38 protein-coding genes, 1 other RNA gene and 2 pseudogenes are annotated in these 44204 nt (G+C 62.4%); 15 read left to right on the forward strand and 26 right to left on the reverse strand.

All coding sequences use genetic code 11. The annotated features are described in order from the left end of the window. Positions 1-49: 49 nt before the first annotated feature. The 3 genes from ACE3QM_RS18175 to ACE3QM_RS18185 all read right to left on the reverse strand — a co-directional run bounded on the left by ACE3QM_RS18175 (position 50) and on the right by ACE3QM_RS18185 (position 2560). A complete protein-coding gene (locus ACE3QM_RS18175) occupies positions 50-1144 on the reverse strand; it encodes an SGNH/GDSL hydrolase family protein (RefSeq protein ID WP_374423845.1) in 1095 nt (364 codons plus the stop codon). Between the two features lie 116 nt (positions 1145-1260). Next, entirely contained in the window at positions 1261-1752 is a 492-nt protein-coding gene (locus ACE3QM_RS18180; protein WP_156183880.1) for a surface-adhesin E family protein, read from the reverse strand. Positions 1753-2053: 301 nt separating this feature from the next. Beyond that, positions 2054-2560, reverse strand: a complete 507-nt coding sequence (locus ACE3QM_RS18185) for a hypothetical protein (protein WP_374423847.1) — start codon at positions 2558-2560, stop codon at positions 2054-2056. A 223-nt stretch (positions 2561-2783) separates the two neighbouring features. Here ACE3QM_RS18185 and ACE3QM_RS18190 point away from each other — a divergent pair, with 223 nt between their 5' ends. Beyond that, a complete protein-coding gene (locus ACE3QM_RS18190; RefSeq protein ID WP_374423849.1) occupies positions 2784-3869 on the forward strand; it encodes a chitosanase in 1086 nt (361 codons plus the stop codon). Positions 3870-3878: 9 nt separating this feature from the next. Here ACE3QM_RS18190 and ACE3QM_RS18195 read toward each other — a convergent pair whose 3' ends face one another. Then, the gene (locus ACE3QM_RS18195; protein WP_374423851.1) at positions 3879-4517 is read right to left on the reverse strand and encodes a CHAP domain-containing protein; all 639 of its coding nucleotides are present in this window, start codon (positions 4515-4517) and stop codon (positions 3879-3881) included. Continuing rightward, the gene (locus ACE3QM_RS18200) at positions 4514-4885 is read right to left on the reverse strand and encodes a hypothetical protein (protein ID WP_374423853.1); all 372 of its coding nucleotides are present in this window, start codon (positions 4883-4885) and stop codon (positions 4514-4516) included. Before ACE3QM_RS18200 ends, ACE3QM_RS18195 begins: the two co-directional genes overlap by 4 nt. Positions 4886-5047: 162 nt before the next feature. Between ACE3QM_RS18200 and ACE3QM_RS18205 the strand changes: the two genes are divergently transcribed. The 3 genes from ACE3QM_RS18205 to ACE3QM_RS18215 all read left to right on the forward strand — a co-directional run bounded on the left by ACE3QM_RS18205 (position 5048) and on the right by ACE3QM_RS18215 (position 6328). Further along, the gene (locus tag ACE3QM_RS18205) at positions 5048-5365 is read left to right on the forward strand and encodes a hypothetical protein (RefSeq protein ID WP_374423855.1); all 318 of its coding nucleotides are present in this window, start codon (positions 5048-5050) and stop codon (positions 5363-5365) included. A gap of 167 nt (positions 5366-5532) precedes the next feature. Further along, on the forward strand, positions 5533-5901 hold the full coding sequence (locus tag ACE3QM_RS18210; RefSeq protein ID WP_048410303.1) for a LecA/PA-IL family lectin: 369 nt from the start codon (positions 5533-5535) through the stop codon (positions 5899-5901). A 178-nt stretch (positions 5902-6079) separates the two neighbouring features. After that, positions 6080-6328, forward strand: coding sequence for a hypothetical protein (locus tag ACE3QM_RS18215; RefSeq protein WP_374423857.1), 249 nt, complete (start codon positions 6080-6082; stop codon positions 6326-6328). 31 nt (positions 6329-6359) lie between these two features. Here ACE3QM_RS18215 and ACE3QM_RS18220 read toward each other — a convergent pair whose 3' ends face one another. Then, the gene (locus ACE3QM_RS18220; RefSeq protein WP_053074420.1) at positions 6360-6740 is read right to left on the reverse strand and encodes a DUF4180 domain-containing protein; all 381 of its coding nucleotides are present in this window, start codon (positions 6738-6740) and stop codon (positions 6360-6362) included. A 164-nt stretch (positions 6741-6904) separates the two neighbouring features. On the opposite strand from ACE3QM_RS18220, the gene ACE3QM_RS18225 reads away from it, so the two are divergent. Together ACE3QM_RS18225 and ACE3QM_RS18230 are read left to right on the forward strand one after the other, a co-directional pair. Next, positions 6905-7129 (forward strand): hypothetical protein, encoded by a 225-nt coding sequence (locus tag ACE3QM_RS18225; protein ID WP_374423859.1) that lies wholly within the window; start codon positions 6905-6907, stop codon positions 7127-7129. Continuing rightward, positions 7107-7430 (forward strand): low molecular weight protein tyrosine phosphatase family protein, encoded by a 324-nt coding sequence (locus ACE3QM_RS18230; RefSeq protein ID WP_048410300.1) that lies wholly within the window; start codon positions 7107-7109, stop codon positions 7428-7430. The genes ACE3QM_RS18225 and ACE3QM_RS18230 overlap by 23 nt, the downstream gene beginning before the upstream one ends. A 61-nt stretch (positions 7431-7491) precedes the next feature. Here the strand turns inward: ACE3QM_RS18230 and ACE3QM_RS18235 are convergent, their stop codons facing one another. After that, positions 7492-8193 (reverse strand): hypothetical protein, encoded by a 702-nt coding sequence (locus ACE3QM_RS18235; RefSeq protein WP_231461394.1) that lies wholly within the window; start codon positions 8191-8193, stop codon positions 7492-7494. A 336-nt stretch (positions 8194-8529) separates the two neighbouring features. Between ACE3QM_RS18235 and ampH the strand changes: the two genes are divergently transcribed. After that, entirely contained in the window at positions 8530-9642 is a 1113-nt protein-coding gene (gene ampH / locus ACE3QM_RS18240) for a D-alanyl-D-alanine-carboxypeptidase/endopeptidase AmpH (RefSeq protein WP_374423863.1), read from the forward strand. A 25-nt stretch (positions 9643-9667) separates the two neighbouring features. On the opposite strand, the gene ACE3QM_RS18245 is transcribed toward ampH, so the two are convergent. Continuing rightward, the gene (locus ACE3QM_RS18245) at positions 9668-11230 is read right to left on the reverse strand and encodes an alkaline phosphatase (protein ID WP_374423865.1); all 1563 of its coding nucleotides are present in this window, start codon (positions 11228-11230) and stop codon (positions 9668-9670) included. A gap of 156 nt (positions 11231-11386) precedes the next feature. Between ACE3QM_RS18245 and ACE3QM_RS18250 the strand changes: the two genes are divergently transcribed. The 4 genes from ACE3QM_RS18250 (at position 11387) to ACE3QM_RS18265 (ending at position 17805) form a co-directional block, all read left to right on the forward strand. After that, a complete protein-coding gene (locus tag ACE3QM_RS18250) occupies positions 11387-12175 on the forward strand; it encodes a uracil-DNA glycosylase family protein (RefSeq protein ID WP_053074419.1) in 789 nt (262 codons plus the stop codon). 17 nt (positions 12176-12192) lie between these two features. Further along, positions 12193-13515: an amidohydrolase family protein gene (locus ACE3QM_RS18255; protein WP_374423867.1), complete on the forward strand. Its 1323-nt coding sequence runs from the start codon at positions 12193-12195 to the stop codon at positions 13513-13515. A 103-nt stretch (positions 13516-13618) separates the two neighbouring features. Next, a complete protein-coding gene (locus tag ACE3QM_RS18260) occupies positions 13619-16711 on the forward strand; it encodes a response regulator (RefSeq protein WP_374423869.1) in 3093 nt (1030 codons plus the stop codon). Beyond that, entirely contained in the window at positions 16708-17805 is a 1098-nt protein-coding gene (locus ACE3QM_RS18265; RefSeq protein ID WP_374423871.1) for an HD-GYP domain-containing protein, read from the forward strand. Before ACE3QM_RS18260 ends, ACE3QM_RS18265 begins: the two co-directional genes overlap by 4 nt. Before the next feature lie 128 nt (positions 17806-17933). On the opposite strand, the gene ACE3QM_RS18270 is transcribed toward ACE3QM_RS18265, so the two are convergent. Beyond that, a complete protein-coding gene (locus ACE3QM_RS18270) occupies positions 17934-18377 on the reverse strand; it encodes a hypothetical protein (RefSeq protein ID WP_156183878.1) in 444 nt (147 codons plus the stop codon). Between the two features lie 358 nt (positions 18378-18735). Between ACE3QM_RS18270 and ssrA the strand changes: the two genes are divergently transcribed. Further along, positions 18736-19100: a transfer-messenger RNA gene (ssrA, locus tag ACE3QM_RS18275) on the forward strand. A gap of 118 nt (positions 19101-19218) precedes the next feature. Here the strand turns inward: ssrA and ACE3QM_RS18280 are convergent. The 3 genes and pseudogenes from ACE3QM_RS18280 to ACE3QM_RS18290 all read right to left on the reverse strand — a co-directional run. After that, entirely contained in the window at positions 19219-19575 is a 357-nt protein-coding gene (locus ACE3QM_RS18280; RefSeq protein ID WP_374423873.1) for a hypothetical protein, read from the reverse strand. A 266-nt stretch (positions 19576-19841) separates the two neighbouring features. Continuing rightward, positions 19842-20003 (reverse strand): annotated as a pseudogene (locus ACE3QM_RS18285) (methyl-accepting chemotaxis protein); the annotation flags it as partial. Between the two features lie 429 nt (positions 20004-20432). Then, positions 20433-21551: pseudogene (locus ACE3QM_RS18290) on the reverse strand (PAS domain S-box protein); the annotation flags it as partial. A gap of 773 nt (positions 21552-22324) precedes the next feature. Here ACE3QM_RS18290 and ACE3QM_RS18295 point away from each other — a divergent pair. Next, entirely contained in the window at positions 22325-23554 is a 1230-nt protein-coding gene (locus ACE3QM_RS18295) for a hypothetical protein (RefSeq protein ID WP_374423875.1), read from the forward strand. A 214-nt stretch (positions 23555-23768) separates the two neighbouring features. Here the strand turns inward: ACE3QM_RS18295 and argS are convergent, their stop codons facing one another. The 13 genes from argS to ACE3QM_RS18360 form a co-directional block, all read right to left on the reverse strand. Then, positions 23769-25487 (reverse strand): arginine--tRNA ligase, encoded by a 1719-nt coding sequence (argS, locus tag ACE3QM_RS18300; RefSeq protein ID WP_374423877.1) that lies wholly within the window; start codon positions 25485-25487, stop codon positions 23769-23771. A gap of 167 nt (positions 25488-25654) precedes the next feature. Then, positions 25655-26689, reverse strand: coding sequence for an MBL fold metallo-hydrolase (locus tag ACE3QM_RS18305; protein ID WP_374423879.1), 1035 nt, complete (start codon positions 26687-26689; stop codon positions 25655-25657). Positions 26690-26784: 95 nt separating this feature from the next. Beyond that, positions 26785-28281, reverse strand: coding sequence for a DUF3138 family protein (locus ACE3QM_RS18310; RefSeq protein WP_374423881.1), 1497 nt, complete (start codon positions 28279-28281; stop codon positions 26785-26787). Between the two features lie 123 nt (positions 28282-28404). After that, positions 28405-29244 (reverse strand): ABC transporter permease subunit, encoded by an 840-nt coding sequence (locus ACE3QM_RS18315; protein ID WP_374423883.1) that lies wholly within the window; start codon positions 29242-29244, stop codon positions 28405-28407. After that, entirely contained in the window at positions 29241-30149 is a 909-nt protein-coding gene (locus ACE3QM_RS18320) for an ABC transporter permease subunit (protein ID WP_048410287.1), read from the reverse strand. Before ACE3QM_RS18320 ends, ACE3QM_RS18315 begins: the two co-directional genes overlap by 4 nt. A 291-nt stretch (positions 30150-30440) precedes the next feature. Continuing rightward, entirely contained in the window at positions 30441-31541 is a 1101-nt protein-coding gene (locus tag ACE3QM_RS18325) for a polyamine ABC transporter substrate-binding protein (RefSeq protein ID WP_048410286.1), read from the reverse strand. A gap of 740 nt (positions 31542-32281) precedes the next feature. Beyond that, a complete protein-coding gene (gene yegQ / locus ACE3QM_RS18330; RefSeq protein WP_048410285.1) occupies positions 32282-33625 on the reverse strand; it encodes a tRNA 5-hydroxyuridine modification protein YegQ in 1344 nt (447 codons plus the stop codon). A gap of 32 nt (positions 33626-33657) precedes the next feature. After that, complete coding sequence (locus ACE3QM_RS18335; protein ID WP_048410284.1) at positions 33658-34077, reverse strand: hypothetical protein; 420 nt, start codon at positions 34075-34077, stop codon at positions 33658-33660. A gap of 164 nt (positions 34078-34241) precedes the next feature. After that, positions 34242-34433 carry a hypothetical protein gene (locus ACE3QM_RS18340; RefSeq protein WP_374423888.1) on the reverse strand — a complete coding sequence of 64 codons (192 nt, stop codon included), beginning with the start codon at positions 34431-34433 and terminating at the stop codon, positions 34242-34244. A 56-nt stretch (positions 34434-34489) separates the two neighbouring features. Continuing rightward, positions 34490-35308, reverse strand: coding sequence for a ferritin-like domain-containing protein (locus ACE3QM_RS18345; protein ID WP_374423890.1), 819 nt, complete (start codon positions 35306-35308; stop codon positions 34490-34492). 243 nt (positions 35309-35551) lie between these two features. Beyond that, positions 35552-39403, reverse strand: a complete 3852-nt coding sequence (locus tag ACE3QM_RS18350) for an ATP-binding protein (RefSeq protein ID WP_374423892.1) — start codon at positions 39401-39403, stop codon at positions 35552-35554. A gap of 11 nt (positions 39404-39414) precedes the next feature. Continuing rightward, entirely contained in the window at positions 39415-40116 is a 702-nt protein-coding gene (locus ACE3QM_RS18355) for a response regulator (RefSeq protein ID WP_231581025.1), read from the reverse strand. 23 nt (positions 40117-40139) lie between these two features. Further along, complete coding sequence (locus ACE3QM_RS18360) at positions 40140-41327, reverse strand: EAL domain-containing protein (RefSeq protein ID WP_374423894.1); 1188 nt, start codon at positions 41325-41327, stop codon at positions 40140-40142. 376 nt (positions 41328-41703) lie between these two features. On the opposite strand from ACE3QM_RS18360, the gene fliW reads away from it, so the two are divergent. Further along, positions 41704-42138, forward strand: coding sequence for a flagellar assembly protein FliW (gene fliW, locus ACE3QM_RS18365; RefSeq protein ID WP_048410279.1), 435 nt, complete (start codon positions 41704-41706; stop codon positions 42136-42138). Continuing rightward, positions 42138-42704 (forward strand): DNA-3-methyladenine glycosylase I, encoded by a 567-nt coding sequence (locus ACE3QM_RS18370; protein WP_374423896.1) that lies wholly within the window; start codon positions 42138-42140, stop codon positions 42702-42704. Before fliW ends, ACE3QM_RS18370 begins: the two co-directional genes overlap by 1 nt. A gap of 58 nt (positions 42705-42762) precedes the next feature. On the opposite strand, the gene ACE3QM_RS18375 is transcribed toward ACE3QM_RS18370, so the two are convergent. Continuing rightward, positions 42763-44204 (reverse strand): AAA family ATPase (locus ACE3QM_RS18375; RefSeq protein WP_374423898.1); only part of this gene is annotated, 1442 nt, incomplete at its 5' end.

Raw genomic sequence — 44204 nt, forward strand, 5'->3', positions numbered from 1 at the left:
ATCCACTTGGCTTTCCTGGCTCTATTGCTCCGGAGATCGTAAACAGGTTCTAAGACGCGTCGGCCGCCCGCCCGTACTGCTCGCGGATGAAGTCCGTCATGTGCGCGGCCAGGATCTGGTGCACCTCCTGGCTGGGGTGCACCTCGTCGTGGAACAGGTGACGGTGCGAGCTGTCCAGCGGCCGCGCGTCGCCGGCGAAGCCGAGCACGCGCGGCAGGTCGATATAGCCCTCATGCTTATTGTGCAGGGTGTCGTACTCCACCTGCTCCGCCAGCTCCATCAGATAATCCAGCTTGGCGCCGATATCGAAGAAGCGGATGGTCACCCCGGCATCCTGGTAACGGGCTTGCAAGCTTCCCACCATCTGGCTCAGTTGCTGGTTATGCCGCTGCGACAAGTCGTGCAGCTTCTCGGCTTCCGCCTGCGGCTGTTTACGCGCATTCACGGTTTTGGACAGATCCGGCGCGCCGGCCACCAGGATATCCTTCACTCCCTTGGCCACCAGCTTGTCCACTTGCTGCTCATATGTCCGGACCACCTTGTCCACATCGGTCTTGCCGAAGGTCATATAGTCGTTGGAACCCAGCGCCAACACCGCCATATCGCCAGGCTTGAAGTCATGCTTGTTGATCTGGCGCTCCATATGGGAAATGAACAGGAAGGTGGGATTCCACTTGGAGTACTTGCCGGCCACCGCGCCACCCTCGGCGTAATTCACCAGCGGTTTGCCCAGGTAGGCCTTGGAGGCCAGGAAATCCGGCCAGGCGAAGCCATTGGTGAAGCGTCCTTCATAATACTGGCCTGAAGACGGCATCACCCCCAGGCTCTTGCTGAGCATGCGGCCCTCGGAATCCGACAGGCTGTCGCCTATCACCACCAGCCGCTGGATATGATCCAGGCGCTTGCCTTCTCCGGCGGCGTCCACCGGCGCCTTGCCCTGCACCAGCTGATTCTTCAACGCCAGCGCGAACAAGGCCTTCTTGTCGAAACCTTCCGAGTCCACCGAGTCCACTCGCGACAAGGTGGCGGCATCATGCCGCCATTGCCGCAGTTGCTTGATCAAGTTGGAAGCCTCGGCAAGCCTAAGCGCTTCGCGCTGGGCGCAGTTTCTCGGCACCAGCAATTTACCGGGAGCGATTCTCATGGCGTGTGATTTCCTGTACGTGATTCAGTGACGCACAGAGTGCCAAACATCAATGGCATGGTCTTGCGCAAAACGATCATGCCAATGACGTGATTGCCTGCCGTGAAAAACGCCGCTCAATGGCCCTTGCCATGCTGAAACGCCAGCTGCTCGCGGACATAACGCCGCTGCTCCAACAGAAATCCCTGTATCCCCTGGCGCATCGCCACCGCCATCTCCGGACGCTGCCGCGGCTTGCAGATATAGGTCCACAGGAAATCCTCCTGCGTATCCGGCTGGATGTCCTCCATCTGAGCCTGTTCGAACGCCTGCTCGCTCGAAGAGCCGTCCACGTCGAAGCGCACCGTCAGCGGCATCGCCAGCAGGCGCTGCTTGCAATGCACCTCGTACAGCGACTGCCGATAAGCGTAAGCCTCCGCCGGCTTGCCACGCTCGAAGCGAGGCGCGCACAAGGCCCAGAACTTGACCGTGCCGTCAGGAGTTTCGGCGATGCTGTCGCTGTCGATGAACAAAGCGCCCTGATCGGGATTGAAATAAGTGAAATCCCAGCTCGAGGCATGGGCAGCGGAAACGAACAAGGCCAAAACCAAGGCAATAACTCTCAACATTATGATTCCCAATATCTTTCCAGCCGCTGCGGCTAAAGTCGCAGCGGTCTGGCATCATACCAGTTCCGGTTTTTTCTTGGGAAATGCCGGCCGCGGCAGCCGCAAACTCGAGCCTGCCGCTGGCGGCTTGCGGAGAAGTGTCTTAGAACCTGTTCAAAGTCTCGCGAGCAAGAGCGAGACAAGGCGAAAACGAGCGAAAAAGCGGAATGTACAGGTGGTACATGAGCATTTTGAGCTCGGTTTCAACGCCGTATCGCTGAAGCGCAGCAGACTTTGAACAGGTTCTTAGAACCTGTTTCCATCACCGCCAATACACCCGCTTGGGCTTCTCCCAGGCGCTCTTGGTCCACACCTTGACGCCGAAGCGGCGGGCCAGCTCCAGCGCATGCTGCTTGTCCTCCTTCCTCAGACGGTGGTAGCGCACCGGGATATCCTTGGAGCCGCAACGCAAAAGCGTCACCCACTGCACTTTCCACAAATGCCGCACCACCACCGCGCTGGGCGCTTGCCGGGTCACGACCCACTCGTCGCCCAGCAGCATCACCCCGTCCACCTGCTCCACCGGCATCGAATGCCAAGCCTCGGCCACCACCCGCCAGCCCACCAGCAGCAAGATGCCGGCGGCCATCATATAGCCGGGCATCTCCCTGCCGTCGCTTTCGCCATTGGCGATGAACAACAGAAAAAAACCCATCAATAGCAAGGGGCTATTCTTCAGCAACAGCCCCGGCAGCAAGGTGCTCACCTCCACCGCCGGCCGCACCGGCAGGCGCGCGCCGACAGCGCCGCGCTTATCATCCTCTTGCAAACCACCCTCCCTCTTCCAAAGCTCGCCGCTGGCCGAGGCCCGACGCGGAAAGCCCGCATTCTGCGATCAAGCCGTGCCCGGCATCAAGTTCGACGCGACCACCTCACACCGCGCAGCCCATTCCATTTGCCAGTGCCGCCCTCTTTCGCCACAAAAAATCATATGGCATTTTCTGCGTTTCAGCGGCGCGGCCCTTCGCCCGCGCGCTCACCTGGAGCATCCCTTGAAATCTCTAGCCATGATATTGAGCCTGGCCGGCTGCGCCTGGCTGACGCTGGCCAGCCACGCGCTGGCGCAAGGCGCGCCCGCCGGCAGCACGCAAAGACAGGCCGCGCGGCTGACGGTCTGCGCCACGCCGTGGAACGCCGCCATCCCCTATCCGGCCGGCAGCGTGACCAGCCATCACGGCGTCAACTTCACCGCCGCTTACTGGACCCAGGGCAACCCGCCGTTCGCCGGCAGCGGCACGGCGGAAATCGGCCAGCCATGGATAGCGGCGGCGCGCTGCGCGCCATCGGCCAAGGCCAAGCCGGCCAGGCCTGACGACAACTTCTCCCCCGCCACGCTGAAATTCCTGCAAGCCAATACCGGCCTGGACGGCGAGCAATGGCACAACATCATGCAACTGGTGAACAAACCGGAACAGGACTCGCTGGACTGGCCCAAGTTCTACGGTTACTGCGAAGACATCGACGATGAGCGCGGCTTCACCATCGGCATCTTCGGCGCCACCACCGGCGGCCCCCGCGATCAGGGGCCGGACGGCCCGGCGCTGTTCAAAGCCTTTGACGCCGCCAGCGGCGCCGGCAACCCTTCCGTCGCCGGCGGCCTGGCGCGCGCCGGCGTGCGCGGCGCCATGCAAGGGCCGGTGCTCAAGATCAGCGACAGTGAAAAAGTGTTCTGCGGCAAGATAGGCGCGCTGCAAAACAACGCCGCCTGGCGCGAGGCGATGTGGCAGACCTTTTACCAGGTCTATATCCGCTACAGCGTGCAACAGGCGCGCCAGCGCGGCTTCAGCAGCGCGCTGACCATAGGCTCCTTCGTCGACACCGCGCTGAACCAGGGCGCCAGCGGCGGCGCGGACAGCTTGCAGGGGCTGCTGTCCCGTTGCGGCGGCGGCGACGAAAAAACCTTTCTAAGCCGTTTCCACGCCGAGCGCAGCAAGGTGGTGGACAGCAATGAATACAATAAGCCGCCCAATGGCAAAAACCGCGTCAAGCAATGGAACACCTTGCTGAACATGGGCGAGACCGATCTGAAAAACGCCGACGCCGCGGTGCAGAAAGTCACCAACTGGAAGCTGAAATAAGCTCGCCGCTCAACCCTGGTCCGCCGGCGGGATGGCTTCGGCCGGCGCCGAGGCCTCCGGCGCGCGGCGCAGCCAGCCCAATACCCGCTGATGCCCCACGCGCGGCACGCCTTGCTCCATGAGCAAGGGCAGCCGCTCGCGGGCATCACCGAACGGGCCGGGGTTCTGCTGAATGATCTCGATGAAATCCGGCCCGATCCGGCTGACGATGGCGACATGGCCATAGCGGTTGAAAACCCAGGGCGCAAACACGATCAGGTCCTCTTCCCGCGGCGCGTCGCCGTCGCCATTGCGGTATTGCAGCAGGCCGCGCTCGGGATTGAGCGCGCCATTGTCCAGCCGGGGCAGGAAGAAGTCCCGGGCATGGCCCTTGTCCTGCGGCATTTTGTGGCCGAAGCGCTGATGGTAATAGCGTTTGACGAACTCCACGCACTGATAGCGCAAGCCCAGGTTGTAGCCATCCGGCGCCAGATTGCGCCCTTCCACATTCTGCACCCCGCCGTTGTAATACACGGCGACGCCGTTGAAGGCGTCCACCGGCTCGCCAACCGCGCGCGCCCAGTTGCTGTTCAGATGGGTGGCCGCCCAGTAAGCAGCGCTCAGCAGCGCCAGCAGCGCCAGCGCCGCCTTGCCCTTGCCCAGCTTCATCGCGGTTCGGCCTCGGCTTTGACTTGCCCGTCCAGCCAATCATCCAGATGGCAGGATTCGCCGGAGCGGATCGCGTCCATCCCTTGCACCAGCAAGGCCGGCTTGCCATTCCGCTCCGCGAATTCGCCCAAGACCCGGGCCGAGGTGAGCGCCTTGCCCTCCAGCGCCGCCGGCGACACGCCGGGCCACGCCGTCAATGGCTGGCCCTCCGGGCTCAGCAATTGATAGACAGGCTTGCCCATGCTGCAGCGGGTCAGACGCAAGCCCCCTTCATGCACGCTCAACATGCCGATATAGAGATCCGCCGCCAGCGCGGCAAACGGCATCAGCGCGCCAAGCACCGCCAGCATAGACTTTCGCGGAAACATGCTTTTCTCCTTGCGGCCGCCATCGGGATCGGCGGCCAAAAAATCGATCGGCATGTTAACAGTTGCCACCGTTATCGGCCAGCCGCAAGCGGAGGGCGGCTAGCCGCCGCCGGCCGCTCTTGCTATATTGGCGGCCTTCCCATAGCCACACCCGCGCCGCCCATGTCCATCCGCGTCCCACTCCTACTCGCCAGCCTGGCGCTGGCCGGCTGCAAGCCGCAGGCGATGCAGGCCAGCTATCACTGCGCCGACAACAGCCGCTTCCACTTCAGCCGCCAAAGCCAGACCGTTGAATTGATCCGCGGCGAACAGCGTTTCCAGGGCTATATGGACGAACGCGGCCTGCTGACCTGGCCGCGCGACGCAGCCGGTAAGGCGCTGCCGGACAGCTTTTTCATCATCCGCAAACAGCCGGACGAGATGAAGCTCTACGGCGGCTTTGCCGGCACCGGCCTCGCCTGCAAGCTCGACAAGCGCTGATCCCCGGCGGCAATCGCGGTTGCCCTATCCCAATGGCCAGCAGAAAAAGCCGTCCCAGCCAACTTTAATGAAATAAGCATATAAAGTGACAGCGGGCGAATGCCGGCGGTCACGCGGACACCCTGCGCCGATATGCGTTCTCTCAAACGATTATCAGGAGATTCATCATGGCTTGGACCGGCACTGTCGCAGCGAACAACCCGAACGGGGAACCCACCAGCATCACCTACAACCCGGGCGATTTGATCACCATCGTGGCTTCCGGCTGGGCCGGCTATGGCCCGCAACCCAACTGGGGCCCGCAGGGCGACAAGAACCAACCCAACCAAGGCCTGGTCTGCGGTGATGCCTACTGCGGCGCGCTGGTGATGAAGATCGGCAATAGCGGCTTCATCCCGGTCAATACCGGCCTGTTCCGCTGGAAAGCGCCGGCCAATGCCCAGGGCCAGATCACCTTGTATTACAACGATGTGCCCACTACCTACGGCAATAACTCCGGCTCCTTCCAGGTGAGCATAGGCAAAGACGCGGTCTGATCGCCCTCCGCCAGCCGACAGCCCCGCGATGGAGCTGTCGGCATTTCCTCCGATTGACGCTCCCGCCCACCACTGCTACCTTGCCCTTGGTGCTGAACACACCGACACACACTAGCGGCGACCCACGCCCGACAGACGTGGAATCTTGATCCATAGGCTTTGTATAGGAGCGATCTCCATGGATACCCGTCCCGCTTGCTCTCCCCATCTTTCCAAACTCGAAACCACCGACGCGCTGGCCAACGGCCTGGACGCGCTCAATCTGCTGCGCCCGCTGCTGTTGAGCATGCGGCAACAGCTGGCCAATCCTCAGCCCAATCTGGGTCAGCTTGATGGCTTGTGCCAAGCGGCCAGCTGGATAGCCGACGAATACCACAACTATCTGGAAGCGCTGCGGCAAGACGAAGCCCGCCGCACCAACAACTAAACCCACGGCCAAGTGGCCGGCGGCTCGGCGTTCAATGCTGCGCCGCCAGCCACGTCAACGCCGCCTCCCGCTCGTCAAAGGCGCGGAACTGGCGCCCGTGGCGCGCTTCGCGCAGATATTCGCCAAAGCGCTCGCCATGCGCGTTGCCGTCGGCGAACACCCCGGCCACCGCGATGCGGTAATTGACCAGCTTCTGGATGAATTCGCCGGCAAAACGGCTGCTCAGCTCGAAAAAATCCGCTGGCAGCGCGTCTTCCAGCAGCAGCAAACGCGGCGCGTCGTGCTCGCCGCACAGCGCCACCAACTCCAGCGCCTGCTCCAGGCGCTGCACGCCGGCGCGGCATTCGATCAAGCCGGTCTGTTGGATCGTGAGCAATTCGGCCTGCAAGGGCCGAGGCGCGGGCTTGGACATGGCATGCTTTCATTTGGTGATGAAAATACGCCAAATTATGCCACCGACATTGCAGGAGAAACAAGCGTGTCCGCTTGCATCCTTACGGCATTTATTGAATAATTTCGCCCTATTCCCGACGTGTTATCGCGGCTGCTGAACCCGATCAATACGCTGGAACCATCATGAGCCATCCCGACACTCGCGCGCTGCGCCGTCATCTGAACTTCTTCAAGCAAGCCGGCAAGCGCACTCCCTCCGACTGGCCGCTGGAAAAGAACTGGAAGCATTTATATACCCGCCAGGTCAAACTGAACCGAGCGCGCCAACTGCGCATCGACTACCCCACGCGCAGCATGCGCCAACGCATCAACGAGGATTACGGCGATGAATTGGCTGTTTATCTGTAGCCGCAATCAATGGCGCAGCCCCACCGCGGAGGCGCTGTTCCGCCGTCATCCGCACATCCAGGCGCGCTCCGCCGGCACCAGCCCCAATGCGCGCAAGACCGTCTCCGCCGCTGACTTGCGCTGGGCGGACGCGGTGTTCGTGATGGAGGGCAAGCATCGCCAGCGGCTGCTGGCGCAGTTTGGCCGCTTGTTGGAGCACAAGCCGCTGCATGTGCTGGAGATCCCGGACGACTATCCCTATATGGACCCGGAGCTGATGGAGCTGCTGGAGCAATCGCTGGCGCCCCATCTGCCCGGCTGACACGCGCCAAGAACAAGGGCGGGCCTCCTTCCGGAGCCCGCCCTGTCTCATTGCCGCGCGGTCACAGGGTCTGGAAGTAGAAGCGGTAATCCCCCTGGCCAAACAGCATCGCCATGCTGGTCAGATTGCTATTCGCCGGCGTGCCCACCAGGGTCAGCACCGGAATTGAATCGTGACCGTATTGATAGGCCTGGGTCTGCGGGTTGTAGCCGAACTGATAGAAGGTATCCACGCTGCCCACCTTGAAGGCGTACAAACGATAGGTGCTGCCGTCGAACAACATGGACCAGCGGTGGAAGTCCGTGTCCGGCGGCGCGCCGGTGACATTCAGCGTGGGGATGGAGTTATAGCCGTACTCGTAGTGGTTGGTGGCGCGATTGAAGCCGAACTGGTACAGCACCGTGGGTGCGCCCAGCCGCCGCAAATACAGCCGGTAGGTGCGGGTGCTGCTGTCGTAGAGCATGGCCAGGCTGCTGGCGTCCGCGTCCGGCGGCGCGCCGGTGATCTTCAGCTCCGGAATGGAGTGATAGCCGTACTCGTACTTGGACGTGGCCGGATTGAACGCGGCCTGGTACAAGGTGTCCGCGCTGCTGCCCTTGAAGCAGTACAGCCGGTAATACTCGCCGTCGTTGAGCATGGCCCAGCGCGCCCAATTGGTATCGTTGGGCATGTTGACGACCGCCATATTGGGTATGGAGCCGCCATAGGCGAATTTATACGTGCTGGTATTGGGCACATAGGCAAACTGATTGACTGATGACATGACGCTTTCCTCCGGTTGGGGCATTCCCTTGCGCACGGGCGCAACTTGCCCGGCATGGGCAAATCGTTCGAACGGATGGAGAACCACTAGGTCGTCGATCAGGGGCGGGCACCTTGGCAGGCGAGGCGGGGCCGATAATGGCGGCGATAGGGACTTCATCGACTAGCCAGTAATAGCATCTCGAAACCCGGGCACGCCTGTACTTTTGGCCTGGGTCGGCCGCCATGGTTACAGTTGTTACATATTGCGCGCTATGCCCCCCTCAGCGCCGCCCATAGAATACACGCCGTCGATAGCGCCGCCGGCGCGCCGCCTCACCCAAGGGAAACACAATAAATGAGAACAAAAGGATTCATCGGCCTAGCCCTGACCGCCCTGCCGGCGCTGAGCCAGGCCGCCATGCCCGTCGCCCAACTGAATCAGCACGCCGAGCGGATATTCAAGGACAGCCAGGCGGTGGGCATGGTGATGGTGGTGGTGGACAAGCAAGGCGCCCAACAGCGCTTCTACGGCGAAACCCGGCCCGGCAGCCGCCGCGCGCCGGACGCCGACTCGCTATTGCGCATCGCCAGCCTCAGCAAGCTGATGACCAGCGAGGTGCTGGCCTCGCTGGCCTTGCAAAACCGCTTGAAACTGGATGACCCCTTGCTGAAGTACGCGCCGGCGGGCGCCAGGCTGCCCAAATCCCTGAACGGCCAGCCCATCACCCTGCTGCACCTTGCCACGCATACCAGCGGTTTCCCGCGCGAGCTGCCCGGCGTCAAGCCGCGTGACACGCCGGTATTCGTCTGGCCGGACCAGCAGCAGCGCTGGCGCTGGCTGGCCAAGACCAAGGCCGGCTTCGCGCCGGGGCAGAACGCGCAATACTCCAATCTGGCTTACGACTACCTGGCCGACGCGCTGGCCAGCGCCGGCGGCAAACCCTATCCGGTCCTGTTGCGGGAAACCGTGACCGCGCCGCTGGCGATGAAGGACACCACCTTCAGCCCCAGCGCCTCCCAGTGTGCGCGCCTGCTGCGCGGCGTGGAAACCAGCCCCTGCGTCAACACCAGCGCGGCCATAGGCAGCGGCGGCGTCTACTCCACCGCCGCCGACATGCAGCGCTGGCTGCAAGACCTGGTGCGGCCGCAGAACGAGCAGCGCAAGCGCCTGTACCAGCAAACCTTCCAGATGCGCTATCAGCGCAATGAGCTGCGCAGCGTCGCCGGCATGGACGTGCCCGGCAAGGCCGACGCGCTGGGTCTGGGCTGGGTGGCGATGCGCGAACAGCCGGACCCGCGGCCCTTCCTGCAAAAAACCGCCGGCGGCGGTGGTTTCTTCAGCTATGTCGCCATCGATCCCGAACGCCAGACCGCGGTATGGGTGGCGCTGACCCGTGGCAAGCAGACGCGTTACCAGGCCATGAGCGACGGCGTCAATCAGCTGCTGCTGGCGCTGAACCGGCCGTAACAAGCTGTTCAAAGCCTGCCGTGCTTCAGGCCGGCGCCAGTTCCTGGGTGAACAGCGTCTGCCCGGCCACGTCCTTCAGCCGCACCGTCATCGCGCGGCTGTGGGCGTCGATGTCCACCTGGCCGAAGAATTGCAGGCCGGCCAGCGGCGACAGGTTCTGCGCTTCCGGCGCTTTCTGGTACACCACCTTGGGGCCGAACGTCATGTCCAGCGCATTGGGGCCGAAGGTGCCGGCGTTGAGCGGGCCGGAGACGAATTCCCAGAACGGGTTGAAGTCGGCGAAGGCGGCGCGCTCCGGGTGGTAATGGTGGGCGGCGGTGTAATGCACGTCGGCGGTGAACCAGACCACGTTGCGGATATCGCGGCGCTTGATCTCGCGCAGCAGCCAGGCCAGCTCCAGTTCGCGCCCCAGCGGCCGGCCGTGGTCGCCGTTGGCCATCGCTTCCCAGCGCGGGCTGCCGTCCGCGTTGTTGCCATCGCCCACTTGCAGGCCCAAGGGCATGTCCGCCATCACCGCCTTCCACTGCGCCGTTGACGCTTGCAAACCCTCCAGCAGCCATTGCAGCTGCGCCCGGCCCATGAAGTCCGCGCCCGACTCGCCTTCGCGCTGCAGATTGGCGCCGTTGGCGCCGCGATAGCTGCGCATGTCCAGCACGTACACGTCCAGCAATGGACCCTGCGGCAGATGGCGGTAGACCCGTTCGTCCTCGCGATTGCCATGGAGCCGCAGCGGCGCGTAGTCGAGAAAGGCGCGCGTGGCGCGCGCCTGCAGCACGCCGATGTTTTTTTCGCGGTAACGCGGATCGGCGGACAGGTCTTTGCCGTCCGACCAGTTGTTGACCACTTCGTGATCGTCCCATTGCCAGATCTGCGGCACTTCGGCGGCGAAACGCCGCACATTGGCGTCCATCAGATTGTAGCGATAGCGGCCGCGGTATTCGTCCAGCGTCTCCGCCACCTTGCTCACTTCCGGCGTCAGCAGATTGCGCCAGATCTTGCCGCCCTCCACCGCCACCTCGGCCGCCATCGGGCCGTCGGCATAAATGGTGTCGCCGCAGTGAACGAAGAAATCCGGCCGTTGCCGGCGCATGGTTTCATAAATGCGCATGCCGCCCCAGTCCGGATTGATGCCATAGCCCTGGCCGGCGGTGTCGCCGGACCAGACGAAGCGCAGATCGCGCGCCGCCAGCGGCGCGGTGCGGAAGCGGCCGAGCACCGGCTCGGACAGCGCGCGCGGCTGGGCGGCGTCCTCGTAGCGCACCCGCAGGAATAATTGTTCGCCGGCCGGCAGGCCGCGCAAATCCACGCGCGCGGTGAAGTCGCTGGCCTCGGTGGCCCACGGCCCGCGCAGCAGTTGGGGCGCGGCGAAGCGTTCGCTGCGGTCCCATTCCACCAGCAGCCGCGCGGTGCGGTCCGCGCGCGCCCAGACGATGGCGCGGTCCGCGCCCACATCGCCGATCTGGATGCCGGAGCCGATGACAGGCCGCTGCTTGTCCGAGACGATGACGGCCGGCGCGGCCAGGACCGGCGCGGCCAGCAGCAGCCCCCCGCTGGCGAGCGAAGTTTTCAGAAAGCGGCGGCGGTCCATGGCGTTCTCCTTGTCGGCTGGCACACAAAATGCCCAGCATGCCGTTCCAAGATGACGCGGCGATGTAGCGCTAGCGGATTTCACGTATTTCCTTCACGCGCTTGCTCGCATATACCTCAAACCAAGCCGCGCCACGCGGTTTTCGAGGAGACGCACATGCGCTGGGACCCCGGACCGCCGCCCTCTTTCGCCACGCTGTTCGAGCAAGCGCCGCTGGCCAGCTACCAGGCGCTACCGGCCAAGTTCCGCCTGGAATGGGGGCCTATCTATTACCGCGGCCGCCTGGACGGCAGCGCCAGGCTGCTCATCGTCGGGCAAGACCCATCCGCCGACGAAAACCTGGTGCGCCGGGCCATGGTGGGCACCGCCGGCCAGCGGGTGCAGGGTTTGCTGCGCAAGCTGGGCCTGGACCACGGCTACGTGATCGTCAACGCCAGCTTGTATAGCATCTATGGTCAGTTCGACGCCGAGATGGCGGGCTTCATGGATCAGGCCGCGGTGCGCGCCTGGCGCAACCGCTTGCTGGATCAACTGGCGCAGCCCGGCCTGCAGGCCGTGGTCGGCTTTGGCAAGGCGGCGGCTAAGGTGCTCGACGACTGGCCGGGCGCGGCCGCGTTCAAGGCCGCGCAGCGGCTGTTTCAGGCGCAGCACCCCACCGCGCGCGCGCCGGCCGCCCTGCTCAAGTCCTGGAACCAGACGCTGGCCGCCTTGGCGCCGCTGCTGACGCCGGACCCAGGCGTCACGCCGGATCCGTCGCCCTATCCGCTGAGCGGATTCCGCGAGCAGGACCTGGCGCGGATTCCGGCGGCGGACCTGCCGTTCGGCATGCCGGCCTGGCTGGGACAGGGCGATATGGCCACGCGGCTGATCAAGGGCCAGGCCAAGCTGAAAACCCCTGCCGCCAACGCCGCCATTCTGTGGACGGCGCAGGCGGATCAGGGTTGAACACGGGAGCGATCAAGATGAACCCCATGCCCTGGCTGCTGAGCGCCGCGCTGCTGTCCCACCCCGCCGCCGCTGAACTGTCCGTCACCCCGGGAACCGGCGGACAACTGGTGATTCGCGGCCGACTGGCCTTGCCGGAACAAGAGCTGGACGGCCGCCTGGTGCTGGCGGGCGACCGCATCGTCTGCGCCGGCGCGGACTGCGCGGAACCGGCCGACGCCACCGTGCTGCAAGTGAACGACGGCCTCATCCTCCCCGGCTTCATCGACGCCCACAACCACGTGGCCTACAACGCGCTACCCAAGTGGGCGCCGCCCAAGCGCTACCAGAACCGCGCTCAATGGCAGCGCGCCGCCGCCTACAAGGCGTTCAAGCGCCCCTACGACCAACTGAAGCGCAGCGGCCTGAGCTGCGAGATGGTGAAATACGGCGAGGCCAAGGCCTTGCTCAGCGGCATCACCACCATTCAAGGCTCGCCCGCCGGCCGCTGTCTGCAAGGCTTGGTCCGCAATGCGGAAAACCCGCAGTCCGGCCTGCCGGTGTCCTCCGCCCATGTGCGCACCTTCATTCTGGATGTCGGCGGCGCGCCCAAGATAGACTGGAACGCCACCGACGCCTTCCTGATCCACGTGGCCGAAGGCGTGGACGCCGCCGCGCTGGCCGAGTTCGCCACGCTCAAGTCCAAGGGCTTGCTCACCGCCGGCACCGCGATCATCCACGGCACGGCTTTTGGCGACGAGGAGTTCCGCCAGATGGGCGCGGTGGGCAGCAAACTGATCTGGTCGCCGCAAAGCAATCTGGCGCTATACGGCCAGACCACCCGTGTCGACCTGGCCCTGCGCCACGGCGTGCCGGTGTCGCTGGGCGTGGATTGGAATCCCACCGGCAGCGACAATCTGTTCGATGAATTACGGGTGGCGGATCGCGTCAACCGCGAGCAGTTCGCCGGCGCGATTGCCGAACAGGACTGGCTGACCATGATCACCCGCCATCCCTCTCAGGCACTGGCGCTGGATTCATACATAGGCGCGCTGCGCGCCGGCCTGAAGGCCGATATCGTCATTCTGTCCGGCGCCCGGGCCAGCGTCGGTCAGACGCTGCTGAACGCCAGGCTGCGCGACGTAGCTGCGGTACTGGTGGATGGCCGCCTGCTCTACGGCGACCGCGACGCGATGACGGCCGCCGGCCGCGCCGACTGCGACGCGCTGACGGTGGACGGCGCGCCCAAGCTGCTGTGCATGCGAACACCGGGGGTGCCCAAAGGCGGCCAGCGGCTGGACGAAGTCCGCGCCGCGCTGCTCAAGGTCTACCCCGGCGTCGCGCCGCTGGCCGCGCCTTGAACGTGTTCCGCCGCGCCGCCAAACCGATCCCCATATGCTATAAAACACAGGAATATGATTTGATCATAAAAGTCGATCTCATTGACTGATGGGGCACAGGCGCATGCGGCAAGATATCGCTCCCGGCACAGACGCGTTCCAATTCCTATCCACGCTGCCGCCCAGCGCCGCGCAGCGGCGATTGGCGCTGAGCGCCATCGCGGTATCCATGCTGGTGTTCGCCTGCGTGCTGCCTTTCGCCAAGCTGCCACTGCTGAAAATCCCGTCCTTCATTCCCGCCTACCAGGCGGCGCTGGCGGTGTGCGATCTGGTGACCGCCGCGCTGCTGTTCGGCCAGTACGCGATTTTGCGCGCGCGCGCCTTGCTGGCGCTGGCCGTCGGCTATCTATTCACCGCGCTGATGGCGATGACGCACGCGCTGACCTTCCCCGGCGTGTTCTCGCCCACCGGCCTGCTGGGCGCCGGCCCGCAAACCACGGCCTGGATGTATATGTTCTGGCACGGCGGCTTTCCGCTGATGGTGCTGTGCTACGCGGCGCTGTCCAGCCGCGGCGACCATAGGCGCGGCATCGGTCCGCTGCCGGCCATCCTGCTCTGCGTGGGCGCCACCGTGCTGCTGGCCGCGGCGCTGACCGCGCTGGCCACGCTGGGCCACCCGCTGTTCCCGCCCATCATGCAAGGCAGTCGCTACACCCCGGTCATGTTCGGCGTGGTGGCCACGGTGTGGGGGCTGAGCGCGCTGGCGCTGACGGTGCTGGCCTTGCGCTGGAAGCGCACCTTGCTGGATATCTGGCTGGCGGTGGTGATGACGGCCTGGCTCTGTGATATCGCGCTGTCGGCAATGCTCAACGCCAGCCGCTACGATCTGGGTTTTTACGCCGGCCGCGGCTATGGCCTGCTGTCCGCCAGCTTCGTGCTGATCATCCTGTTGCTGGAAAACGGCATGCTGTACGCGCGGCTGGCCGATACCGCCGGACAATTGCGCATCGCCAAGCGGCAGGCGGAAGACGCCACCCAGGCCAAATCGATGTTCCTGGCCAATATGAGCCATGAAATCCGCACGCCGATGAACGCCATCATCGGCATGTCCTATCTGGCGCTGAAAACCAAGCTGTCGCAGCAGCAGCGTGACTATGTCGGCAAGATCCACAATGCCGGCACCTCGCTGCTGGGCATCATCAACGACATCCTGGACTTCTCCAAGGTGGAGGCCGGCAAGCTGGAACTGGAGCGGCAACCGTTCTGGCTGGACGATGTGCTGGAGGCGGTGTCCTCACTGGTGGCGCAAAAGGCCACCGAGAAATCGCTGGAGCTGCTGTTCGAAGTCAGCCGCGACGTGCCGCGCGGCCTGGTCGGCGATTCGCTGCGCCTAAGCCAGATTCTGATCAATCTGAGCAATAACGCGATCAAGTTCACCGAAAAAGGCCAGGTGGCCATCATCATCAATGCACTGGAACTGGTGGGCGACAAGGTGCAGCTGCGTTTTTGCGTGCACGACACCGGCATCGGCATGAGCGATGAGCAGGCGCTGCGGCTGTTCCAGCCCTTCAGCCAGGCGGACGGTTCGACCACGCGCCGCTTCGGCGGCACCGGCCTGGGCCTGACCATCGCCAAGCGGCTGGTGGAGCTGATGGGCGGCACCATCAGGGTGGAATCCGCTCCAGATTGGGGCAGCCTGTTCATGTTCAGCGCCTGGCTCGGCATATCTTCCGCCACCGACCCGCGCCGCCAGGGCTTGCCCGGCGAAATCTCCAGCCTGCGCGTGCTGGTGGTGGACGACAATGCCTCGGCGCGGGACATCCTGTCCGACCAGCTGCGCTCGCTGGGTTTTTCCGCCCATGCCTGCGCATCGGGTCCGGAAGCGGTGGCGGCGATTGCCCAAGCCAATCTGGAGCAGCCCTTCGACGCAGTGTTCGTGGACTGGATGATGCCGGGCATGAACGGCGTGGAAACCATCGCCCAGATCCGCACCCTCAGCCGCAATGTCAAGGTGGTGCTGGCCACCGCCTTTGGCCGCGACGATGTGCGCGCCCAGGGCGAGAGCAGCGGCTGCGACGCGGTCTTGGTCAAGCCGGTCAGCCTGTCCTCGCTCTATGACGTGGTGCTGGGCCTGTTCGGCCCGCAGCGCGATCCGGGCATGACGGCGGCGCTGGCCGACGAGCTGCCGCGCCTGGACGGCGTGCGCCTGCTGGTGGTGGAAGACAATCTGGTCAACCAGCAAATCGCGATGGAACTGCTCAGCGATGCCGGCGCGCTGGTGACGCTGGCCAATCACGGTGGCGAGGCGCTGGCTCGGCTGGAAGCCATGGGCGCCACCGGTTTCGACGCGGTATTGATGGACGTGCAGATGCCGGTGATGGACGGGCTCACCGCCAGCCGGCGCATCAAGGCCGACCCCCGAATCTCGTCCTTGCCGGTGCTGGCGATGACCGCCGACGCGCTGACCGAGGAGCGCGAAGAGTGCATGCGCGCCGGCATGGACGACTACATCGCCAAGCCGATAGACCCGCACGCGATGTTCCAGACCCTGTTGCGCTGGGTAAAACCCTCGCGGCCGGGCGCGGACATCCGCCGCGCGACTTCCGCGGCGCTGGTGCTGCCGGACATCCCGGGCCTGGACCAGCAGGCGGGCCTGAAGCGCGTGGCCGGCAAGCGCGAGCTTTACTTGCACCTGCTGCGCCAATTCATCGCCGAAGAGGCCGATGCCGCCGCCAGGCTGTCCGCGGCGCTGGAAATCGGCGATTACACTCAAGCCGAACGCACCATCCACACCTTGAAGGGCGTCAGCGGCAGCGTGGGCTGCGTGCGCCTGCAAGAGGCGTCCACCGAACTGGAACGCGCGCTGCGCGCGCGCGACGGCATCCCGCAAGCGCTGGCGCCGCTGGCGGCGGAGCTGGAGCGGGTGATGACGGCGCTGCGCGCCGCGCTGGAGGCGGAGGACCGCTTCGCAGCCATCGCCGCGCCGGCCGCGCAGCCGGAGCTGCTGCGGCGATTGGCGGCGCTGCTGGCCGCCAGCGATGGCGACGCGCTGGGGCTGTTCCTGCAACACGCGCCGGCGCTGCGCGCGCTGTTTTCCGCCGAGGAATTCGCCGCCTTTGAGAAAGCGCTGACCCAGTTCGATTTCGTCCTGGCGCTGGCGCTATTGCGCGTCACCGCCGCCGCCCAGCATATTGCCCTACCGGAAAACATAAAATGATGGAGTCCGCGCCCCCCCGCCGCCAGACCGTGCTGATCGTGGACGACACGCCGGAAAGCCTCACCCTGCTCTACAGCCTGCTGAAAGACCAGTACCGCACCCAGATCGCCAACAGCGGAGAGCGCGCGCTGGAACTGCTGGCCGACGGCGAACTGCCGGACCTGCTGCTGCTGGACGTGATGATGCCGGGCATGGGCGGCTTCGAAACCTGCCGCCGGGTCAAGGCGGACCCGCGCACCGCGCGGATTCCGGTGATCTTTCTGACCGCGATGGGCGAGAACGAGAATGAGCAGGCCGGCTTCGACGCCGGCGCGGTGGACTACATCATCAAGCCGATCTCGCCGCCCATCGTGCTGGCCCGGGTCAAGACCCATCTCAAGCTCAAGGCCGCCACCGACCTGCTGGAAGACAAGGCCTCGCTGCTGCAAGGCGAGGTGGAAAGCCGCATCCGCGAGGTGCAGAAGGTGCAGGACATCACCATCCTGGCGCTGGCCTCGCTGGCGGAAGTCCGGGACCAGGAAACCGGCAACCACCTGCGCCGGACACAGAGCTATGTGCGCGCGCTGTGCCAGCAACTGCGCGACCACCCGCGCTTTCAAGCGGCGCTGGACGACGAAACCATCAATGACTTGTTCAAATCCGCGCCCTTGCACGACATCGGCAAGGTCGGCATTCCGGATCAGATCCTGCTCAAGCCGGGCAAGCTGACGCCGGAAGAATTCGAGATCGTCAAAACCCACACCACCCTGGGCCGCGACACCATCGCCGCGGCGGAGCTGCTGCTGGACGCGCCCAGCAGCTTTCTGCGCCACGCCAGGGAAATCGCTTACAGCCACCAGGAAAAATGGGACGGCAGCGGCTACCCGCAAGGCCTGGCCGGCAGCGACATCCCGGTTTCGGCCCGGCTGATGGCGGTGGCCGACGTCTACGACGCGCTGATCTCGCGCCGGCCCTACAAGGCCGCGCTATCGCACGAACAGGCCGTGGCCATCATCCAAGAAGGCAGCGGCAGCCATTTCGACCCTGATGTGGTATCCGCCTTCCTCGCCATATCCGACACCTTCCGCGCCATAGCCGAACGCTACGCGGACTGATGTTCCGCGCCCGGCTGTAACCACCCGATAAAACGACAGCCCCGCCATCGTTAAATGGCAGGGCTGATTCTCATCCCGGGACAAAACACCGTGGCCGCCGGCGTGTCCTGTCCCAGGCCTCTGGGCGTTCAGGACAACAGCGACTTCACCGTGCTGCTGGTCTTGTGCTCAACCAGCAAGGGCTCCATGCTGTCGCGCTTGGTGATGTCCAGATCGTGCTTGGAAATGATTTCCTTCAACTGACAAGCCAGTTCCGACATGCTGTAGGTACCGGCCTCGATATCGATCAGCAAGCCGTCAACGCGGCTGCGGCTGAGCCGATTGCTCTTCCACTTGCGTTCAAAACCGCCTGCGGCGGCCAGGCTGGACAGCGCCGCGGCCACCGAGGTCAACACCGTGGAGTAGCCCTTCAGGTCGTGTCCCTGCACCTGCAGCAGCCCGCCCACCACCACGCTGCACAAAATCGACCCAAAAATGGCCGTATGATGGGCGAAGCTCCAAAGCCGTTGACCTTTGCCAAACCAGTTTCGCCACTTCAGGGCTTCCTGCCTGAGCGCTTCTTTATCCATCATATTTCCTCCTCGCTGAGAAGTAAGCACATGCGGCCAGTCATGAAGTCAACATAGTCAATCCAACTGAAGTTGCAAATATTGACTCGCAAAATCATGCTGGATTTGAAACCGCCCTGGCCTAATTCCAAGAGCAATGGAGAAATACCCACCGCTAAAAAGCCCGGCCCTCGTCTCCCGAAACCCTTTGGCACCATGGTTTAAATAATCTATCAATCTAGACCACGGTTTTACGGCCAGGCAAGCCGACATTAGCGCCCTCCACGCCGGCCGCTGGCGCGGCAAGATCGGAATGCGTACAAAAGCCGCCATGGAACTAGCTTTGGCCGCGCAATGTCTATATAATGCTACATTCTTATCTGGGGGCGACCTGGTTTCGACGGGGGTTGCGAAGCAGATGGGGGCATACCGGGATTTCAGTCACCCCGTAAAACACTGAGTTTATTTAGTCGCAAACGACGAAACTTACGCTCTGGCAGCCTAAGGGCTAGCTAGACACTACAACGGTTCGCAGATGGGCCGGGGGCGTCAAAACCCTGTAGTGTCACTTTACATCTGCTAGTGCTATGTCGGGTTACTTGGCATGGTGCGAAACAATAGGTAACTCGCCAAAGTCCAGCCTGTCCGTCGGCGTGGCAGCGGTTAAATCCAAATGACACGACTAAGTATGTAGAACTCACTGTAGAGGACTTTCGGACGCGGGTTCGATTCCCGCCGCCTCCACCACAAATTCTAGCAAAATCAATTGCTTACAAAAAAGCCCCGCTAAAACGGGGCTTTTTTTGGGTTGTTTTGGGTGGCTTGGTCAGCATTTTGGTCAACTTTTACCCCCAAAGCCAACCATTCACTGCCCTTTGTTCCGTTCCAACAGGTCCTGGTAGCGTTCCAGACTCTGGTCCACCCTGTCGATGGCGAACCTGGCCGACTCGCCGGCAAGCGGACCGGCGGCCTCCGCCACCTTGGCCGTGCTGCTCAACAGCAAGTCCGTCATCATCACGCCAAGCGCGTCCTCAGGCACGCTCCCAAGCTCGCCAAACGCATGCATCTGCTTCAGCAGGCGGGCTTGCTCTTCCGAACTGGCCCGGTTGATCTGCTCAAGAAAGGCAGCGTCGCGGCGCAGCGCGTCGCTTCCCTCTTCTCCTGCGCCGATCACTGGCGCTGCATCATTGGTTTGATGGTTATTGGCGGCTTCGTCCGACATGGGTTGTCCTTTGTTCGCATGGTTTGGAAATGGATCGGCTATCGCAAGCATAGCCACGACAATGCCCAAATGTCATTAGCCGAGCGTAATCCAAGCCAGAAGCAGGCTTTACCGTGCCGCCGAGAAACAAGTCCGCGGCAACCCGGATAGGCCTCCAAGCCCAGCGGAGCTCACATCGCCTATGCCCGAAGCCCTTATTCGTTGCCGCCGTCTTTCAGATTCTTCAAGGAGGCCTCCAGCGTCATGATGCGCGTGACCGATTCATCGACAAGCTGAGCAATCTCCTTGGCCGAGGAAGTGGATTCAATGGAGAGCTTTCTAACCTCATCCGCCACCACGGCGAAGCCTCTGCCGGTCTCGCCCGCCCTCGCCGCCTCGATGGCTGCGTTCAATGCCAGCAAATTGGTCTGGCTGGCGATGTCATTGATCGTGCCGATAATGGCGGAGATCTTTTGGCTGGACGCGATGACTTGCCGCATTTCCTCGTCCGTCACCCGTTCCGCCTCCATCTTGGCGGTCACATCAACCCCATACGTGACAATATTGCTGACCGCGCCCAGATGATCGCTGATCGGACACACCGTCATATTCATCAATACCAGATCGCCGCTCTTCTTCCGCAGCTTGAATTCCTGAACCACCAGTTCGCCCTGCAAAACGCGCTTGAAATTATCACTGCCAATGATCTCCGGCAGCACCCTGGCATGGCTGACCAATTCATCCACCGACTTGAGATCAAGATGCGACAACATATACGCGTTCGCATCGTACACCTTGCCGTCAAGATTCCATTCGCTGATCACATTCGACATGCCGATGGCTTCGAATCTTTTTTCATACTCAAGCTCTTTCACCTTTGTCTCGGTGATATCGGCCTGCACCGAGACAAAGTTCACCAGGGAACCCTGTTCGTTGAATATCGGATTGATCGCCAAGGACACCCAATAAGGATGCCCGCTCTTGGTGTAATTAAGAATTTCTCCGGCAAACGCTTTTCTGCCGCGCAGTGCAGCGCCGATCGCCTGCACGGTTTGAGCATCGGTGCCCGCGCCTTGCAATAGCGATCCCGGTTTATGCCCGATGATCTCATCGTGCGTATAGCCGCTCATCTTGCTGAAGCCATTATTAGCAAACACCACCAAGCCCTCGCTATCGGCCACCAGCGCGGAATTGTCGGTATTGTCGACGATCAGGGACATCAGCCTCAAATCTTCACGCGCCTTGACCATGGCGGTGATGTCTGTCGCATACTTGACGATTTTCAACACCTCGCCACTAGGATCGACGATAGGGTTGTAGGTGGCTTGAATCCAGACTTGCTGGCCGTCTTTTCTGACACGGCAATACTCCGCGGTCTGAAATACGCCGTCTCTCAGCTTGTCCCAAAATTTCTTATACTCTGGGCTGAGCCGCTCTTCGGCACGGACAAAGATCTGATGATGCTTGCCTCTGATCTCCGCAGGCGCATACCCCATCAAATGACAGAAATTGTCGTTCGCCACCAAGATCGCCCCATCCACATCAAATTCAATTACGGCTTGCGAGCGATTGATGGCCGCAATTTGCGAACTGAAATCAACATTCTTCCTGACGCTCTCGGTTACATCGCTGGCGAATTTTATGATGCGGCACACCCTGCCTCCCGACTTGATCGGGACATAGGAAGCCTGAATCCATAATGCCGCGCCATTTTTGTCCATCCGTTTGAAACAGCTGGTTTGGGATTCTCCGCGCTTGAGCTTATCCCAAAACCCTTGATAATCACTTGAAGACGCCTCCCGTTCATCGACAAAAATCCGGTGGTGCTTTCCCCGTATTTCCGGTAAGGTATATTTCATCAAATCCAAGAATAAATCATTGGCATCCAGTATTGTTCCATCCACATCAAACTGAATCACCGCCTGAGCCGAGTTCAACGCTTTTACAATATTTCCGGACTGGGCTCTGCCTAAAAATCTCGAAATGAAATTTAGCATTTCTCACCCTCCAAATTCTGGCACAAACACTTATTGGGAAGCCGACAATCACCGGCAGCACGCGATAAAGCTCAGAGCCAAAAACCGCCTTTAAACCATTCACGACTTTGGCTGTTTCTGACTGATTTGGCACGCGGCCGCCACGGCATCGACTCGCAACCAACACAAAACACAGATGTAAAACTGACTGAAAACCATCGATTTCACCCAAGTCCTGCGACAAGCACTATTCACCATGGCACAAAAAATGAAATTTGCATAACAAGAGACATGGGCAGCGTGGCTTGCGTCGCATTCTTGGTGGCCGGATCAAAGTCGGCGGCATGACCCGGAGCACGAACACACGAGGGTATCAGCCCGCCGCACGCGGTGGAGGGAGCTTGGGATCAAGTCCCAGCCGATAGGAGGCGCCGGCCATCAAGAGCGGCCTAGCCGCGTCAATTGCGTCCACCCTGCCGTCAAGCCTTCCGCGGCGAAACGTTCTCAGCGCCAATGCACTGGATTGAAAAATAAAAGAATCGAAACCAGCAATAAACACTACCGGCTTGACCCGGCATTCCGAAACGAGGCGGATAGGCTTGCGCGCCCTGCTGTCTTGCCTCAATCACTACGTCGTTCCCATCCCGCAGTCGAACGGACTGAATCTGCTATTGCGCCCCAATAGCGATCTTTGCCGTCACGCCAAAGTACTGAACCAGATCAATTACTTTCGCCATCAGCGTTTCTTTAAAATTCACCGGGCTTGTTAGCAATAATTATTGGAAAGAAACAACATGGCGCAAAAACCACAAATAATCATCAATCAATTTCATGGCAACCCCATCTTGGACAACTTTACTCCCGGGCATGTCAACCTCTCGTTCTACGGCAAGGATGGCAGTTACCAGGGCACTTACGGCGCCAATCATGCTGGCGACCTGCATGGCATCCTGGAAGAAACCGAGACCAATAAAGTAAGAATGAGCAAAGGCTCGGCCTGGTATTCCCAAACTTTTCTGTCGGTTGAAGAGGCCCAGTTTCAGAAGGCGCTCAATTATGCGAGGACCAGTGTCAAGAGAACGCTGGACAAGGAGATTGGCTATCAGCTGATTGGCGGAAACTGCGTGGATTTCGCCACTCAGGCGCTATGCATGGTCAATGAAGACCTGCATGGCTATCTGAAGGACCTGTCGGCCCTGAAAGCCTATTCCAAGCTGCGTGGCGCCAGTTGCCCGGTTGACAAGTCCACTCGTCAACGCCGCAGCCTGCAACAGAATGTCGATGAGCTGGAGCGGCTGTACGGCGTCAAGATCCTGCCGGTCAATGTCTCCAGCATTGGCTATCCCAGAGTGTTCTATACCGACTTCCGACACGTTGATGACTGCTACGCCACCCCTCGTTACAACCGCAGAAGCGGCCCGGTCGACAAGCCCTCCAATTACTCTTGGGACGTTGTCAAGGAGTTCGTGCTGACTTTTGGCACCAATTGCCCGGTCACACGCAAATATGTCGCCCAAAACCTGCCGATTGTTTCTCCGGTTGTCATCAACCTGGATGGCAAAGGCATTGTCACCAAGTCGATCTTTGACTCCAATGTGCAATTCGACTTCGATGGCAGTGGCGAGAAATACTTCACCGGCTGGATCACCAAGGGGTCCGGATTTCTGTTCTGGGACCCCGAAGGCGACAATATGATCCGCGACGCCAGCAAGATGTTCGGCGGCGGCCAGGCTGGCGAAGGTTTCAAAAAGCTGGCCCAGCTGGACCAGAACAAGGACGGCATCATCGATAGCCAGGACCCGGCTTTCCAGCAGCTCAAGGTGTGGATCGACCACAATGAAGACGGAGTTGCCGATCCCTCGGAAATCTACACCCTGGCGGAATTGGGCATCGAAGCGCTCTCGCTGGACTACGCCACCGTCAATATTGAGGACGAACACCACAACCTCATTGGCGAGCGGGCCCACGCCATCGTCAACGGACAACGGCGGGAAATGTCCGACGTCTATTTCAAATACCATTAAGGCCCGCTAACAACACCCCTGATCCTGCGTTGTGCCTCCTTGTCGTACTACTGATACTGCCTGCGTCGGCACGCCTTGGCTCAGCTTCTCTGCGAGGTGTTGTTAGCGGCTCTAAGTCCGTGCCCGGAAGCGGGTGTCGCGATGCCCGCCTCCCATGAAGAATGCCGCCGGCGCAAAGCGCGGGCGGCATTTTTTCCAGCCAGGGCCGGCGGGTTTACATCGAGTCCAGCACCTTGATGCCAAGCAGATCCAGGCCGGTCTTCAGCGTCTTGGCGGTCAGCGCCGACAATTGCAGACGGCTGGCGCGGACTTCGCCCTCGCTCTTGAGGATGGGGCAAGCCTCGTAGAAGCGCGAGAACAGCGTGGCGATGTTGTACAGGTACTGAGACAGATAATGCGGGTAGCAGCCATCCACCACCGCTTGCAAGGTGTCCTCGAACTGCGCCAGCGCGGCGGCCAAGTGCTTCTCGGCCGGCTCGGTGATAACGATGGCGGCATTGGCGTCGTAGCCGTCGGCCTTGCGGAACACGCTCTGCACCCGGGTATAGGCGTATTGCAGATAAGGCGCGGTATTACCCTCGAAGGCCAGCATGGTATCCCAGTTGAAGATGTAGTCGCTCATGCGGTTCTTCGACAGGTCGGCATACTTGACCGCGCCGATGCCCACGGCGGCGGCGATGTCGCGGCGTTCGGCCTCCGGCAGGTCCGGGTTCTTCTCCGTCACCAGCGCGAACGCGCGCTCTTCGGCTTCCTGCAGCAGCTCGATCAGCTTGACGGTGCCGCCGGAGCGGGTCTTGAACGGCTTGCCGTCGTCGCCCATCATCACGCCGAAACCGACATGCTCCAGCTTCATGCTGTCCGGCGCGAAGCCGGCCTTGCGGCAGATGGAGAACATCTGGGCAAAGTGCTGGCTCTGGCGCGCGTCAACCACGTAAATCACGCGGTCCAGATTCAGGGTTTTGTGGCGATAGCGCACCGCGCCCAGGTCGGTGGTGGTGTACAGATAACCGCCGTCCTTTTTCTGGATGATCACGCCCATGGGCTTGTCTTCCTGGGTGCGGAATTCTTCCAGGAACACCACTTGGGCGCCATCGTCCTCGGTCAGCAGGCTGGCGGCGCGCAATTCTTCGACGATGACCGGCAGGTCGTCGTTATAGGAGGATTCGCCGCGCACGTGCTCGCGCTTGAGGCCGACATTGAGCTTCTGGTACACCGCCTCGCAATGCTTCAGCGACACGTCGACGAACTGCTCCCACAGTTTCAGCACGTCCTGGTCGCCGCCCTGCAGCCTGACCACGTAGTCGCGGGCGCGGTTGGCGAAGTCTTCGCTCTCGTCGAAACGCACTTTGGCGTTGCGGTAGAAGGTTTCCAGGTCGGACAGCTGCAGTTCGGCGTCGCCGGCGTGGCTGGTTTCCACCAGATAGGCGGTCAGCATGCCGAACTGGGTGCCCCAGTCGCCCACGTGGTTGGCGCGCACCACGTCGTGGCCGACGAATTCCATCACTCGGGCCAGCGCGTCGCCAATGATGCTGGAACGCAGATGGCCAACGTGCATTTCCTTGGCCAGGTTGGGCGAGGAGTACTCCACCATCACGCGCTGCGGCGCAACGCGGTTGATGCCTAGCTTGTCGTCTTTCAGGGCGGCTTCGCTTCGTCGGGCAAGATATTCAGGGGCTAGATGAATATTGATGAAACCCGGGCCGGCGATTTCCACCTTGTCGGCGATGCCGGCAAGATCCAGCGCGGCGACCACTTTTTGGGCCAGTTCGCGCGGATTGGTCTTGAGCTGCTTGGCAGCGCCCATCACACCATTGGCTTGGTAGTCGCCGAATTCCGGCTTGGACGCCGGCTGCACCACGGCAGGCGCGTCCGGCGCGCCGGCTGCCGCCAGGGCGGCCTGCACCCGTTGATTGATCAGTTGAAGAATAGTCATTAGAGCCCCAAGAATTGCCGCGAAAACGAAAATTAGTCTTCGCTTCTGAAAAAAACTACTTGTTGATTGTATTCCCGCTTGCCATCAGGGGCAATGCTTGCGGCCAAGCCATATCGGCAAAGTGCTCGCCAAGCGGTCGCCCTTGGGATTTTCTGCCGGCATCCGGCTCAAAACCAGCGGGTTTCACCCATGGCCGGCAGTCGAAACACCTCGGGCGAAATATTCCATTGCGCTAAGGCGGCGGCAAGGTCGTCCTGCGGCTGGTCCAGTGGCTCGTCGGTGAGAATGAAGCTGCCCCAATGCACCGCCCAGGCGGCGCGCGCGCCGGTATCCAGCAGGATGCGCACCGCCTCCTCCGGGTTCACATGCTGCGGATGCAGGAACCAGCGCGGCTCGTAAGCGCCTATCGGCAGCAGCGCAAGATCCACCGTGCCCAGGCGCTCGCCTATCAGCCGGAACAATTGGTCCTGATAGCCGGTATCGCCGGGATACCAGAACTGCAGCCCGTCGCCGCGCACGGCGAAGCCGCCCCACAGCGCGCGGTTTTCATCGCCGACCATCCAGCGCTTGCTCCAGTGATGGGCCGGCGTCAGCTCCGCTTCCACGCCGTCCAAGCGGTAGCGCTGCCACCAGTCCAGTTCGTGGATGTGCGAAGCCGGCACGCCGGCCTGCCGCAGAATCACCCCCACGCCCAGCGGCGCGGCGAATTGCGGGCAGCCGGCGGGCTGGCGCGCCAGCCGGCGCACAGTGTTGAAGTCGAGATGGTCGTAGTGATTATGGGTGATCAGCACCAGGTCCAGCGCCGGCAGCGCCTCCAGCGTCATCGGCGGCGGCAGCTGCCGTTCCGGCCCCGCCCACTGGAACGGCGAAGCGCGCCGCGACCAGACCGGGTCGATCAGGATGTTCTTGCCGCACAGCTGGATGAAGCTGGTGGCGTGAGCCACCCAGGTCAGCGACGGCCGATCCCGGTTGGCGTTCAGCGCGGCCAACTCCGGCGCTTGGCGCGGAATGCGCTCCAGCCGGTGGCGCACCGCCGGCATGCGGCTGCGCTGCCATTCCCAGCGCAGCACGTCCAGCAGCCGCGGCTGCTGGAAGGGAAACAGATTGCGGTAGCCATCGGCCCCATGATGATCCTGCTGCGGATCGGGGCGATACACCGGCAGCGGCCAGCGGTGTTGCAGCCAGGGTTTCAGTCGCGACATGACATGGAGGTAGCGAGAAAGGAATGGGCATTGTCGCCCATGGCCGGATAAAACAAAAGGCGGCCCGTGCCGGGCCGCCCGTCTTGCTCTCACGCTCAGAAACTGTACACCGCCTGCGCGCCCAACATATCGTTGCTGCGACGGAAGCGTCCGTCGTTGCGCAGGAACACATCCTGACTGGCCCAGTCGTGACGGTATTCGAACTTCAGCGTCAGCTGATCCGTCGGGTAGAACAGCAAATCCGCGGTCAGCGCCTGGCGGTTGGCGCCCTTGCAGTCGGTGGCGCCGCCGGCCACGCAGGCCTGCGACACGCCAAAGCCGTTGACACCGTCGTAGCCGTTGGCGTTGAGCGCCACGCCGGCGCCGCCGCCGCCGTTCTTGCTGTTGTTCAGGTAATCGTAACGCAAGGTGGCGCCCATCTTGCCCAGGATATCGGTCATCCATTTGCGATGCCCCAGCAAGGACACCCCATACCATTGCGCCGCGCCGCCGTTCCAGGCGGCGTTTTGCTGCCGCCCGTAATCAAACTCGGCGTTGTACTGGATATCGTTCAAGGCGTAGCTGGCGTCGACTTCGGTATAGAAGTAGTTGCTGTACGGATCGTTGCTGGCGCATTGGTAGCCAAAACCGCTGTTGCCGGCCAGGCAGCCATTGCTCACCGGCACCGGGTTGCCAGCGGGCTGGGCGGCGCTGGTCAGCAGCGTCTGGCGGCCTGCATTGAAGGACCAGCCCAGATCCAGCGCGCTGCTCCAGGTATAATCGACCCGGCCGGTGAGCGTAGGCGTGTTATTGCTCTTGACGACGGGGTTGCCATTGTCGCTATTGCTGCCGGTGGTCGCCAGGTTGGCATGGGTGCGGTATTGCTCGTTGCCCAGCAGGAATTTCCACGCCCAGTCTCCATGCGCCCAGTTGAAGCCGGCGCCGACGTAGGAACCCGGCACGCTGAAGTCGTACAGCAACCCATGGGTCAGCGTGTTCATCTGGTTGGATTGCTGCATCTCATAGCCGCCGAAGCTATTGACCAGGCCCGCGGTCAGCGACCAGGTGTCTGACAGCGGGTAAGTGAACTGGGCGGTGTTGATGATGTTGTTGCCGCTGCCGCCATCCAGCAGGGTATTGCCGGAGCCGCGATTGGGCATGATGCTGATTTCGACGCTGGGCGCGGTGGGGCCAACGCCGAAGGTCTTCTTGATGTCCAGATAAACGTCGCCGAAGGTGCTGTTGCTGTAGGCGTAGGTATTCTGGTGATTCAGGAACTGGAAGCCCGAGCTGTTGTTGGCGCGGTTATAGATATAAGTCGGGTCCAGGTAGCCGGTGACGCTGAGCCCGGCCAGCGGGCCATCGGTGGCGGCGTTGTTGAGCTTGTCCACCTTCAATTCCATGCCGGCCACCCTCTCCTTCAGTTCGGCGTTGGCGTCGTCGGCCGGCGCCTTGGCTTCGGTGGCGGCGGCCACCGCTTGCTGCAAGGCCTGCATCTGGGTCTGCAAGGCCTGCAATTGCGCCTTGAGCTTGGCGATTTCATCCGCCTTGGCATCGGCCAGCGCCATGCCCGGCAGTCCTGCTATCAGCGCGCTGATCAGTATTCTCTTCATTTCCCACTCCCTTGTTGCATGTCTTTGGATACAACATTCGAGAACAGCCTGCGCTCATCCACGGACGCTCCGGCGCGGCATCGCCGCGCCGGCATGCGTGTTTATATTGTTATGCCGCCAGGCTCAAGCCTGGGCGAAAGCCAGTTTCATCTCACGCTCGCGCTTGCGCTCCGCCATGCGCATATAGATGTTGGCCGCCACCACCCCGGCCGACACCAGCACGATGAACAGCGTTGCCAGCGCGTTCATTTCCGGGTTCAGGCCCAGGCGCACCCGCGAGAAGATCACCATGGGCAAGGTGGTGGAACCGGGGCCGGACAGGAAGGCGGTCAGCACCAGATCGTCCAGCGACAGCGTGAACGACAGCAGCCAGCCGGACACCAGCGCCTGCGAGATCAGCGGCAGCGTGATCACGAAGAACACCTTCAAGGGCCGCGCGCCCAGATCCATCGCCGCCTCTTCCAGCGACAGGTTCAATTCGCGCACCCGCGATTGCACCACGATGGCGACATAGGACACGCACAGCATCACGTGACCGATCCAGATGGTGAACACCCCGCGTCCCTCCGGCCAGCCGAAGGCCTGCTCCATCGCGACGAATAGCAGCAGCAGCGAAATGCCCTGAATCACCTCGGGAATCACCAACGGCGCGTTGACCATGCCGGCGAACAGGGTGAACATGCGGAAGCGCCCGAAGCGGGCCAGCACGAAGCCGGCCCAGGTGCCGATCACCACCGAGGCGGTGGCGGTCATCAGCGCGATCTTGACGCTGAGCCAGGCGGCGTTGATCAGTTCGTCGTCCTGCAATAGCGCGGCATACCACTTGGTGGAGAAGCCGGACCATACCGTCACCAGCTTGGACTCGTTGAAGGAGTACAGCACCAGCAGCGCGATGGGCAGGTAGAGAAAACCGTACCCCAGGCCCAGCACCAGAAAGGACAGCGTCTTGTTGGGCTTGATCATCTCGCGGCCTCCATATTCTTGACCTGGTAATGCTGGAACAGCGCCATCGGCACCAGCAGCAACAGCACCATCGCGCAGGTCACCGCGGCCGCCATCGGCCAGTCCATATTGTTGAAGAACTCGTCCCACATCACGCGGCCTATCATCAGCGTGTCGGAGCCGCCCAGCAGTTCCGGAATCACGTACTCGCCCACCGCCGGGATGAACACCAGCAGGCTGCCGGCGATGATGCCGTTCTTGGACAGCGGCAAGGTCACTTGGACAAAGGCCTTCCACGGTTTCGCGCCCAGATCGTAGGCCGCTTCCAGCAGCCTCAGGTCCATTTTCACCAGATGGGCGTACAGCGGCATGATCATGAACGGCAGGTAGGAAAACACCATGCCGATATAGACCGCCCAGTTGGTGTGATAGAGCCGCAACGGCGTGTCGATCACGCCCAGCCACAGCAGGAACTGATTGAGGAAGCCATCGTTCTTCAGGATGCCGATCCAGGCATAGACGCGGATCAGATAGGAGGTCCAGAACGGCAGCATCACCATCATCATCAGGGTGTTGCGCGCGCTGTCCGAGGCCCGGGCGATGTAATAGGCCATCGGGTAGCCGATCAGCAGACACAGCACGGTGGAGACGAAGGCCATCTTCACCGAGCTGATATAAGTGGCGAAGTACAAGTCGTCGCCCAGCATGAACTTGTAATGGCCGATGTTCAGCGCGATGGTGAATACGTCGTTTTCCAGCTTGGTGAGCGGGGTGTAAGGCGGAATGCCCAGTTGTTGCTGCGAGAAGCTGATGCCCACCACCAGCAGGAAGGGCAGCAGGAAGAACACCAGCAGAAACAGGAACGGCATGCCGATGACGGTGGTTCTACCCGACGGCAGCCAACGGCTTAGCTTGAGACTTTTCATGTCAGCACCACATGGCCGGTTTGATCCGGCTCGCTTGCATTGCTTTTGCGCCATCCTCCGCGCCCGTCTGATGCGGGCTGTCGATCGAACGGCCTCCTCTTGAACGCTTCTCCCGGATACCCACGGCCGCGGCGGCCGGACATCGCCTGTCTCACTCCTCCCGGTCATGCCGGACGCCGGGCGCGCGCGTCCCCGCCGGCCTGGCCGGCATGGCGTGCTCGCGCTCGGATTGACTATCGGCAGCCGCCGTCCCGGCTCAGGCGGGCGCGGCGGCGGTATTGGACGCCTGCCTCAGCGCCCCGTCTTCAGCTGCGTCCACAGACGGTTCTGCAGGCGCATGATGTCGGACGGCAAGGGCTTGAGCAGGAATAGCGTTTTCACGACGGACTCCGGCGGGTACACCCCCGGGTCGTTGGCGATTTCCGGCTTCACGTATTTGCGCGCGGCGGCGTTGGCGGTTGGATAAAACACTTCGTTCGTGATCGCGGCGTTGACTTCCGGCGACTGGATGTAGTTGATCCATTTAAGCGCGGCCTCGGGATGCGGCGCGTCCTTGGGGATCACCATCACATCGAACCAGAGCGGCGCGCCGCTCTTGGGTATCACATAGGCCAACTGGTACGGCCGCTTGGACTCCTGAGCGCGGTGCTTGGCGATGTTGACGTCGCCGGAGAAGCCCAGCGCCAGACAGATGTCGCCGTTGGCCAGGTCGTTGATATAGCCGGAGGAGTTGAACTGGGTGATGTAGGGCCGGATTTTCTTCAGCGCTTCGAAAGCGGCCTGGTAGTCGGCGGGGTTCTTGCTGTTGGGGTCCTTGCCCAAGTGGTGCAGGGTGACGGCGAACACGTCGTTGGCCTGGTCCAGCACCGATACGCCACAGCCTTTGAGCTTGGATACGTATTTGGGATCGAACAGGATGTCCCAGCTGTCCAGCGGCGCGTCCTTGCCCAGCGCCGCCTTGACCTTGCTCAGATTGTAGCCGAGGCCGTCGGTGCCGTAGGCCCAGGGCACGCCGTGGGCGTTGGCCGGGTCGGCGTCGACGATCTTGGCCATCAGCGCCTTGTCCAGATTGGCCAGATTGGGCAGCTTGGACTTGTCCAGCTTCTGGTAGATGCCGGCCTCGATCTGCTTGGCCATGAAGTTGGAAGTGGGCACCACGATGTCGTAGCCGGCGCGGCCGGTCAGCATCTTGGCCTGCAAGGTGTCGTCGCTGTCGTAGACGTCGTACTTGACCTTGATGCCGCTCTGTTTTTCAAACCCGGGGATGGTGGACTTGGCGATATAGTCCGACCAGTTGTAGACATTCAGCGCCTTGTCTTCGGCGTGCGCCGCCGCGACCGGCAGCAACATCAGCAATGAACACAGCGCTTTGCGAACCAGCTTATTCTGCATGACAGGCTTCCTAATGGAACGGGCCGCGCTGTCCGACGCCGGGCCTGTGGCCTGCGAGCATCGGGCGACCCGATAACGGCAACCTCAGCGCCACGCTCCCCGCCCGTTGCCGGGCCATGGCGCTGCTCCATTGTCCCCGGCCGCCTGGGCGGACCTGGGTCGAATGCGGCACCAGCTTGCGATGGGCGAGCCGGTTTCCGGCGCCCCCCAGCGCGCTGCTGATGCCAACTTACACCCCGCAGCGCGCAATGCCAGCTATCCGCGCGTTACGGTTTGCAACTTTCGAGGTGCTAAGGGTCATGATTCGGGCCGTTCCGCCCCGCGTTCTAGTTGGCGGGTATCGATGAACGGCCAGGGAAACCTGCATGCAAAGCTTGCGCTCCCATGCCGATGCGCGAGAACTGGCCGCCAAACGACCATTTCCGCTCACATCATCTCCTCTTGTCTCCACGCTCAGTGGATGTTTAATAAAATTTACATCTCTCTCTGATACGTCACTACTTTTTAACCATATTTTTTTATGCACGCAACTTTTATTGATCTTGCAGTGCAAAAAAATAAACACATGCGCCACAGTCCGATTCCAAATGTTCACTATTATCAACAATCCGAACTGTAACCCACGCCGATCACAGCACCCAAAACGCATGACCGCGACGCAAGGTTGACCGTGGGCGTCGCCAGGACGAAAAAAAAACAGGCGGCCGCGGCCGCCTGTTTTCGCACGATCCAACTCTGGGTCAGAACAGCCGCGCCAGCAGCGCCTTCTCCTTGCCCGCCATGTCGGGAATGCGCACCTGGATGCCATTGCCGGCGGCCACCGCCACCGGCTCGCCATTGCGCGTCATCTGCGCCAGTTCGATGATCTGGTTGCCGCTGGGGTGGATGATTTCGATGCGATCGCCCACCGCGAAGCGGTTCTTCACCTCGATCAGCGCCCAGCCGTCGGCATCGACCTCGATCACATCGCCCACGTACTGGCTCTGCTTGGCCTTGGAATGACCGGTGATGTAGTTCTGATATTCCTGAGTCTGGTGGCGCTCCAGGAAACCCGGGGTGTAGCCGCGGTTGGCGAGACCGTCCAGCTCGGCCAGCAGGCCGAGGTCGAACGGGCGGCCGGCGACGGCGTCGTCGATCGCCTTGCGGTAGACCTGGGCGGCGCGCGCCACGTAGTACAGGCTCTTGGTGCGGCCTTCGATCTTCAGCGAGTCCACGCCGATCTTGGCCAGCTTCTCCACCTGCTCCACCGCGCGCAGGTCCTTGGAGTTCATGATGTAGGTGCCGTGCTCGTCTTCGATGATGGGCATCAGCTCGCCGGGGCGGCTGCCCTCTTCGATCAGATAGGTCTTGTCCGCCAACGGGTGGCGTTCGGCGCCGCCGCAGGAGGCGAAGCTCTGATTCGCCTCTTCCAGCGCCTTGTTGAAGTCGAACTTGATGGTCTGCACATCGCCGGCGTCGTCGCCCTGGGTGTCGTGCACCTTATAATCCCAGCGGCAGGCGTTGGTACAGGTGCCCTGATTCGGGTCGCGATGATTGAAATAGCCGGATAGCAGGCAACGGCCGGAATAGGCGATGCACAACGCGCCGTGCACGAACACTTCCAGTTCGATGTCCGGGCATTGCTGGCGGATTTCGGCGATTTCGTCCAGGCTCAGTTCGCGCGACAGGATGATGCGCGACACGCCCAGCTTCTGCCAGAACTTGACGCCCATGTAGTTGACGGTATTCGCCTGCACCGACAGGTGAATGGGTACTTCCGGCCACTTTTCGCGCACCATCATGATCAGGCCGGGATCGGCCATGATCAGCGCGTCCGGCTTCATCGCGACCACCGGCTCCATATCGGCCATATAGGTCTTGATCTTGCTGTTGTGCGGCAGGATGTTGCTGGCGACGAAGAACAATTTGCCGCGCGCGTGGGCTTCGTCTATGCCCTGCTTCAGCTCTTCCAGCTTGAAGTCGTTGTTGCGGGCGCGCAGGCTGTAGCGCGGCTGGCCGGCGTAGACGGCGTCGGCGCCAAAGTCATAGGCGGCGCGCATCTTGTCCAGCGTGCCGGCCGGCAGCAGAAGTTCCGGTGCTTTCATTGTTTATTCTGGTGGGTTCGTTGAGCGTGGGCTCAGTGCAGCAGACAGGACATCGGCAACGGCTCGCGGTCCGGCTCGACAAAGCCTTTGCGCGCCGACTCGTCGTCCAGGCGCTCTGAAGAATAATGTTGCAGGATCACCGCGCGGGCGTCGGCCAGCACGTCCGGACAGTGGCTGGCGAACGCCTCCCAGTCCTCGAGCAGCCGGGGCTGGCTGGCCATCCGGCTGTACAGGATCACCAGGATCGCCATGGTCAGGGTGTGGTGATACTTCATCGCCGCGCCATTCACCATGGCGAAGCGCGACAACGCGCGCGCGCAGCGGGCTGCGGCTTCCGGCGCCGGGTATTGGCGGCGGTAGGCCCAGGCGGCGTACAGGTGCGCGCGGTGGTTGAAGTCGGATGCAGGCAGCGCATTGGTTTCCAATTGGCGCAGGAATGCCTGATGGTCCATGACTCGGTTTCTCCGAAAATTCCAAAAAGCAAAGGCTCCACCCAATGTGGAGCCCTGACCCTCGTTGATACGGGGGCGATTATGCGCGGCCTGCCGATGCCAGTCAAGTGCGCGCGCAGTCGCAAACGCGACATTAAGCCGCTGTTTTAAAATCCTTTTCTGGTTTAAGGTCTTTTCGCCAAAGCCAGCAGCGCGCTGAACTGACCGATCAGCGCCAGCAGCATGAGCAGCGGACACAGAATGGCCAGCAGCGGCCCCGGGCCGCTGTCCAGGCCGCGCCACAGCGCCGAACTGAGCGCGAAAACCAGGGTGCTGAGCAACAGCACCGTCATGGCGAAGCGGCGCTGCTTTTGCATCTTTTTAAAAAAATTCAATAGCATGTTTGCTGATTCCGGATAAGGCCGTCGGCATGCTAGCCGGCGGCGGCGGTGTCGTCTTCGCTCAAGGCGCGCAGTATTTCCAGTTCCTGCGTGGAAAAACCCGCCCGTTCACGGGCGGCCAGATTATACGCGCCGCGGTAAAGCTGGACATCGTGGCGCCGCAGCAGTTCCTGGAAACAGGTTTCCGGCTCCAGGCCACGCTGGCGGCACAGCCGGGCAAACCAGGCGTTGCCGATGCGCACATGGCCCACTTCCTCGCGCAGGATGATGTCCAGCACCGCCACCGTGTCATGATCGCCGATGCCGGCCAGCCGCCGCTGTATGCCCGGCGTCACGTCCAGGCCGCGCGCTTCCAGCACCCGCGGCACCAGCGCCATGCGCGCCAGCGGGTCGTAATCGGTCTTGCAGCTCATCGCCCACAGGCCGTTGTGGGCGGGGAAGTCCCCGTAGTCGCAATCCAGCGCCCGCAGCCTCCGCCGCAGCATGGCGAAATGGCGCGCCTCCTCCGCCGCCACCTGCAGCCAATCGCTGACAAAAGCGGCCGGCATCTCGCGGAAACGCCAGGCGGCGTCCAATGCCAGATTGACCGCGTTGAATTCGATGTGGGCGATGGCGTGGATCAGCGCCGCGTGGCCCTGGCGCGTGGACAGGCTGCGCTTGGGCACCTTGGCCGGGTGCACCAGCTCCGGCCGCGGCGGACGCCCGGCCTCGGGCAAGGCATAGGGCGGCGGCGCGTCCGCGCGCGTCAGGGCGCCGCCGCGCCAGCCCTGCAGCGCGTCGACGGCCAGTTCCATCTTGCGTTCGATGTCGCGGCACAACAGCGCCGCTTCCAGTTGCGGGTAAAGGCTCATGGACAGGCATTCTAGCCGATGTCGGCGCACCCCGGCAGCGCCCCTGGCCCTAGGGCCAAGCCAGCCGACGGAGCCTGATCAATTCCCTGTTTCAACCATCCCTCGGAACGTGTTTACGATCTCGCGAGCTTAGGCGAGACAAGGCGAAAGCGAGCGAAAAAGCGGAATGTACTCGTGGCACATGAGCACTGAGCTCGGTTTCAACGCGGTATCGCCGACGCGCGGCAGATCTTGAACAGGTTCTTAAACGGAGTGGGTTTCATCCTGCCTGACCATCCAGGCGTCGAACTCGTCCAGCGCGGCGTCGAAGGCCGGCAGCAGCGCGGCCACCTGATCCAGCAATTGCGCCTTGCCCGCTTGTTCCAGCGCTTCGGCGGCCATGCCCAGCGCATTGATGCCCACCATGCGGCTGGCGCCCTTGACCCGGTGGGCGGCAAAGCTGATGCGGTCGCTCGAGCCGGCGGCGATGGCCTGGCGCAATTCGGCGACGTCTTCGGCGTTGCCCTGCTGGAAATCGCGCAGAATCTCCAGCTCCACTTGCAGATCGCCATTGCTGTATACCTGCAGCACCGAGCGATCCACCGGCCCGTCCTGCGCCGCGCTCGGCTCCGGCGGCGCCGAGCCGGTGGCGCGCGGGTCCTTGGCCGCCCATTTCTGCAAGGCGTCGGACAAGGCCGAAATCGACAAGGGCTTGGTCAGGAAATCGTCCATGCCGGCTTCTCGGGTCTTGTCCTGTTCCTCTTTGGCGGCATTGGCGGTGCAGGCGACGATGGGAATGCGCCCCAGTTCCGGATGCTCGCGCTCATGCGCGCGCACCAGCCGCGCCAGCTGATAACCGTCGATGCCCGGCATGTGGCAGTCGGTCAGGATCATCGAATAGCGGCCGGACAGCCATTTGGCGAACGCGCGGTCGCCATCCTCGGCCCATTCCGCCGGATAGCCCAGTTTTTCCAGCTGCTTCAGCGTCAGCTTGCGATTAGTGGGATTGTCCTCGGCGAACAGAATCGGTAGCACACGCATCGAGGAGGACAGACTCATCGCCTCGGGCTCTTCCTCGCGCGGCATTTCCGCCGGCACATGGACCTGCGGCAGGCTGACCGGCGCCACCACCTGGTCCAGCCATTCCACTTCCAGCAATAGCCGCGCGCAGCTGCCCTTGCCCAGCTGGCTTTCCAGTTCCACATGGCCGCCCATCAGGCCGGCCAGCCGTCGGCAGATCGCGAGGCCCAGACCGGTGCCGCCAAAGCGCCGGGTGGTGTCGGAATCCGCCTGGGTGAACGGCTGGAACAACCGGGACAGGCTGTCCTCGGACATGCCGATGCCGCTGTCTTCCACTTCGAAGCTCAGCGATTGGTAATTGGCCATCGAGCTGAGCACCTTGACCCGTATCGCCACGCCACCATGCACGGTGAACTTGATCGCGTTGCTGATGAAGTTCTGCAGGATCTGCCGCACCCGCAAGGGGTCCATCACCAGCGTCGGCGCCAGTAGCTCGTCCACATCCAGCTGGAAATCCAGGCCTTTCTTGTAGGCGTTTTCCTGGTACAGGCTGCGTATGCTTTCCAGGAAGGGGCGCGAGGCGGTCGGCGCGGTGACGATTTCCAGCTTGTCGGCCTCGATCTTGGAAAAATCCAGGATGTCGTCTATCAGCCGCAGCAAGGTTTGCGCGGAATCGTGTATCGTCGCCACCGCATCGCTCTGCTCGCCATCCAACCGGGTCATGTTCAGCAATTCCAGCATGCCCAACACGCCATTCATCGGGGTGCGGATCTCGTGGCTCATGGTGGCGAGGAAGGCGCTCTTGGCGCGGTTGGCGGCATTGGCCTGGTCGCGCGCGAGCCGCAATTCGAACTCGGCCATCTTGCGCTCGGTGATGTCGAGACAGGCCAGTATCATCACCCCTTCCACCACCTCGGTGGCCACCATCTGGCCCTCGAACAGCACCCAGATCGGCTGACCCGCGCCGGCCAGGCACTCCAGTTCGCAGTGGATGCGGGTACCCTGCCGCATCTGCTGCAGATGCTCGGTCAGCTCGATCCAGCCTTGTTCCGACGCCATCAATTCCATCAAATGCATGCCGGCCAGGCCGTAATCGCCGACATCGAAGATCAGTTCCGCGGTTTGGTTGGCGCGCGACACCTGCAACTGTTCATTCAGGCGCAGCAAGCCCACCGGCGAGGAGGCGAACACCGCCTCCTCCTCTTGCAGCACCGCGCGCAGCTGCGCCTCCGACACCTTGCGCCGCGCCTCTTCATCATAAAAACCCAGGATGTTGGCGTAGGCGCTGAGCAGCGGCTGCATGCCCACGCCCAGCCGATACACATCCGGTTGCAGCAGGCACACCGCGGCGGCGACATCGCCGCCCAGCATCACCGGCAGGGAGATCCAGGCCGAGCGTTCGCTCAGCAGCTGGAACAGCCAGCTGAGCGGAGCCGGCGCCTGCGCCACCTCGCTCAAGGATGGCAGCTCCCGCGGCCAATCTCCGGCCTGCAGCTGCAGCGATTGACCATCGCCATCCAAGGGCGACCAGGCCAGCAGTAGGCATTGCTCGGCGCCGGCATGCTGGCAGAACACGCGGTGCAGCGCTTCGAACACCTTGTCGCGCGGCTCCCGCGCCAGCAGCATGCCTTCGACCACGGAGATCGCCGACAGCAACTCCACACTGCGCTCCAGCGAGGTCTCCGCCTGACGCCGCTGCTGTTCATTGCGCACCGTCAGCATGCGCCAGCTGTGGTCGCGACTGTCGCTGAACCGGCTGAGGGAAATGAGCACATAGAAACGCTCGCCACTGGCCGGCAACCCTTCCCCGGTCAGCTCCACCGTGGTCTGATCGTCCAAGGCCTGCGTCAAGTGGCTGACGCCGCCCGGCACCTCCAGCAGGCTGTAAGCCGACATGCCGTGCAGCACTTCCTGCGGATAGCCGAACATCTTGCCGGCCCCGGGGTTGGCGATCTCGATGCGGCCATTGCGATTGACGATCAGCACCGCGTCGCCGGAAGCGTCCAGCATATGCTTCAACGCGGACAACGGCCGCAGCACGCGGCTCACCATATAGTGCAGCAGCACCAGCACCAGGCCCAAGGCCAGCGCGCCGAACAGGCCATCGCGCACCATGCGGAACAGAAAGACGCTGCGCCCTTCGTCGATGCGCTCGGCCGTCATCCGCTCCACCATGCCGAACGCGTTTTGCAAGACCGTGCTCAACTCCGCCAGGCTGGCATGGAAATCGGTGGCCTGATTGAATGACTGCACGCCGTCTATCTGCTCATGCTGCAGCTTGACCACCAATTGCAGCTTCAAGGTCAGTGTCACCAGATTATTGAACGCCGCTTTCAGCTCATCGTCGTGCGCCGCCAGGATGATGGGCCGCATCTGCTCCACCATCACCATCGCGGAGCTGAGCCGGAACGCCAGATCGTCCTCGATGTCGCGGTTCATCCGGTGCCCCAGCTGCTCACGGATGAGCAGCGCCACCGCGTTGCCGCGCAGTTGGCCGCCCAGCAGCCACAGGTTCTGCTTGATCATCATCAGGCTGTTGAGGGTGGGATCGGCCTGGCTGGCCAGCTGCGCCATGTCCGCGGCCAGAATGCCTCCGGCTTCATTGCGCAAGCGCGATGTGACCAAGTACAGCAGATTGCTCATCGACTCGTTCTGAAAATCCCGCTGCCGCAACACGGCCAGGGACTCGGCCCGCAGCACTTTGAAATCATGGGCGAGACTGGACAGCCGCTTCTGACTGCTGACGTCCACACCGGCGATAACCGGCATGGAAGCCAGCGCCACCACGAACTTGGCATCGGTATCGCGGGCCAGACGCCGCAAATCATCCTGCTGCTGCTGCGTGGGCGGCACTTTCGCGGTCAACAGCAGCCGCAGCTGACTGCTCTCCAGATTTTCCGCGTTGAGCGCCAGATACAGCGCCGAGATGTCGCGGTTCAGCTCCGCCACATGCCGGGCCTGGCGGTAGGAGTCCCAAGACTCATTCAGCAGGCGCAGAATGGCGCCCGCCTGCAGCGCGCCCAGCAACAGCACGATCAGGATCACCGCGCGACGGATGGACTTGGTGTGTTCCTGGCGCGGCCTGGACAGCTTCATCGGAGCGGGGCTCAATGTTCGTTCGACGGCGCGGCTTCAGTCTCGGGGCTTTCCTCGACAAAGAGCCGCATCACGCCGTAACGATCGCTGAAATCGCGTAGCACCGCGATCTGGTTGGCGGAAATCGCCGCGCCGCGCGGCAGTAGCAGATGGCCATGCTTGCTGCACAGGTCCTGGGCCAGCACCGATCCCGCCTTGACCGCCAGCAGGCTGACCGCGGTGCCAGGCGGCGCTTCGGGCAGCGCCGGCGCATCGAACAGCCGGCCAAAGACCTTGCGGTCATACTCGCTGCCGGTGGCGACGCCATAATAGCTGAACGGGTCGATTTCCGGCCGCTTGCGCTGCATCGCCGCCACGATGGCCTTCTCCACGTCGGCCGGCTTCGGCGGCTTGACCACGAAACCGTCGGCGTGCAGTTGGCTGGCCAGTACCACATTGCTGCGGTCGGCGTGGCCGGACAGGAACACGAAGGGCAGATTGGATGGGTTCATGGTGTGACCGCAGCGCAGCTCTTTCAACAGGTCCATGCCGTTCATCGGTGTCATCTGCACATCGCACAGCACTAGGTCCACCATGCGGATGTCGAGCAAGCGCATCGACGCGGTGCCGTCCGCCGCCTGGAAAATGGATTCGGAGCGCAGGCCCATCGCCTGCAAGGCCTGGCTGATCAGCGAACGCACCAGGGTCTGGTCGTCCACGATCAAGATCCGCATTCGGGAAAAATCCACCGCAGCACTCATTCCGCGCTCCCCTCCGCCGTCGCCGCCTGACGGCTCTGCCGCAGATAATCGCTCAGTTCGTTCTCGCGCAGCGGCAGCGCCACATAAGCGCCGCGCACGCATGGACAGCCCAGATCCTTCGCCAGCGCCACGCTGTCCTCCTCGTCGATGCCGCTGGCGGTGATCGCCCCCGGCGTCAAACCGTAAATGCGCAAAAAGCGCAATGCCTGCGGATCCGCGCCCAGCATGCCGCGTATCCATTGCAGGGTTTGCCGCGGAATGTTGACGTGATCGAAGGGCAGCTTGAGCATATTGCTCTGGGTCAGCGAACCGGAGCCGAAGGCATCGGCGATCAAGCGGAAGCCCAGGTATTTGATCTTGGCGACATTCTCGAACGCCAGCGCCGGCGACTGCGGCCCCAGCCCGTCGGCCAGCTCGAAGCCCAATAGCCGCGACGGCGCGCCGAACTGCTGCAGCAAGGCGTGGCAGTGGTCGAACACATGCTCGCTTTCCAGACAGGAGGTGTCGATGCGCGCATTGAAACCGCAGTCCTCGCCCAGGCCCTGCTGGCGCAAGCCGGACCACAGCCTGGCCATGCGCGCCACCAGTTCTTCCAGCACCAGAGCGGACACGCCCTTGCGCTGCGCCAGCACATTGAACAAACCCGCGCCCCACTCCACCCGTCCCTGCGGCCGGATCAGCGCCGCCACGCCGAAACCGACCGGACTCAAATCGGGCAAGCGCAATATCGGCTCCAGCTCCAGCTTGAAATCGCCGGCGCAGATATCGGCGAAAAAGCTTTCCACCTCCAGCTGCTGCACCTGATAAGCGCGCTCAAGGTCGGAGAAGATGCCGTTGAGCGCGGCGAGAAAGGCTTCCGCCGAATAGGGTTTGGACAGAAAGCGGGTGCTGCCTATGCCCAAGCTGCCGGCCATTTCGCTGATGGTGTTCAGCGTTTTGCCGTCATATCCGGAAATGATCAGCAAGGCGGAGCGATAGCCGAGCAAGGCCACGTGCTTGATGAAGTCTATGCCGTTCATGCCCGGCATGCCGATATCGGTGACGATCAGGTCATAGCGGTTCTCTCCTATGCTGCGCAGCGCCTCGGCCGGGTCGCTGAACTCATCGATGGCCACCTCGTAACGACTGAAAAAACTGGCCTGGCGGGAAATCAGCTTGCGTAACACCAGCTGATCTTCAAGCACCAGAAACCGCTTGGCCGGCAAGCCCATGGGATCACCCTCCCCGCAATGCGCGCGGCGGCCGTTACGGCCGCCCGCGGCTCAAGCCAAATACGACATTCGAGTAATATTGATACTAGGTGCTGATGCCCGCAGCCACAACCACGGCTTGCGATATTCGATGCTGCGGCGCGGCAGCCTGGGACGCGCCCACGCTCCTGCGCGCGGGAGCGAGACAAGGCGAAAACAGAGGAGAAAACGGCGTTGGCAAGCGATCAAAAACAATCCGAGGCCTTGCTCTGCGTGCAGAGCTGACCCGCGATGGGCATTGCACAGGCTTTTATGCAATTGGCGCTACCGCCATGCATAATATGAGCATTGTCACGCCAGGAGGCACGCCATGCTGTTCCAGTCTAGCCAGCTCGGCCAGGTCGATATCGACGAGAGCACCATCATCACTTTCCCACACGGCATTCCCGCGCTGGAGAGCTGCACCCGCTTCAAGCTGTTCCATAACGCGACCCAGGCTCAGCCGCAGGTGTTCTGGCTGCAGTCGCTGGACGATCCCGGCATCATCTTCAGCATCGCCACGCCGGAAGCGCTGGACATTCGCTACGAAATCGAACTGGATGACGCGGAAGTGGCGGAACTGCGCCTGCAACAGCCTCAGGATGTCGCCATCCTACTGATGCTGAGCAATCAGGCCGACGAACAACACCCGGCGCTGCCATCGATGAAAGCCAATATCCGCAATCCGCTGGTGATCAATCTGCAAAGCCGCGTCGGCCTGCAAAAAGTGGGGCTGCAGTGCGACATCCTGCTGCATAACCGCTGATGCCGGCGCCCGCCCGCTGCGCCTGGTGCGGCGACGACCCGCTCTATGTCGCTTATCACGACCAGGAATGGGGACGGCCGGAGCGCGACGATAGCAAGCTGTTCGAGATGCTGATCCTGGAGGGCGCCCAGGCCGGCCTGTCCTGGATCACCATCTTGCGCAAGCGCGAGGGCTACCGCCGCGCCTTCCACGGCTTCGATCCGGTCAAGGTCGCGGCGATGGACGAGAACGACGTGGAGCGGCTGATGCAGGATACCGGCATTGTGCGCAACCGTTTGAAGATCCGGAGCGCCATCCGCAACGCCAAGGTGTTTCTGCAGATGCAGCGGCAACACGGCAGCTTTGCCGGCTGGCTGTGGGCGCATGTGGACGGCCGGCCGCTACTGCGCCGCCACGACGACGAGCGGGTGCCCGCCAGCACCGAACTGTCCGACCGCGTCAGCAGGGCACTGAAGAAAGCCGGCATGAACTTCGTCGGCAGCACGGTGATCTACGCTTATCTGCAAGCCTGCGGCGTGGTCAACGACCACATGTCGGACTGCTTCCTCTGCCCCGATCGCGGCTGAACCCTCCAGACGCTAAAAAAGCCCGGAATCCCGGGCTTTTTTAGCGGCGGACCTGCGCTCAGGCGAAGCTCAGATGGCCGTCCCGCGCTTCCACCAGGATGGTGGATTTCGGTGGGTATTTGCCGGCCAGGATAGCCTTGGCCAGCGGGTTTTCCAACTCGCTCTGGATCGCCCGTTTCAGCGGCCGCGCGCCGTAGACCGGGTCGAAGCCGACTTCGGACAAGAGCGCCAACGCTTCCTCGCTGACCTGCAGATCCAGGTCCAGCTTGGCCAGCCGGCCTTCCAGACTCTTGAGCTGGATGCGGGCGATGGATTTGATGTGCTGCTCGCCCAGGCCGTGGAACACTACCACCTCGTCGATGCGGTTGATGAACTCTGGCCGAAACTGGGTTTTCACTTCCGCCATCACCGCCAGCTTGATCACCTGGTAATCGTCGGTATCCATGGTCTGGATCTGCTGGCTGCCGATATTGGACGTCATCACCACCACCGTGTTCTTGAAGTCCACGGTACGGCCCTGGCCATCGGTCAGCCGGCCATCGTCCAACACCTGCAGCAGGATGTTGAACACGTCCGGATGCGCTTTTTCCACCTCGTCCAGCAGGATCACGCTATACGGTTTGCGGCGCACCTGTTCGGTCAGATAGCCGCCTTCCTCGTAACCGACATAGCCCGGCGGCGCGCCGATCAGCCTGGCCACCGAATGCTTCTCCATATACTCGGACATATCGATGCGGATCAGATGATCTTCACTATCGAACATGAAGCCGGCCAAGGCCTTGCACAGCTCGGTCTTGCCCACCCCGGTCGGCCCCAGGAACAGGAAGGAGCCGTAGGGCTTGTTGGGGTCGGCCAGGCCGGAGCGGGAGCGACGGATGGCGTCGGCCACCGCGCTGACCGCCTCGTCCTGCCCCACCACGCGCTGATGCAGCACCTCTTCCATGCGCAACAGCTTGTCGCGCTCGCCTTCCAGCATCTTGGACACCGGAATGCCGGTGGCGCGGCTGACCACTTCCGCGATCTCCTCCGCGCCCACCTGGGTGCGCAGCAGGCGGTTGGGCTTGGCCTGCTCCCCGGCGCCGGCCGCTTCCGCGTCCTGCAGCCGCGCTTCCAGCTGTGGCAGCTTGCCGTATTGCAGTTCCGCCAGCTTCTGCCAATCGCCCTTGCGCTTCAAGTCCTCCATGTCCAGCTTGAGGCGCTCGATTTCCTCCTTGATGCTTTGCGATCCCTGCTGCGCCGCCTTCTCCGCCTTCCAGATTTCATCCAGGTCAGCGTATTCGCGCGACAGCTCGGCGATCTCGTCCTCGATCAGCTTCAGCCGCTTTTGCGAGGCCTCGTCGCTTTCCTTGTTCACCGCTTCGCGCTCGATCTTCAATTGGATCAGCCTGCGGTCCAGCTTGTCCATCGCCTCTGGCTTGGAATCCAGCTCCATCTTGATGCGGCTGGCGGCCTCGTCGATCAAATCGATGGCCTTGTCCGGCAGGAAGCGGTCGGTGATAT

Source organism: Chromobacterium sp. (genome assembly GCF_041912965.1).
Taxonomy (GTDB): domain Bacteria; phylum Pseudomonadota; class Gammaproteobacteria; order Burkholderiales; family Chromobacteriaceae; genus Chromobacterium; species Chromobacterium aquaticum.

Coding starts and splice junctions, on each gene's coding strand:
- ACE3QM_RS18335 (WP_048410284.1), bottom strand. CDS start 34,077: ATGGACCATCAGGCATTCCTGCGCCAATTGGAAACCAATGCGCTGCCT.
- ACE3QM_RS18200 (WP_374423853.1), bottom strand. CDS start 4,885: ATGTTTCCGCGAAAGTCTATGCTGGCGGTGCTTGGCGCGCTGATGCCG.
- ACE3QM_RS18255 (WP_374423867.1), top strand. CDS start 12,193: ATGAACCCCATGCCCTGGCTGCTGAGCGCCGCGCTGCTGTCCCACCCC.
- ACE3QM_RS18320 (WP_048410287.1), bottom strand. CDS start 30,149: ATGAAAAGTCTCAAGCTAAGCCGTTGGCTGCCGTCGGGTAGAACCACC.
- ACE3QM_RS18205 (WP_374423855.1), top strand. CDS start 5,048: ATGTCCATCCGCGTCCCACTCCTACTCGCCAGCCTGGCGCTGGCCGGC.
- ACE3QM_RS18220 (WP_053074420.1), bottom strand. CDS start 6,740: ATGTCCAAGCCCGCGCCTCGGCCCTTGCAGGCCGAATTGCTCACGATC.
- ACE3QM_RS18295 (WP_374423875.1), top strand. CDS start 22,325: ATGGCGCAAAAACCACAAATAATCATCAATCAATTTCATGGCAACCCC.
- ACE3QM_RS18250 (WP_053074419.1), top strand. CDS start 11,387: ATGCGCTGGGACCCCGGACCGCCGCCCTCTTTCGCCACGCTGTTCGAG.
- ACE3QM_RS18370 (WP_374423896.1), top strand. CDS start 42,138: ATGCCGGCGCCCGCCCGCTGCGCCTGGTGCGGCGACGACCCGCTCTAT.
- ACE3QM_RS18305 (WP_374423879.1), bottom strand. CDS start 26,689: ATGTCGCGACTGAAACCCTGGCTGCAACACCGCTGGCCGCTGCCGGTG.
- ACE3QM_RS18230 (WP_048410300.1), top strand. CDS start 7,107: ATGAATTGGCTGTTTATCTGTAGCCGCAATCAATGGCGCAGCCCCACC.
- ACE3QM_RS18210 (WP_048410303.1), top strand. CDS start 5,533: ATGGCTTGGACCGGCACTGTCGCAGCGAACAACCCGAACGGGGAACCC.
- argS (WP_374423877.1), bottom strand. CDS start 25,487: ATGACTATTCTTCAACTGATCAATCAACGGGTGCAGGCCGCCCTGGCG.
- ACE3QM_RS18215 (WP_374423857.1), top strand. CDS start 6,080: ATGGATACCCGTCCCGCTTGCTCTCCCCATCTTTCCAAACTCGAAACC.
- ACE3QM_RS18310 (WP_374423881.1), bottom strand. CDS start 28,281: ATGAAGAGAATACTGATCAGCGCGCTGATAGCAGGACTGCCGGGCATG.
- ACE3QM_RS18315 (WP_374423883.1), bottom strand. CDS start 29,244: ATGATCAAGCCCAACAAGACGCTGTCCTTTCTGGTGCTGGGCCTGGGG.
- ACE3QM_RS18325 (WP_048410286.1), bottom strand. CDS start 31,541: ATGCAGAATAAGCTGGTTCGCAAAGCGCTGTGTTCATTGCTGATGTTG.
- ACE3QM_RS18235 (WP_231461394.1), bottom strand. CDS start 8,193: ATGTCATCAGTCAATCAGTTTGCCTATGTGCCCAATACCAGCACGTAT.
- yegQ (WP_048410285.1), bottom strand. CDS start 33,625: ATGAAAGCACCGGAACTTCTGCTGCCGGCCGGCACGCTGGACAAGATG.
- ACE3QM_RS18175 (WP_374423845.1), bottom strand. CDS start 1,144: ATGAGAATCGCTCCCGGTAAATTGCTGGTGCCGAGAAACTGCGCCCAG.
- ACE3QM_RS18180 (WP_156183880.1), bottom strand. CDS start 1,752: ATGTTGAGAGTTATTGCCTTGGTTTTGGCCTTGTTCGTTTCCGCTGCC.
- ACE3QM_RS18350 (WP_374423892.1), bottom strand. CDS start 39,403: ATGAAGCTGTCCAGGCCGCGCCAGGAACACACCAAGTCCATCCGTCGC.
- ACE3QM_RS18195 (WP_374423851.1), bottom strand. CDS start 4,517: ATGAAGCTGGGCAAGGGCAAGGCGGCGCTGGCGCTGCTGGCGCTGCTG.
- ACE3QM_RS18340 (WP_374423888.1), bottom strand. CDS start 34,433: ATGCAAAAGCAGCGCCGCTTCGCCATGACGGTGCTGTTGCTCAGCACC.
- ACE3QM_RS18345 (WP_374423890.1), bottom strand. CDS start 35,308: ATGAGCCTTTACCCGCAACTGGAAGCGGCGCTGTTGTGCCGCGACATC.
- ACE3QM_RS18270 (WP_156183878.1), bottom strand. CDS start 18,377: ATGATGGATAAAGAAGCGCTCAGGCAGGAAGCCCTGAAGTGGCGAAAC.
- ACE3QM_RS18225 (WP_374423859.1), top strand. CDS start 6,905: ATGAGCCATCCCGACACTCGCGCGCTGCGCCGTCATCTGAACTTCTTC.
- ACE3QM_RS18355 (WP_231581025.1), bottom strand. CDS start 40,116: ATGCGGATCTTGATCGTGGACGACCAGACCCTGGTGCGTTCGCTGATC.
- ACE3QM_RS18265 (WP_374423871.1), top strand. CDS start 16,708: ATGATGGAGTCCGCGCCCCCCCGCCGCCAGACCGTGCTGATCGTGGAC.
- fliW (WP_048410279.1), top strand. CDS start 41,704: ATGCTGTTCCAGTCTAGCCAGCTCGGCCAGGTCGATATCGACGAGAGC.
- ACE3QM_RS18280 (WP_374423873.1), bottom strand. CDS start 19,575: ATGTCGGACGAAGCCGCCAATAACCATCAAACCAATGATGCAGCGCCA.
- ACE3QM_RS18260 (WP_374423869.1), top strand. CDS start 13,619: ATGCGGCAAGATATCGCTCCCGGCACAGACGCGTTCCAATTCCTATCC.
- ampH (WP_374423863.1), top strand. CDS start 8,530: ATGAGAACAAAAGGATTCATCGGCCTAGCCCTGACCGCCCTGCCGGCG.
- ACE3QM_RS18245 (WP_374423865.1), bottom strand. CDS start 11,230: ATGGACCGCCGCCGCTTTCTGAAAACTTCGCTCGCCAGCGGGGGGCTG.